The sequence below is a fragment of the Pseudomonas sp. RIT-562 genome (assembly GCF_026241895.1).
GTDB lineage: Bacteria > Pseudomonadota > Gammaproteobacteria > Pseudomonadales > Pseudomonadaceae > Aquipseudomonas > Aquipseudomonas mandelii_F.
The window spans coordinates 1-56427 of sequence record NZ_JAPJIV010000003.1; the positions used below are offsets into that span (position 1 = coordinate 1).

The window sequence follows — 56427 nt, forward strand, 5'->3', positions numbered from 1 at the left end:
GCTTCGATGACCTGAAGCAGCTGACCGTCAAAACTGCGTAACTCGTTGTTTATCAAGGAGTTTTCCGTTTCGACTGCGCCGGAAGTGGGGCGAATTATAGACATCTGAGATCTGCCGTCAAGGGCTGTTTTCACAAATCTGTCATATAAGTCAAAAAAGCCCCGAAAACACAAAGGCCGGCCCAATGGGCCGGCCTTCCTCCCTCCTTACAAGCTAGGGAATGCGAACTGCGACGCCTCATGGCTCGCCCGTTGTGGCCAGCGCTGGGTAATCGCTTTGCGGCGAGTGTAGAAGCGCACGCCATCCGGACCGTAAGCATGCAGGTCGCCGAACAGCGAACGTTTCCAGCCACCAAAGCTGTGATACGCCACAGGTACCGGCAGCGGCACGTTGACGCCAACCATGCCGACTTCGATCTCGTCGCAGAACAACCGCGCCGCTTCACCATCACGGGTGAAGATGCAGGTGCCGTTGCCATACTCGTGATCGTTGATCAGCTGCATCGCTTCTTCCAGGCTGTTGACCCGGACTACGCACAACACCGGCCCGAAGATCTCTTCTTTATAGATGCGCATTTCTGGCGTGACGTGATCGAACAGGCAGCCACCCAGGAAGAAGCCTTCTTCATGACCGGATACGCTCAGGCCACGGCCATCCACCACCAGCTTCGCACCGGCGGCAACGCCGTCATCGACATAACCGCTGACCTTGTCGCGCGCCTGACCGGTGACCAGTGGCCCCATGTCCAGGCCACAGGAAGTGCCCGCGCCAATCTTCAGTGCCTTGATCTGCGGCACCAGCTTGTCCACCAGCGCATCGGCTACCTGGTCGCCCACGCACACGGCCACCGAGATCGCCATGCATCGCTCGCCGCAGGAACCATAGGCCGCGCCCATCAGTGCGCTGACCGCATTGTCCAGGTCGGCATCCGGCATCAGCACCGCATGGTTTTTCGCGCCACCCAGAGCCTGCACGCGCTTGCCGCGCTTGGTGCCTTCGGCATAGATGTACTCGGCAATCGGCGTCGAGCCGACAAAACTCAGGGCCTTGACCTCAGGCGCCTCGATCAGTGCATCGACTGCGGACTTGTCGCCATGCACCACGCTCATTACGCCTTTAGGCAAACCGGCTTCGAGCAACAGCTGCGCGATCAGCAGGGTGGAGCTCGGATCGCGCTCGGACGGCTTGAGGATGAAGCAGTTACCGCAGACGATCGCCAGCGGATACATCCACAGTGGCACCATCGCCGGGAAGTTGAACGGGGTGATGCCCGCTACTACGCCCAGCGGCTGGAAGTCCGACCAGGCATCGATGTTCGGGCCGACGTTACGGCTGTATTCGCCCTTGAGGATTTCCGGAGCGGCACAGGCGAACTCGACGTTCTCGATGCCACGCTTCAGTTCACCTGCTGCGTCTTCGAGGGTCTTGCCGTGTTCTTCGCTGATCAGTTGGGAGATGCGCGCTTCGTTTTGCTCCAGCAGTTGCTTGAAGCGGAACATTACTTGGGCGCGTTTGGCCGGTGGCGTATTGCGCCATGCCGGGAACGCTGCCTTTGCCGCGTCGATTGCCTGTTGAATGGTTTCGCGGCTGGCCAATGGCACCTTGTGGATCGGCTGACCGGTAGACGGATTGAACACGTCAGCAGTGCGACCGTTATCGGTCACCAGCTCACCATTGATCAAATGCGGGATAAGGCTCATTCGGGGGCTCCAGGAAATTTGTTCATGGGCGTCTGCGACCAGGCGCCTATATATAGTGCACGGCTTGTTGACGATGACGACCTCAGGGACGCGATCGCGGGCAAGCCTTGCTCCCACAAAGGGGTGTGTTTTTTAATCAATCTTGTTCAGCACTTCGCCGACCGCATCGAACAGACGATCGAGGTCCTGCGGCTTGCTGTTGAAGGTTGGGCCGAACTGCAGCGTGTCGCCGCCGAAGCGTACATAGAACCCGGCTTTCCACAGCGCCATGCCCGCTTCGAATGGACGCACGATGGCATCGCCATCTCGCGGTGCAATCTGGATCGCACCGGCCAGGCCATAGTTGCGAATGTCGATGATGTTCTTCGAGCCCTTCAGGCCGTGCAGCGCATTTTCGAAATGTGGTGCGACTTCCGCCACGCTCTGCACCAGGTTTTCCTTTTGCAGCAGGTCGAGTGCCGCCAGGCCCGCAGCACAAGCCACCGGGTGCGCGGAATAGGTGTAGCCGTGAGGGAATTCCACCGCGTACTCAGGCGTCGCCTGGTTCATGAAAGTCTGGTAGATCTCGGAGCTGGCAATCACCGCACCCATCGGGATCGCACCGTTGGTGACTTGCTTGGCGATGCACATCAGGTCCGGGGTCACGCCAAAGCTCTCGGCGCCGAACATCGAACCGGTGCGGCCGAAACCAGTGATCACTTCGTCGAACACCAACAGGATGTTGTGCTGATCGCAGATCTCGCGCAGACGTTTGAGGTAACCCTCTGGCGGCACCAGTACGCCAGCCGATCCAGCCATCGGTTCGACGAAAACGGCGGCAATGTTGGAAGCGTCATGCAGCTCGATCAGTTTGAGCAGTTCGTCCGCCAGGGCGATACCACCCTCCTTCGGCATCCCGCGGGAGTAAGCATTGCTGGCCAGCAGCGTATGCGGCAGGTGATCGACGTCCATCATCGCCTGACCGAACATCTTGCGGTTGCCATTCACCCCGCCCAGGCTGGTCCCGGCAATGTTCACCCCGTGGTAACCACGAGCGCGGCCGATCATCTTGGTCTTGGTCGCCTGGCCTTTCAGGCGCCAGTAGGCACGGACCATCTTCACCGCAGTGTCCGCACACTCCGAACCCGAGTCGGTGAAGAACACATGATTCAGATTGCCAGGCGTCAGGTCGGTGATTTTCTCGGCCAGCTGGAACGACAGCGGGTGGCCGTACTGGAAGCCTGGCGAGTAATCGAGGGTGCCCAACTGCTTGGCGACCGCTTCCTGGATTTCCTTGCGAGTGTGCCCGGCACCGCAAGTCCACAGACCCGACAGCGAGTCGTACACCTTGCGGCCCTTGTCGTCGGTCAGCCAGCTGCCTTCGGCGGCAACGATCAGGCGCGGATCGCGCTGGAAGTTGCGGTTGGCGGTGTACGGCATCCAATGCGCATCCAGCTTGAGCTGGCTGGCCAGGGGCGACCGGGCGTTTTCGGGCATGTTCATAGCAAAACCTCGCAGGGCAATCAGCGGCACAGAGATCAAAAGCGTTCTTGCAGCTAAATTGCCACGGAGATAAAGTCGGTGAAATTCAACTTTTCTAATGTTCAGTCAGCCCATCACTAAACTTTGAGTCATTCATCCATGAGCACACGCCGCCCCGATCCACTGGCGCAAGTCAGCGACTTTGATATCCGCTTGCTGCGGATCTTTCGCAGCGTGGTCGAGTGCGGTGGATTCTCCGCTGCCGAGTCGGTGCTGGGCATCGGGCGCTCGGCGATCAGCCAACAGATGAGTGATCTGGAGCAGCGCCTCGGCTTGCGCCTGTGTCAGCGCGGCCGCGCCGGTTTTTCCCTGACCGAGGAAGGTCGCGAGGTATACCAGTCGTCGCTGCAGCTGTTGAGTGCACTGGAAAGTTTCCGCACCGAGGTCAACGGCCTGCACCAGCATCTGCGCGGCGAGTTGACCATCGGCCTGACTGACAATCTGGTCACCCTGCCCCACATGCGCATCACCCATGCCCTGGCTCAATTGAAGGAGCGCGGGCCCGACGTGCAGATCCAGATCCGCATGATCGCCCCCAACGAAGTCGAACAGGGCGTGCTCGACGGCCGCCTGCACGTCGGCGTTGTGCCCCAGGCCAGCGCCTTGTCGGGGCTGGAATACCAGCCGCTCTATGAGGAACGCTCGCTGCTCTATTGTGCCGTCGGCCACCCGCTGTTTTATGTGGACGATAAGCAGCTCGACGACGAGCGCCTCAATAGCCAGGACGCCATCGCCCCGACCTTCCGCCTGCCCGCAGACATCCAGGCGCATTACCAGGCCCTTAATTGCACCGCCAGCGCTTCGGACCGAGAAGGCATGGCGTTCCTGATCCTGACTGGCCGTTACATCGGTTATCTGCCCGACCATTACGCCAGTCTCTGGGTACAACAGGGCCGCCTGCGGGCGCTTAAACCCAAGGCGCGCTTCTACGACCTCAGTCTGGCATCGGTCACGCGCAAGGGCCGTCGCCCCCATTTGGTGCTGGAGAGTTTCCTGGAGAGCCTGGCCGCGACACGGTAAAAAAATCGTAAAACCCCATAATCAAAGGCCTGCAGAGGCCCAACAAAGAAAGAACCTGAGCACTTGGACAGCTTTTTGCAGGGTGACATTACCGTCACCCTGCTCAAGAAGAACTTCGCCCATGCAGCCAGAATCCTCCAACCCCAGCGACCTGATCTACGGCCTCAACGACCGACCGCAACCCCTCGCCGCGATCCTCGCCGCCCTGCAACACGTGCTCGCCAGTTTTGTCGGCATCATTACCCCGCCGCTGGTCATCGGCTCGGCCCTGGGCTTGACCGCCCATTTGCCGTATCTGATCAGCATGGCGTTGATGGTGTCTGGCGTGGGCACCTTCATCCAGGCACGCAGGCCCTTCGGCATTGGCGCCGGGATGATTTGCCTGCAGGGCACCAGCTTTGCCTTTCTGGGCGCGGTGTTGTCGGCCGGATTTCTGGTCAAGCAACGGGGCGGCAGCCCGGAGGACATCCTCGCGATGATATTCGGCGTGTGCTTTTTCGGCGCGCTGGTGCAGATAGTCCTGAGCCGCTTCATTGGCCAGTTGCGCCGGGTAATCACGCCGCTGGTGACCGGCATTGTGATCACGCTGATCGGCATCAGCCTGATCAAGGTTGGCATCACCGACCTCGGCGGCGGGTTCAACTCAGCAGACTTTGGTGCCCCGGGCAATCTGGCCCTGGGGGTATTCGTATTGCTGACGATCATCCTGCTCAACCGTTCGAATACGCCCTGGGTCCGACTGTCGGCGATCATCATTGGCCTGGTACTGGGCAGCGTGGCGGCATGGTTCAGCGGCAAACTGGTGCCGCAACCCCTGCCCGACGTGCCCCTGATCAGCCTGCCCATACCGTTCAAGTTCGGCTTCAGTTTCGACTGGAGCGCCTTCCTGCCTGTCGCGCTGATCTACCTGATCAGCACCATCGAAACCGTCGGTGACCTGACGGCCAACTGCATGCTCGCGCGCCAACCTATCAGCGGCCCCTCCTACATCAGTCGGCTCAAGGGAGGAGTATTGGGTGACGGTATCAGCTGCGTGATCGCCGCCACGTTCAGCGCATTTCCCAACACCACGTTCGCGCAGAACAATGGCGTGATCCAGTTGACCGGCGTCGCCAGCCGCTACGTCGGCCTGTACATCGGCGCCGTGTTGTTTTGCCTCGGTCTGTTTCCATTGATTGGCGCGGTATTGCAGCAAATCCCCAAACCCGTACTCGGTGGCGCAACTCTGGTGATGTTCGGCAGTGTTGCAGCCGCCGGCGTGCGCATCCTCGCCCAGGCGCCGCTGGACCGGCGCAGCATGTTGATCATTGCCACCTCCTTCGGCGTCGGCCTGGGCATTGCCGCACAGCCCAACCTGTTGCATCTGCTGCCGAAATTGGTGCAAAACCTGTTCGACTCGGCCATCACCAGCGGCGGACTGACGGCCATCCTGATGTGCCTGCTGCTGCCGGAAGCAAAAGCCGTCGAGCTGACTGACACTCATCGACCAAAAAGCCAACCGCTCGAGCAGCTGTAACGCTTTTATCGAGACAGGACTTGTCGGATACCCGTGGGTGCGCTATCAACGCTCTGGTTGCGCCCACCTACCTGTTCGGAAGTGCCTATGACCTTTGAAGTCCCAGCTCACGGCGGCAAACCCGCCAGCCGCATTCGTCAGAAGAACGAAGAGACCATCATCAAAGCCGCCGAAGACGAGTTCGCCCGTCACGGGTTCAAAGGCACCAGCATGAACACCATCGCCCTGAATGCCGGTTTGCCCAAGGCCAATCTGCATTACTACTTCACCAACAAACTCGGTTTGTACGTGGCGGTGCTGAGCAACATCATCGAGTTGTGGGACAGCACCTTCAACACGCTGACGGCCGAGGACGATCCCGCTGAAGCGCTGACGCGTTACATCCGCGCCAAGATGGAGTTCTCCCGTCGCCAGCCGCAGGCGTCGCGGATCTTCGCGATGGAAGTGATCAGTGGCGGTGAGTGCCTGACCGAGTATTTCAACCAGGATTATCGCGCCTGGTTCCAGGGACGGGCGGCGGTGTTCCAGGCATGGATCGACGCCGGCAAGATGGACCCGGTCGATCCGGTCAACCTGATCTTCCTGCTGTGGGGCAGCACCCAGCACTACGCTGACTTCGCCACGCAGATCTGCCGCGTGACCGGCCGCAGCAAGTTGACCAAACAGGACATGGAAGACGCCGGCAACAATCTGATCCGCATCATCCTCAAGGGTTGCGGCGTGACGCCTACTATTTAAGACACCCTATTTAAGATAACTATGCCTTATACCCTCAGCGATTTTTGCGAGTACCGCGAAGAAATTCGCAAAAGCCGCTTCATCACCCTGGCCGCCCCCATCGGCAGTCCTGCTGACGCCCAGGCGTTCATCGAACAGCACAGTGACCTGAATGCCACGCACAACTGCTGGGCGTGGAAAATTGGTGATCAATACCGCAGCACCGACGATGGCGAACCCGGCGGCACGGCTGGCCGACCAATCCTGGCGGCGATCGATGCCCAGGATTGCGACCAGGTCGTGGTCCTGGTGATTCGCTGGTACGGCGGCATTCAACTCGGCACCGGCGGCCTCGCCCGGGCTTACGGCGGTGGCGCCAACAAGTGCCTGCAAACGGCGCCGAAAATCGAACTGATCAGTCGGGTGCCGGTGAGTTGTGCATGTGGATTCGCCGAGCTGGCGCTGGTGAAGATTCGGGTGGCGGAATTGGGTGGGGTGGTGGTGCAGGAAACGTTCACGGGGAACGGGGTGGAATTGCAGCTGGCTGTGGGCGAGAGTCAGATTGATACGTTGCAGACGCTGCTGGCGGATTTGAGTCGCGGGCGGATTTTGTTGCAGCGGTAAAGAGCACAGATCAAACGATCGCAGCCTGCGGCAGTTCCTACAGGTGACATGCGCATTCCCGTAGGAGCTGCCGCAGGCTGCGATCTTCGTAGGAGCTGCCGAAGGCTGCGATCTTTTAGGGCATCACCAAATCTTCAGCCAAACCCTAATTGCCCACATCTACTGTGCACCCGCCTGTGGATAACCTGAGCACATACGGCTGTAACCCTTCTGTCATGCGGCTTTGCGAGCTTTGTTCATTTTTCGTCCAAAGTCTCCGACAAAATCTGCAAATTCTCTTAAAAACAAATAGTTAGCTCGGTTTATGTCCTTTAGAAGATAGCAACGCGGTGCTTATGCCCGGTATTCGGGCTTGCGCACAAATACTGTGGAGCAATCTGTGGATAACCCGTTCACTCCTGTCGCGGCCCCATATCCCACATGGGTTGCGCTCGACTGATCGATTTTTAACCAGATGCTTCACGCGCGAAATCGCAGCGTGATCAATCGCTTTGCCCTCAAGTGGTGCCTGGATGGCAGGCGCTGCAGGCCGGTCATTAAACCAAGGGCACTGGTTTAAGGCTGTTTTGACTTTTTCCTGACTCAATGGCCAGGAAATTGCTTTATCCACAGGCATAACTTCAATCGACCGAGCCTGTCATGCCTATCCAAGTGCCGATCCACGATCGAACACCGCGTCTGCAACTGCGCAGAATCACCAAGCGTTATCCCGGTTGCCTGGCCAACGATGCCATCGACTTGACTATCGCACCTGGCGAGATCCACGCGCTGCTGGGTGAAAACGGTGCAGGCAAGAGCACCCTGATGAAGATCATCTACGGCGTCACCCAGGCGGATGCCGGGGAAATGATCTGGCAGGGCCAGCACGTGGACATGCGCAATCCTGGCCAGGCTCGCGACCTGGGAATCGGCATGGTGTTTCAGCACTTCTCGCTGTTCGAAACCCTGAGCGTCGCGCAGAACATTGCCCTGGCGATGGGCGCGGCTGCCGGCACACCAAAACAGCTCGAACCGAAAATTCGCGAGGTGTCACAGCGTTATGGCATGGCCCTGGAGCCGGAGCGCCTGGTTCACAGCCTGTCAATTGGCGAGCGCCAACGGGTGGAGATCATTCGCTGCCTGATGCAGGACATCAAACTGCTGATCCTCGATGAGCCGACTTCGGTGCTCACACCCCAGGAGGCCGACGACCTGTTCGTGACCCTGCGGCGACTGGCTGGCGAAGGTTGCAGCATTCTGTTTATCAGCCACAAGCTCGGCGAGGTTCGCGCGTTGTGCCACAGCGCCACGGTATTGCGCGGCGGTCGAGTCGCCGGGCATTGCGTTCCGGCCGAATGCTCGGACCAGCAACTCGCACGGCTGATGGTGGGGGAAGCAGCAGAGCTGATCACGAACTATCCGAAAGTGACGGGCGCGCAAGTCTTCCTGGAGGTGAGCGGCCTGTCGTGGCGAAATCCGGACCCGTTTGGCTGCTCGCTGCAAGGCGTCGACCTTGCCGTGTGCGGCGGCGAAATCGTCGGGATCGCCGGGGTCGCGGGCAATGGCCAGGATGAATTGCTGGCCTTGCTCAGCGGTGAAGAACGCCTGCCGCACAGCGACCGCAACATCATCCGTTTCAGCGCACAACCGGTTGCCCACCTGCGCCCCGACGCACGGCGCAGACTCGGCTTGGCGTTTGTGCCCGCCGAGCGCCTGGGGCATGGCGCGGTGCCGGACCTGAGCCTGGCCGACAACGCCCTGCTGACCGCCTTCCAACAGGGACTGGTGAGCAAAGGACTGATCCAGCGCGGCAAAGTCGAAGCCTTGGCAGAAGACATCATCCGCCGCTTCGGGGTAAAGACTCCTGACACCCGGACTTCGGCGCGCAGCCTGTCCGGCGGCAATCTGCAAAAATTCATCCTCGGCCGGGAAATCCTCCAGCAGCCCAAGTTGCTGGTGGCCGCACACCCGACCTGGGGCGTCGACGTTGGCGCTGCGGCGGTGATTCATCGAGCCCTGGTGACCTTGCGCGATGCCGGCGCGGCGATCCTGGTGATCTCCGAAGACCTCGACGAACTGTTTCAGATCAGCGACCGCCTTGGCGCACTGTGCGGCGGTCGCCTGTCGCCACTCAGGGCCACTGTCGACACCCGCCTGATCGATGTCGGCGGCTGGATGGCCGGCCAATTCGACGCTTCCAGTTCACCCGCACCGGCGACGGTTTAACGGAGTCTATCCATGCTGCTTTCTCTCGAACCCCGTGGCCGGCAATCGCGCCTGATGTTGTGGTGCTCACCGCTGCTGGCGGCGGTCCTCACTCTGGGCTGCGGCTCGTTATTGTTTATTGCACTGGGGCACGACCCGCTCCTGACGTTGCACACTCTGCTGATCGCACCGGTGAGCGATCTGTACGGAGTCTCTGAACTACTGGTCAAGGCGCTGCCGATCCTGCTCTGCGCCTTGGGCCTGGCAGTGGCGTACCAGGCGCGGATCTGGAATATCGGCGCCGAAGGGCAACTGCTGCTCGGCGCGTTGGCCGGCAGTGCCTTGGCGGTGAATATCATCGGCCTGCAAAGTCGCTGGGCGCTGGCGCTGATTCTGCTCACCGGCACGCTGGCCGGGGCCGCCTGGGCCGGATTGACGGCGTGGCTGCGCACGCGCTTCAACGCCAACGAAATCCTCACCAGCATCATGCTCAATTACATTGCCCTGAACCTGTTGCTGTTCTGCGTACACGGGCCGCTGAAGGATCCCGCCGGTTTCAATTTCCCCGAGTCGGCGATGTTCGGCGATGCCAGCCGCTTGCCGCTGCTGATGGAGGACGGTCGGGTTCACGCCGGTGTGTACTTCGCCCTCCTGGCGTTGGTGGCGGTGTGGGTGTTGCTGCAGAAAAGCTTCATCGGCTTTCAGATCAAGGTCCTCGGGCTGGACTCCCGCGCAGCTGGTTTTGTCGGCTTCCGAGAGAAACGCCTGATCTGGCTGGCACTGTTGATCAGCGGCGGATTGGCCGGGCTGGCCGGTGTATGCGAAGTCACCGGGCCGATCGGCCAACTGGTGCCGCAGGTTTCTCCTGGGTACGGCTATGCGGCGATCACTGTGGCTTTTCTCGGGCGCCTGAATCCCTTGGGCATCTTGTTCGCCAGCTTGTTGATGGCCTTGTTATACATCGGCGGCGAGAGCGCACAAATGAGCATGAATTTGCCGCAGGCGATCACCCAGCTGTTCCAGGGAATGATGCTGTTTTTCCTGCTCGCCAGTGACGTGCTAATTCTCTACCGACCGCGCCTGAACCTGCGCTGGGCCCGTCGCGCCCCCGCCACTGCCGTACACGCTGGAGCCCTGTGATGGACATTGATCTGCTGAGCAATATTTTCTACGCCATGATCCGCTGCGGCACGCCGTTGCTGCTGGTGGCGCTGGGCGAACTGATCTGTGAAAAGAGCGGCGTACTCAACCTGGGCCAGGAAGGAATGATGCTGTTTGGCGCGGTGATCGGCTTTATCGTCGCGCTCAATAGCGGCAACCTGTGGCTCGGTGTGGCGCTGGCGATGCTCGCCGGGATGTTGCTGTCGTCACTGTTCGCGTTGGTCGCGCTAGTTTTCAACGCCAACCAGGTGGCCACCGGGCTGGCGCTGACGATATTCGGCGTGGGCCTGTCGACCTTTGTCGGCGCCGCGTGGGTGGGTAAACCCCTGGCCGGATTTGAGCCGGTGGCGATTCCGTATCTCAGCGAGATTCCACTGATCGGGCGCATGCTGTTCGCCCAGGACCTGCTGGTGTACCTGTCGTTTGCATTGTTCGCCCTGGTGGCGTGGGTGATTGTGAAAACTCGTGTCGGGCTGATCATCCAGGCGGTCGGCGAGAACCCCGACGCCGCCAGCGCCATGGGCTTGCCGGTGCTGGGTGTGCGCACCCTGGCGGTATTGTTCGGCGGGGCGATGGCCGGTCTGGCGGGGGCTTACCTGTCGCTGGCCTACACACCGATGTGGGCCGAAAACATGAGTGCCGGCCGCGGCTGGATTGCCCTGGCCCTGGTGGTATTTGCCAGCTGGCGAGTGTGGCGCCTGTTGCTCGGCGCCTACCTGTTCGGACTCGCCAGCATCCTGCATCTGGTGGCGCAGGGGTTGGGCCTGGCGATTCCGTCGAGCCTCCTGGCGATGCTGCCGTATATCGCGACTATTGTGGTGTTGGTGCTGCTGTCGCGGAATGCGCTGCGCACTCGGTTGTATGCGCCGGTGTCGTTGGGGCAGCCGTGGCAGGCTGGGCGTTAGGGGTGATCAGGCTGGCCTCATCGCGAGCAGGCTCACTCCCACAGGGGAATGCGGTCCAATGTAGGAGTGAGCCTGCTCGCGATGAGGCCCTGACAGGCAACACCTGAGCCACGCCCCATGCCAATTCAAACACCAGAAAAATCACCAGCAGCGAACTCCCCCCATGCATCAAGGCATTCAGCTGCCAGGCCGCAAACAGAAACCGCCCCGCCGCGTCATACCGGCCATAAATCTGCCGCGGATCACGAATCCGCAGCACCGACCACACACACACAATCGACCCCATCAGATTCGCCATCAACATGTGCATCGGCGCGAACTCCGGCAGTTCTCCCGGCAGGTCCAGCGCCTGCATCAGCGCCGACAGCAGTCCATGCAGAGCAGCGAAACTCCAGGGGGTCACGAATGCCGCCATCACGATCAGGTCATACCAGGCGCTGCCGCGCACCAACCGCCGATATTGAGTCGAAGTCCACATGCTCATTGCTCCATAAATTCAGGGAGCAACAAGGCTAAAGCCTGGAGTATGCTCAAGGGTCAAGCCCCTCTCGAGAGCCCAGGATGCGCATCGGTGAACTAGCCCAGGCCAGCTCGGTCAGCCGCGACACGCTGCGGTTTTACGAACAGCGCGGACTCATCGCCGCGCAACGCAGCGCCAATGGTTACCGCGACTACCCGGTGGAGATGGTGCAGCTGGTGCAATACATCAAGACGGCCCAGCGACTGGGCTTTACCCTCGGCGAGATCGGCAACAGCGTCGCCGCCCTGTGGCATTCGCCCAACCCGGACAGCGCCGTCACCCAATTGCTGCAAGACAAGCTCAAACTGATCGAGGCGCGCATGGCCGAGCTCGGCGAGTTGCGCCACGAATTGCAGCAACGACTCGGGCAGCGTTGTCCATTAAATCCGTGATCCTCACTCATCAAGGAAGCCACTCATGTCCAAGGCAAAAACCGCACTCATCATCGGTGCCTCCCGGGGCCTCGGGCTCGGCCTGGTGAAGACGCTGCTGGCCGATGGCTGGCAAGTCATCGCCACCGTGCGCAACCCACAGAATGCCGAAGCCTTGCAGGCCTTGGGCAAGGTGCGCATTGAAAAGCTCGACATGGATGATCAGCAAGCCGTGATCGCCCTGAGCCAAAAGCTCAAGGGCGAATCGTTCGATCTGTTGTTCGTCAACGCCGGGGTCAAGGGCCCGGACGTGCAAACGCCCGGTGGCGCAACGCTGGCGGAAGTCGGCCAGCTGTTCTTCACCAACGCCGTGGCGCCGATCAACCTGGCCCAACGATTTGTCGGGCAGATCCAGGCGGAGTCCGGCGTGCTGGCGTTCATGAGTTCGGTGCTGGGCAGCGTGACCATGCCGGACGCGCCCGAGCTGGCCTTGTACAAAGCAAGTAAAGCCGCGCTCAATTCCATGACCAACAGCTTTGTCTCGCAATTGGGCGAGCAGAAACTCACGGTGTTGTCGCTGCACCCGGGCTGGGTGAAGACTGATATGGGCGGTGAAGGCGCCGACATCGACGTGCAGACCAGTACCCGCGGTTTGGTGGATCAGGTCAATGCGTACGCCGGCAAGGGTGGGCACCATTTCGTCAATTACAAAGGTGAAACCATTCCCTGGTAACACCGGCTCCGTTCATCGTCTGGTCGGGACGAGCTTGCTCGCCAAGCGGTTTTGTTTGAAACTGCGCACCTCGTCCCCGCGGCGACCCTGGATCAGCAGACAGGGTAATCACTGAGCTGGCTAACCTGAACCCACTTTCAGAGGAGCCGGCCAACATGCCTGCGACCCGTACCTGGTTAAAAAATCCCCTCGCCATTTTCACTGCCAATGACCTCGACGCCCGTGGTGGCCTGGTGGTGCAAGACGGCGTGATCGTCGAACTGCTCGCCGCTGGCCAGCAACCCGCCACCCCTTGCGATCAGGTGTTCGATGCCCGCGAACATGTGATCCTCCCTGGGCTGATCAACACCCACCATCACTTCTACCAGACCCTGACCCGCGCCTGGGCGCCGGTGGTCAACCAACCGTTGTTCCCCTGGCTGAAAACCCTGTATCCGGTATGGGCGCGCCTCACCCCGGAAAAACTCGCGCTCGCCACCAAAGTGGCACTCGCCGAGTTACTGCTATCCGGCTGCACCACTGCGGCTGATCACCACTATCTGTTCCCGGAAGGCCTGGAAAACGCGATCGACGTGCAAGTCGAAAGTGTGCGTGAACTGGGCATGCGCGCAATGCTCACCCGCGGTTCCATGAGTCTTGGGGAAAAAGACGGTGGCCTGCCGCCGCAACAGACGGTGCAGCAAGGCGAAGTGATCCTCGACGACAGTCAACGCCTGATCGCGGCTTACCACGAACGGGGTGACGGCGCGCAAATCCAGATCGCCCTGGCGCCCTGCTCGCCGTTTTCGGTGACGCCGGAAATCATGTCCGCCAGCGCCGAACTGGCGAACAAACTCGATGTGCGCCTGCACACCCACCTGGCCGAAACTCTTGATGAAGAAGACTTCTGCCTGCAGCGCTTCGGCCTGCGCACCGTGGACTACCTGGACAGCGTCGGCTGGCTCGGCCCACGCACCTGGCTGGCCCACGGCATTCACTTCAACCCGGATGAAATCACCCGCCTGGGCGCTGCAGGCACCGGGATCTGTCACTGCCCGAGCTCGAACATGCGCCTGGCTTCGGGCATTTGCCCGACCCTGGAACTGACTGCTGCTGGCGCGTTGCTTGGCCTCGGTGTGGACGGTTCGGCCTCCAACGATGCGTCGAACATGATGCTGGAGACCCGTCAGGCCCTTTACATTCAGCGCCTGCGCTACGGCGCCGAGAAAATCACCCCGGAACTGGTACTGGGCTGGGCGACGAAGGGCTCGGCGAGTTTGCTCGGGCGTACCGACATCGGCGAACTGGCGGTAGGCAAGCAGGCCGACCTGGCCCTGTTCAAGCTGGATGAACTGCGCTTCTCCGGCAGTCATGATCCAGTTTCTGCCCTGCTGTTATGCGGTGCAGATCGCGCGGATCGGGTGATGATAGGCGGCAAATGGCGGGTGGTTGATGGCCAGGTGGAAGGGCTGGATCTCAAAGGCTTGATAGCGGATCACAGCCAGGCGGCCCGGCAGTTGATTGCTGGTACCTGACACAACGGCTATCAAAACTGTAGGAGTGAGCCTGCTCGCGATGAGGGAGTGTCAGCCGACATCAGGAGTGTCTGACATATAGCTATCGCGAGCAGGCTCACTCCTACAATGGCTCTTGCATTGGATTACAAGCCCAGCAGCGACAACATGATGAATGTCGCAAACAGCACAAAATGCGTCATCCCTTCGATGGCATTGGTTTCGCCATCGTTGAGGTTGATTGCGCTGACGATCAACGTGAGGAAGATCATCACCGTCTGCACCGGGGTCATTGCCATCTGGAAGGGCTGCCCAGTGTAGAGCGCCATCGCCTCCATCACCGGCACCGTGAGGATCACCGTCGACAACGACGCGCCCATGGCGATGTTGACCACCGACTGCATGCGATTGGCCAGCGCCGCGCGCAGTGCCGTCAGGATCTCCGGCGCTGCGGAAATCGCCGCAACCAGGATCGCCGTGATCACCGGCGGTGCGCCCGTTCCTTCAAGTCCCAGGTCGAGAGTCTTGGACATCACCTCGGCCAGCGCGCCGATCACCACTACCCCGAACACCAACGTGCCGATGGAAACCGCCAGGCTCACCGGCGCCGGTTCTGTTTCCACCGGTTCCTTGCGACGACGTTTTTCCGGATAGCTATAGCTGAAAAAGTAGCTGTGTGGCCCGACCTGCATGCGCAGGAACAATGCATACAGCACCACCATCGCGCCAATCGTAAAGCCCGAATAAATCTTCCAATTGGCCTCGGGAATAAATTCCGGAACCACCATCGACACCCCCATGGCGGTGAGGATCATCACGCTGTAGCTGCGCGCCGAATCGTCGTTGTAGGACTGCTCGCCGTGCTTGATCCCGCCCATTAACGCAGCCAGGCCGAGGATGCCGTTGATGTCGAGCATGACTGCCGAATAAATCGTGTCGCGCACCAGGGTGGGCGACGCTTCGTTGCTCATCATGATCGCCAGGATCACCACTTCCACCAGCACGGCGGCCAGCGTCAGGATCATGGTGCCGTAGGGATCGCCGACTTTCTCCGCGAGCAATTCAGCGTGATGGGCGACTCGCATGGAAGCGATGACGATGAATGCGATCAGCACCAGCCCACCGATCAGCGCCACTGCCTGGCCACTGTTAAGCAGCCAGTGTTCCAGCGGGTAAGCGACAAATGCGGCAATCAGGGCCAGCAGCAGAAACTTTTCTTGCTTAAGGAGTGTGAGCATTGCGGGCCTTTTACCGAGTGAAGCGCAGTTGATGTGATGAGCTACTGACTACGGTGCGGCGCTAACGTTTCGTTACACCTTAGCGCACCAGCGGATGGCGCAGGTTCGGTCACGTGCACCGGGTTGGTCCTGGTGGATCAAAAGATCGCAGCATTCGGCAGCTCCGACAGAACAATGCGGACCGTGCAGGAGCTGCCGCAGGCTGCGATCTTTTGGTTTTGTTGTCCTGTTGGTCAGCAATTTGCATTGCCCCTGCCAACCTCACAACAACATGGAGTTTCAATTCATGCACAATCGTCCGTTGAAGAAACTGCTTTGCGCCGTCGCCGCAGCCATCGGTCTGAGCGCCAGCCTGACCGCCACTGCCGCCGAACCGCTGAAAGTCGGTTTCGTCTACATCGGCCCGATCGGTGATCACGGCTGGACGTATCAGCATGAGCAGGGACGCAAGGCGCTGGCGGAAAAATTCGGCGAGCAGATCACCACCAACTACGTGGAAAACGTCCCCGAAGGCGCCGATGCCGAGCGGGTGATCCGCAACATGGCCAAGGACAAGTACGACCTGATTTTCAGCACGTCCTTCGGCTACATGAACCCGACCCTGAAAGTGGCGAAACAATTTCCCAAAGTGACCTTCGAGCACGCCACCGGCTACAAGCAGGACAAGAACCTCGGCACTTACCTGGCGCGCACTTACGAAGGCCGTTATGTCGGCGGCTTCCTCGCAGCCAAGATGACCAAGAGCAAAAAAATCGGCTACGTCGCCTCCTTCCCGATCCCGGAAGTGATCCGCGACATCAACGCGATCCAGTTGGCACTGAACAAGTACAACCCCGGAACCGAGATCAAGGTGGTGTGGGTCAATTCCTGGTTCGATCCAGGCAAGGAAGCGGACGCCGCCAACGCGCTGATCGATCAGGGCGTGGACGTGGTATTCCAGCACACCGACAGCCCGGCGCCGATCCAGGCTGCCGAACGGCGCGGCGTGTATGCCGTCGGCTACGCTTCGGACATGGCGCATTTCGGCCCGAAAGCGGTACTGACCTCCATCGTCAACGACTGGGCCCCGCACTACATCCAGGCGACGCAAAGCGTGCTGGATAAAACCTGGAAGTCGCAGGATTACTGGGGCGGTCTGAAGGAAGGCACGGTTGAACTGCCGATCAGCGACTTGGTGCCAGCGCCGGTAAAAGCCCAGGCCGAGCAGATCATTGCCGACATCAAGAGCGGCGCGTTCCATCCGTTTACCGGACCGATCAAGGATCAGGCCGGCGCCGAGAAAATCCCGGCGGGCGTGACGGCGACTAACGCTGAACTGGCTTCGATGAATTATTACGTGGAAGGCATGAAGGCTGACATACCGAAGTAAGTTCGCTTTGGTTGAAACACCGTCCTACCTGCTCGCGATGGCGGTGTGTCAGTAACATCGATTTCGGATATGCCGCCGCCATCGCGGGTAAGCCTTGTTCCCACAGGCCGACAGTCAATCTCCGGTCTTTTGCGAATCTGCTGCATTTTCAGGACAATCCATGAACAGCCTTCCCATCATCGACATCGCCCCGCTCTACAGCGACGACCAGAACGCCTGGCCGGCCGTGGCCAGGCAAATTGACTGCGCCTGCCGCGAATGGGGCTTTTTTTATATCAAGGGGCACCCGATCAGTGCGGCGCGCATCGAAGCAGTGCTCGATCAGGCCAGGCATTTCTTCGCCCTGCCCAGTGCCGAAAAACTGCAGATCGACATCACCCAGACCCGCCACCATCGTGGTTACGGTGCCATCGCCACTGAACAACTCGACCCGTCGAAACCCAGCGACCTGAAAGAAACCTTCGACATGGGCCTGCACCTGCCCGCCGAACATCCCGAAGTGCTGGCAGAAAAACCGTTGCGCGGCCCCAACCGCCATCCGTCGATCCCCGGCTGGGAAAGCCTGATGGAGCAGCATTACCTCGATATGCAGGCGCTTGCCCAAACCCTGCTGCGGGCCATGACCCTGGCCCTGAACATCGAGCCCGACTTCTTTGACCTGCGCTTCAACCAGCCCGTCAGCGTCTTGCGGATGATCCATTACCCACCCCGCCACACCGCCAGCTCTGAAGAACAGCAAGGCGCCGGCGCGCATACCGATTATGGCTGTATCACCTTGCTCTACCAGGATGCCGCCGGCGGCCTGCAGGTGCGCAACGTCAACGGTGAGTGGATCGACGCTCCGCCGATCGAAGGTACCTTCGTCGTCAATCTCGGGGACATGATGGCGCGCTGGAGCAACGACCGGTACCTGTCGACACCCCACCGGGTCATCAGCCCGTTGGGCGTGGACCGCTACTCGATGCCATTCTTCGCCGAACCGCATCCCGACACCCTGATTGAGTGCTTGCCCGGATGCCAGGACGCGCAACATCCGGCCAAGTACCCGGCAACCACCTGTGCAGATTTCCTGCTCTCGCGATTTGCCGATACCTATGCCTATCGACGCGCACCCCAGGCCGTGTCATGAACCACCTGGTCAGGTTTTACCAATAGTGGCGGCGAGCATCTGTAGAATGCTCGCCATCTGCACCTGATGAGAAACGAATATGTACGACTGGCTGAACGCCCTGCCCAAGGCAGAACTGCACCTGCACCTCGAGGGTTCGCTGGAGCCCGAGCTGCTGTTTGCCCTGGCAGAACGCAACAAGATCGCCCTGCCGTGGAGCGATGTGGAAACCCTGCGCAAGGCCTACGCCTTCAACAACCTGCAAGAGTTTCTCGACCTGTACTACCAGGGTGCCGACGTGTTGCGCACCTCCCAGGATTTCTACGACCTGACCTGGGCGTACCTGCTGCGTTGCAAAGCGCAAAACGTGATTCATACCGAACCGTTCTTCGACCCGCAAACCCACACCGATCGTGGCGTACCCTTCGAAGTGGTGCTCAATGGCATCGCCGCAGCCCTGAAAGATGGCGAGCAGCAGCTGGGTATCACCAGCGGATTGATTCTGAGTTTCCTGCGCCACCTGAGCGAAGACCAAGCGCAGAAAACCCTGGACCAGGCCCTGCCGTTTCGCGACGCGTTTGTCGCTGTAGGCCTGGACAGCTCCGAGATGGGTCACCCGCCGAGCAAGTTCCAGCGAGTGTTCGATCGGGCTCGTCACGAGGGTTTCCTGACCGTAGCCCACGCGGGTGAAGAAGGTCCGCCGGAGTACATCTGGGAAGCCATTGACCTGCTGAAAATCCAGCGTATCGACCATGGCGTGCGCGCCATCGAAGACGAGCGCCTGATGCAGCGGATCATTGACGAGCAGATCCCGCTGACCGTCTGCCCGTTGTCCAACACCAAGCTCTGCGTGTTCGATCACATGTCCCAGCACAACATTCTCGACATGCTGGAGCGCGGGGTGAAGGTCACGGTGAACTCCGATGACCCGGCGTATTTCGGCGGGTATGTGACGGAGAACTTCCATGCCTTGCATACCCATTTGGGCATGACCCAGGATCAGGCCAATCGCCTGGCACAGAACAGCCTGGATGCGCGGCTGGTCAAGCCGTAAAGAACCCGCACCGCCATCGCGGGCAAGCCTTGCTCCCACAGAAGTTCATACCTGTGAGAACACGGTTTGCCCCTGCAATGACCTCAAACAACAAGCCTTGCCCTGCCCGTTGTGAGATCAAGCCTTGACCTGCCCCTGTGAGATCAAGTTTTGCTCTGGACCTGTGGGAGCAAGGCTTGCCCGCGATGAACGATAACGCAAATCTAGATAGCCAATTCCAGCTCAACCTCCCTGGCGAATTCGTTGATCTGCCTCTGCCCCGCCACCGTCACCTGCAAGGCCGGAGAGTCGTTGGGCAGGCGCAGCCAGCCTGATTGCATGAACAACTGCAGCAAGGCCGCACCCAGCGGCCCACCGAGGTGCGGACGCCTCTCGCTCCAGTCGGGGCAGGCGCAGGCGACTTGGCCGTTGCGATGGGCCAGCGCCTGGATGAACACTCCTCGTGCCGCCAACTGCATGGAGCCTTTATGGGTGACGGACACCCGCTGCTCACACTGCTCGATCCATCCAGCATCCACCAGGCGCTGGAACAGGTCGGCCGCCAAAGCACCCCCAAGATGCTCATCGCACAAGCGTGCACGCAACAACGGCGAAGGCGCGGGCTGGGGTCTGATCACAGGTGTCGGACGTTTGAAGATATCCGGAATTTTACCGGGAGTACTCGCCAGTGTGGCACTGGCCAGCGCCTGGACCGCTGCACCGACTTCAGGGGCGGCAAGGCGGAAAAAGCGCTTGCGACCACGATTTTCCACTTTCAGCAGACCTCCCGCAGATAAGCGTCCAAGGTGAGCATTGGCTGAAGAAGCCGACAACCCGGCCAGCAATGCCAGGTCTTCGGCCTGGCGTGCCGCGCCATCCATCAAGGCCCACATCATTGCGCTGCGCTTGGGGTCGGCCAGCAAGGTGGCAATCTGGCTGATGCAAGGTGCGTGTTCCATGTATTCACTCCCTGTTGAATCGTTTTGTCGACTGCTCACCGATATCTTGATCGGCAATGTTGCCCCAGCCAAGACGCTGTAACTGCCCTGTAACGCACGCATGCCTGCATCACGTAACGCAACGGTTTGCTCAACCGTCGCTAGTGTGGAATTGAGCAAAAAGTCAAACGCTGCACACTCCTGACGGCCCTCAGTATAAGCCTGTCGAGTGCCGTCCCCGCCCCTGCAGGAAAGCCTCGAAGGTGATAGTTCCTGAAGGAAATTTCTCTAATTTCGAGCGATTAATGCCCTGCTCCTGATAATCCGGGAAATTGCCTGCTCAATTGCGCGCATCGGCTGGCGAGCATTTCTCGCAAAAGGTTCACAGGCTTACTCAATTGTGCGCGATGAGCGCACAACAGATTCAGAGAAGCGCGCTCGCAGGTCAGTTCTGGCATTAGGATCTTCAACCGTCCAGCCAGGACATCTGCTGCAACATCCAGCCAGGATTTATAGGCGATGCCCGCCCCCGACAGCGCCCACAGGCGCACCACGTCGGCATCGTCGCTGAAGCGGTCACCGCTGACAGTCAGGCCGACCTCGCGCTTGCCGTCATGGAAACTCCAGTGGTCGTGGACGCGACTGCCGAGCATGTACAACAGGCAATTATGCTGGGCCAGTTGCTCGAGTTGGCGCGGCTCGCCATGCCTGGCCAGGTAACTCGGCGCCGCGCACAACACGCGACGGTTGTGCGCGGCGATGGGCAACGCAATCAGGCTTGAGTCCTCCGGCTCACCGTAGCGCAAGGCGATATCCACCGGCTGGCGGAACAGATCGGCAATACGGTCCCCCAACAGCAGGCGCACTGTGAGTTTGGGGTGCTCGCGTTGAAAATCGTCCAGCCAGGGCAACAGCACATTTCGGCCGAAGTCCGATGGCGCCGACAGCTGCAACACTCCGCTGACCTGATCCTGCCCGCTGGCCAGCAGGCGGCGACCTTCATCAATATTGCTCAACGCCGCGCGGGCGTATTCGAGAAAACCTTCGCCCTCGGCAGTCAGGCGCAAGCTGCGGGTGGAGCGGGCGAGCAGCCGGGCGCCGAGCTGCCGTTCGATTCGCTTCAACGCCGCGCTGGCCACTGCGGCTGACATGTCCATGCCCCGGGCGGCCGCTGACAGGCTCCCCAGGTCGGCGGCCCGAACGAATAATTGCAGGTCATCAAAACGGAGCATTCGCAGCCTATTATCAAAAAAATATTGAAAGAGACTGCTCTTTTAGCGGGTTTTATCTTCGGTAGAAATAGCCAATCATCTCCTCCATCAAATCCCAATGTTGGAGTGCTCCATGAAAGCCATTGCCTACTACGCTTCCCTGCCGATCAGCGACGCCAATTCCCTGCAAGACATCGAGCTGGCAGAACCGGTTGCCGGTCCCCGAGACCTGTTGGTCGAAGTCAAGGCGATCTCGGTCAACCCGGTGGACACCAAGGTCCGACAGAACGTCCAGCCGCAAGACGGCGAGGCCAAAGTGCTGGGTTGGGATGTCGCCGGAGTGGTCAAGGCAGTCGGCAGTGAAGTGACGTTGTTCAAGACCGGTGACAAGGTGTTCTACGCCGGCTCCATTGCCCGCGCAGGCGGCAACAGCGAATTGCACGTAGTGGACGAGCGCATCGTCGGCCATATGCCGAAAACGCTCAGCTTTGCCGAAGCCGCCGCCCTGCCATTGACCGCCATCACCGCCTGGGAGTTGCTGTTCGAGCGCCTGCAGGTACGCGAAGGCCAATCTGCGGACGGACAGAGCCTGCTGATCGTGGGTGCGGCCGGGGGAGTCGGATCGATCCTTACCCAACTCGCCAGCCAGCTGACCGGGCTCCAGGTGATCGGCACCGCCTCCCGCCCGCAAACCCAAGCCTGGGTGCGTGAGCTGGGTGCAGACCTGGTGATCGACCACAGCCAACCACTCAGCGAGGAACTCAAGCGCGCCGGTGTGGAGCAGGTGACCCACGTTGCCAGCCTGACCCAGACCGACCAGCATCTCGACCAACTGGTAGAGGCCCTGGCGCCGCAAGGCAAACTGGCGCTGATTGATGATCCGAAGTCGCTGGACATCACCAAGCTCAAACGCAAGAGCCTGTCGCTGCACTGGGAGTTCATGTACACCCGCTCGCTGTTCGAAACCGCCGACATGATCGAACAACACAAACTGCTCAACCGCGTGGCCCAGCTGATCGATGCCGGGACGCTGAAAACCACGGTTGGCGAGCACTTCGGCAGCATCAACGCGGCGAACCTGCGACGCGCCCATGAGTTGCTCGAGAGCGGCAAAGCGAAAGGCAAAATTGTCCTGGAAGGCTTCTAGAGGGCGCCGCGACGGTGTGGTCCGGACATGGGCGACACCGTCAGTCCGAGAGTTGACCGTTGTCACAATTACGACCTTGATCGGGTCTACAATCGAGGGCTCTGCAAGGCAAATCTTTTACTTATAGGAGGTCAGTAATGAAGATCCTGATAAAAGAAGTGGCCCGATCCCAGTGGCAGGTCCGTCTGGACCAACATGCCGTGACATTCCGCAGTGAGGCCGAAGCGCGCGCCTTTACCAGAACGCTGGAAGCGCGGCTGCACGCTCTCCATCAATTTCCCGACCAACAGCAGCGTGCTGCTGGCTGAGTCCGACCTCAAACCTGGGCTTGTACCAGCGCCCGGGCATTTTGCAATCGACGGGTGAGCATTGCGACGCTCACCACCAGTGCCCCGCACAGGCTGATGACCAAGGCCATCGGCATGGCCGTGCCGTCGTACAAAATACCGACCAGGGAAGCCGCGCCGGCGGCGACGCTGAATTGCAGGCAGCCGAGCAGTGCCGACGCGCTGCCGGCGCGGGCGCCCTGCCCGTTCATGGCACAGGCCGAGGCATTGGGCAGGATGCAGCCCAGGCTGGCGATGCAGATGAACAAGGGAATCAGCAGCGGCCACAGTTTTTCCGTGTGCAGTGCACTGACCGCCAGCAGCGCCACGCCTGCCGCGAGGTATACCCATACCGCGCGAGCCAGCAGGAATGCCGGTCCACGCTTGGCCAGGAGCCGGGCGTTGACCTGCGCGACCAGGATGAACCCCGCCGCATTGGTGCCAAACAGCCAGCCAAAATGCTCGGCCGGCACTCCGTAGAGCTTGATGAAGACGAAAGGTGAGCCGGCGATGTAAGCGAACATCCCGGCGATGGCGATACCGCCGGTCAGGGCGTGGCCGAGGAATACCCGGTCCGCAAGCAGCCGGCCGTACTGGCGCAACGAGCCCGAGAGCGGTTGACGCGGCATATTGGCCGGCATGCTTTCCGGCAACCCCAATGCCACGGCGACTGCCGCCAGCGCACTGAAACCGGTCAGCACCAGAAAGATCGACTGCCAGCCAGTGGTATTGACCAGCAGTCCGCCCAGCATCGGTGCCAGAATCGGCGCCAGACCCATCACCAGCATCAGCTGGGAAAACACCTTGGCCGAGCCCACCGCATCGCACTTGTCGCTGACGATTGCCCGGGAGATCACCATGCCTGCGCAACCGCCGAGCGCCTGAATGAAGCGCGCGCCGATCAGCCACTCGAGGTTAGGCGCAAAAGCGCAGGCCAATGAAGCAGCGGTGAATAACACCACGCCAGTGAGCAATGGCACCCGCCGGCCAAAACGGTCGGCAATCGGGCCGTAGACCAGTTGACCGATCGACAGCCCCAAAAAGTAGGCAGCCAGTGTCACTTGAACGTGTTGTTCATCGGTGCCGAAAGCCAGCGCCATCGCTGGGAAAGCAGGCAGGTAAAAATCGATCGCCAGCGGCGCAAACGCGCTAAGGGCGCCGAGAATCAAAATGGTACGGAAGTTCATCAGGCATCCAGTTGGACAGAGGTCAGCAGTCCCACAGTCTAGCCGCGCATGGACGCCTTGAACATTCCGATAGGTCGCTAACTAATAAAAACCTCAGGCGACCTTCGCTGCATAACCTTCCTCGATGATGATGGCGAGCACTTCTTCAGTCGACAGTTTGCTCTCGACTCCAACTTCTTTGGCGCCCAGATCGACCCGTACACTGGCCGCCGGATCCTTGGCCTGCAATGCCTGGGTAATGGCCTTGACGCAATGACCGCAGGACATGCCTTGAACGTTGAACACTTGCATGGGATGACTCCTGTTGATGAGATTGCGACCAGTCTTGAGCTTGCCACCATGGCAAGGTCAAGTTCTGAAGTGAACGGCCGGGCTGGCAATCGCCGCCGCGCTCGGCCAAGCTGCGAGTATCAATGACTTGGACATCAGGAGATTCAGCCATGCGCTGGTCAGCTCTCAGCCTGTTTGGCTTCCTTGGCCTCTTCGCGGCCCTGCCTTCGGCCAATGCTGCCGGGGAGGACTACGGGGTGCTGATTATTTCCCGCGAGCGCCTGGAAGTGTCGACCAACTGCGAAATTGGTGTGTACCTGCAAGACCAGCTGTCTGCGCGGCTGTTCCAGGAGCAGAGCACTTCATTCAATTTGCCGCCGGGTAATGTTTCCCTGCGCCTGAAGCTGCTGCCGGGCCAGGCCCCGGGCTGCAATCCGGGCATGCTTGCACCGGGCTCGCAAACCATCACGCTCAAGGCCGGGGATGTGTTGAAGTTCCGCATTGCGATGACGCAGGAAGGGATGTATCTCAAGCCTGCTGCGTTGGATTATTAAATCGCAGGAGCCCGGCTTGCGGGCGATGGCGGCCATGAAATCGCCATCGCTGGCAAGTCGGGCTCCTACGGGTTCCAGATGATATTGGCGCTTGACCTTGCCAGCATGGCAAGGTTGATCCTGTAGGCATCCACTACAGGGAGCGTGAACATGAGCGAGACCACTACGTTCGACCTGCCGATTGCCGGCATGACCTGCGCCAGCTGCGCCGGGAGGGTCGAGCGCGCCTTGAGCAAAGTGCGGGGCGCCAGCGCTGTCAGCGTGAACCTGGCCACCGAACAGGCTCGGGTGCAGGCGCCCGGAGACAGCCTGTCGGCGTTGATGGACGCCGTGCACCAGGCCGGGTACAGCGTGCCCCAGCAAAACCTGGAGCTGAGTATCGAAGGCATGACCTGCGCCTCCTGCGTCGGTCGCGTCGAACGAGCGCTGGCCAAGGTGCAGGGAGTGAAGAGCGTCAGTGTCAACCTGGCCAACGAACGTGCGCACCTGGAACTACTGGGCCAGGTCGACCCGCAAATCCTCATCGAGGCCGTCAGCAAGGCCGGTTACTCGGCCAGCGTCTGGGAGGTCGAACACTCCACCACCGATAATCAACAGCAGCGCCTGCACCGCGAACGCTGGATCGTGATCCTGGCCATGGCACTCGCCCTGCCGCTGGTCTTGCCGATGCTGCTGCAGCCGTTCGGCGTGCACTGGATGCTCCCGGCCTGGGCGCAATTCGCCCTGGCCACTCCCGTGCAGTTCATCCTCGGCGCACGCTTCTACGTGGCGGCCTGGAAGGCGGTGCGCGCAGGTGCGGGCAACATGGATCTGCTGGTCGCCCTGGGCACCAGCGCCGGGTACGGTCTGAGTATCTACGAATGGGCCACCGCTGCCGGGCGCATGCCGCACCTGTACTTCGAGGCTTCGGCGGTGGTGATCGCCCTGGTGCTGCTGGGCAAATACCTCGAAAGCCGCGCCAAGCGCCAGACCGCCAGCGCCATCCGCGCCCTCGAAGCCCTGCGCCCCGAGCGGGCGATCCAGGTGATCGATGGTCGTGAGCAGGACGTCGCCATCAGTGCCCTACGCCTGGATGACCTGGTGCTGGTCAAGCCCGGCGAACGTTTTCCGGTTGATGGCGAAGTCATTGAAGGCCAGAGCCACGCGGACGAAGCGCTGATCAGCGGCGAAAGCCTGCCGGTGCGAAAGCAGCCGGGCGACAAGGTCACCGGTGGCGCGATCAACGGCGAGGGTCGGCTGTTGGTGCGCACCCAGGCATTGGGCGCGGAAACCGTGCTGGCGCGCATCATCCGCCTGGTGGAAGACGCCCAGGCGGCGAAGGCGCCGATCCAGAAACTGGTGGATAAGGTCAGCCAGGTCTTCGTCCCGACCGTTCTGCTGATTGCACTGGCAACGCTGGTGGGCTGGTGGCTTTACGGGGCGCCCATCGAAACGGCGCTGATCAACGCGGTCGCCGTGCTGGTGATCGCCTGCCCTTGCGCCCTCGGCCTGGCCACTCCCACGGCAATCATGGCCGGTACCGGTGTCGCGGCGCGTTACGGAATCCTGATCAAGGATGCCGAGGCGCTGGAACGCGCCCATGAAGTCAGCGCCGTGGTGTTCGACAAAACCGGCACGTTGACGTCGGGCGCTCCGCGAATTGCGCACTTGAGCGCCATCGATGACGATGAAAATGCGCTGCTGCAAAAGGCCGGCGCCTTGCAGCGAGGCAGCGAGCACCCCTTGGCCAAAGCGGTGCTGGATGCGTGCGCCGAGCGCGGGCTGAGTGTCGCCGATGTCACCGACAGCCAGTCCCTGACCGGGCGCGGCATTGCCGGCTCGCTGGAAGGGCGACGCCTGGCCCTGGGTAATCGACGCCTGCTGGAGGAGACCGGCCTGCAGGCGGGCTCCCTGGCTGACTCGGCAAGCGCCTGGGAAACCGAGGGCCGGACGCTGTCCTGGTTGATCGAGCAAAGCCCCGAACCGCAAGTGTTGGGCCTGTTTGCCTTTGGTGACACCCTCAAGCCGGGTGCCCTGCAGGCGGTGCAACAACTCGGCGCGCGCAATATCAGCAGCCACCTGCTGACCGGGGATAATCGCGGCAGCGCCAAAGTGGTCGCCGACGCACTGGGCATCCAGGATGTCCACGCCGAAGTGCTGCCAGCCGACAAGGCCGCCACCGTCGCCGAGCTGAAGAAAACCGCAGTCGTGGCCATGGTCGGCGACGGCATCAATGATGCACCGGCCCTGGCCGCTGCGGACATCGGCATTGCCATGGGCGGGGGCACCGACGTGGCGATGCACGCCGCCGGTATCACCCTGATGCGCGGCGATCCGCGACTGGTGCCGGCAGCGCTGGAAATCAGCCGCAAGACTTACGCGAAGATCCGGCAGAACCTGTTCTGGGCCTTCGTCTACAACCTGATCGGCATTCCCCTGGCCGCCTTCGGCTTCCTCAATCCGGTGCTGGCGGGTGCTGCGATGGCGTTGTCGAGCGTCAGCGTGGTCAGCAATGCGCTACTGTTGAAAACCTGGAAGCCCAAGGACCTGGAGGACAACCGATGAACATCGGCCAAGCAGCCCGCCAAAGTGGCCTGAGCGCCAAGATGATCCGTTACTACGAATCCATCGGCCTGCTCAAAGCTGCGCATCGCACTGACAGCGGGTACCGCGTGTATGGCGACGACGACCTGCACACCCTGGCATTCATCAAGCGTTCCCGGGACCTGGGGTTCTCCCTGGAAGAGGTCGGCAAGCTGCTGACCCTCTGGCAGGATCGCCAACGGGCCAGCGCCGATGTTAAGGCCTTGGCCCGCCAGCATATCGATGAGCTGAACCAGAAAATCCGCGAGCTCGGCCAGTTGCGCGACACCCTGCAGGATCTGGTGGAACACTGCCAGGGCGACCAGCGCCCCGACTGCCCGATCCTCAAGAACCTGGCGTCGGGCTGCTGCGGCGAACCTGCCCATCCCACAACGGGACCGCGCGCTCCCCTGTAGGAGCGAGCCTGCTCGCGAAAAACCAGAGGGCGCAGCGGGGCATCAGGTAACCCGCGTCATCGTTAACGACCATCGCGGGCAAGCCTTACTCCCACAAGATAGGGTGGATACAAAAAACCCGGCCGAAGCCGGGTTTTTCATCAACCGATTACTGCATCCAGGGTGGAGGCGGCTCTTCGGCCTTGTTCGGTGGCGCGTCATCTGCCGCGCGCACCGCTTGCTTGCGCTCTTCATCCAGGCGTGCGGCCTCGATCTCGCGCATGATGCCGCCAACGTCAGCCAACTCTTCCGGCTCGTCGAACTCGCCCGTCAGGATGCTGGCCGGGTGCAAGGTGCCGGCTTCGTACAAGGCCCACATCTCCTTGGCGTACTTGGTCTTCTTCAACTCCGGGGCAAACCGCCCGAAATAAGAGGCCATGTTGCCGACATCCCGCTCCAGCATGTTGAACGCGTGGTTGTTCCCCGCCGCGTCCACTGCCTGTGGCAAGTCGATGATCACGGGGCCGGTCGGGGTCAACAGTACGTTGAACTCGGACAGGTCACCGTGCACCAGGCCGGTACACAACATCAGCACGATCTGCGAGATCAGGAACGCGTGATATTCGCGCGCCTGGTCCGGCTCCAGCACCACGTCGTTAAGACGCGGCGCGGCATCGCCGTACTCGTCGGCCACCAGTTCCATCAGCAACACGCCTTCGAGGAAGTCGTACGGCTTGGGAACCCGCACGCCAGCACCGGCCAGACGAAACAGAGCCGCCACTTCAGCGTTCTGCCAGGCGTCCTCGGTTTCTTTCTTGCCGAACTTCGAGCCCTTGGCCATGGCCCTGGCTTGACGGCTGTTGCGTACCTTGCGGCCTTCCTGGTATTCGGCCGCCTGACGAAAACTACGTTTATTCGCCTCCTTGTAGACCTTCGCGCAACGTAACTCGTTGCCGCAGCGCACCACATAAACAGCTGCTTCTTTACCACTCATGAGTGGGCGCAGCACCTCGTCGACCAGACCGTCCTCGATCAGGGGTTCAATGCGTTTTGGAGTCTTCATCAGCTTTTATTGTGGGTCCTTTATTACCAAACACGCGAAAGTCATTCGTTATACGGCAATCCACTCGCCGGTGGGAGGGGTTGCCGACCTATGAACGCTGCTATCTGCCTAAAGATGCACACAATGTGCCGATTCTGCGCCGTCAATTTGGCCGTATTTGGCGGTTTTTTCAACGGCGCGCGGGCTTATCAACGCTCGATAATCGCCGTTACACCTTGCCCACCCGCTGCGCAGATCGAGATCAGGCCACGGCCCTTGCCCGCCGCATCCAGCAGCTTCGCGAGGTTGGCGACGATGCGCCCGCCAGTCGCGGCGAATGGATGTCCGGCCGCCAGGGAACTGCCTTTGACATTGAGCCGGCTGCGGTCGATAGCGCCCAATGGGGCGTCGAGGCCCAGGCGAGTCTTGCAGTACTCCGGGTCTTCCCAGGCCTTCAAGGTGCACAACACTTGGGCGGCGAACGCTTCGTGGATCTCGTAGTAATCGAAATCCTGCAGCGTCAGGCCGTTGCGCGCGAGCAGGCGTGGCACGGCATACACCGGAGCCATCAGCAGGCCTTCGGCGCCGTTGACGAAATCCACCGCAGCGGTTTCGCCGTCGCGCCAGTAGGCCAGGATCGGCAAGCCGCGCTCCTTGGCCCACTCCTCACTGCCTAGCAGCACCAGGGAAGCGCCATCGGTCAGCGGCGTGGAATTGCCTGCGGTCAGGGTGCCCTTGGCGCTTTTTTCAAAGGCCGGTTTCAGCGCCGCCAGTTTTTCCAGGGTCAGCTCGGGGCGCAGATTGTTATCGCGGGTAAGCCCGAGGAACGGTGTCATCAGGTCGTTGTGCCAGCCTTCGCTGTACGAAGCGGCAAGGTTGCGATGACTCTCCAAGGCCAGTTGATCCTGGGCTTCGCGAGGAATGTTCCAGGTCTGCGCCATCAATTCGCAGTGTTGCCCCATGGACAAGCCGGTGCGCGGCTCGCCATTGCGCGGAAACTCGGGAATCAGGTGCTGCGGGCGCAACTGCAGGAAGGTTTTCAGTTTGTCGGCAGTGGTCTTGCCGCGATTGGCTTGCAGCAGGATTCGGCGCAGGCCTTCACTGACGCTGATCGGCGCATCTGAAGTGGTGTCGACGCCCCCGGCAATCGCGCAATCGATCTGACCGAGAGCAATCTTGTTGGCCACCAGCAATGCCGCTTCCAGCCCGGTGCCGCAAGCCTGCTGGATGTCGTAGGCCGGGGTCAGGGGAGACAGGCGCGAGCCGAGCACACATTCACGAGTCAGGTTCATGTCCCGCGACAGCTTGAGTACCGCCCCTGCAACCACCTCACCGATCCGCTGGCCGTGCAGGTTGTAGCGCTCGATCAGCCCTTCGAGGGCAGCGGTGAGCATCGCCTGGTTGCTGGCTGTGGCGTAGGGCCCATTGGAGCGAGCGAAGGGAATTCGGTTACCGCCGATGATCGCGACACGACGCAGTTGAGTCATGAAAAGCTCCTGATGAAATATTCCAATTCAAACGGCAAGCGTAGGCCTTATCTCGTGGATCGAACGACTGATCGCCATTCATGGTCCACACTTTGAACCCCAGCTACCGGAGTGCGTTCCATGTCAGACCGCTATATCGACTTCGCCAATTCATCCATCGGCCACCGCCTGGTCGGTGCCATGGGCCTGCCGTCGCCGGTGCGCCTGGAGCGCTGGCAAGCTGGCAGGCTGCGTCCGGTCGAAGGGGCACTGCTGATTGGCGGCGGCCCGCTGGCGGAGAAAGTCAGTGCTTTCGCTAACCGCCTGACCGATGCGATCTACGGTTACGGCACCGAGCCGTCAATGGCCACCCCGTGGATCCCCGGGCATGGTTCCAAGCTCAAGGCCGTGGTGTTCGATGCCAGCGACCTGGTGCACACCGACCAGCTCAAGCAATTGCGTGAGTTTTTCCAGCCACTGATGAAAAACCTCGATCACAGCGCGCATCTGGTGATTCTCGGCCGCTCGCCACAAGGCTTGAGCGACCCGTTTGCCGCCAGCGCCCAGCGCGCACTCGAGGGCTTCAGCCGGTCGCTGGCCAAGGAACTGCGCAGCGGCGGCACCCTGCAACTGATCTACGTCGGCGAAGGAGCCGAGGACCAGCTGGAAGGTCCGCTGCGGTTCTTCCTGTCGCCCAAAAGCGCGTTCATCTCCGGCCAGGTCATCCGCCTGGCCGCGTGCGACACCCCGGTGACCGACTGGACTCGCCCCCTGGCCGGGCGCAAGGCGCTGGTCACTGGCGCGGCACGGGGCATCGGTGCCTCCATTGCCGAAACCCTGGCCCGTGATGGCGCCGAAGTGCTGCTGCTGGATGTGCCACAAGCCAAATCCGATCTTGAAGCCCTCGCCGCGCGCCTCGGCGGGCGCAGCATTACCCTGGACATCTGTGCCGAGGACGCTGCTGCGCAACTGATTGAGCAACTGCCCGATGGCATCGACATCGTGGTGCACAACGCCGGCATCACCCGGGATAAAACCCTGGCCAACATGACGCCGGAATTCTGGGATGCAGTGCTGGCGGTCAACCTCAATGCCCCGCAAGTGCTGACCAAGGCACTGCTCGACCACGGCACATTGCGCGACAATGCCCGGGTGATTCTGCTGGCGTCCATCAGCGGCATCGCCGGCAACCGCGGGCAAACCAATTACGCCGCGAGCAAGGCCGGGCTGATCGGTCTCGCAGAAGCCTGGGCGCCGTTGCTGCAGGAACGCGGCATCAGCATCAATGCCGTGGCACCCGGCTTCATTGAAACCCAGATGACCGCGCACATCCCCTTCGCCCTGCGCGAAGCCGGGCGCCGCATGAGTTCGCTGGGCCAGGGTGGTTTGCCGCAAGACGTTGCCGAAGCTGTCGCCTGGCTTGCCCAGCCTGGCACCGGGGCATTCACCGGGCAGGCGCTGCGAGTCTGCGGGCAAAGCGTTCTGGGAGCCTAGACATGACGACCGACTGGCACACACTCGAGCGCGACCCGAGCCTGACGGACCTCTACATCCGGGCCGCCACTCGACGCAAAATCACCGGCACCACCCTGCCTGACTGCGGATTGCGCAGCTGGGTCGATGTTGACGCCGGGCGCCTGGCGGCCTATCGCAAAGTCTGCGGTTTCGCCGACAACGCCCTGCTGCCGCCCACCTATCCGCACGTCCTCGCGTTCGCGTTGCAGATGCAACTGCTGACAGCCAAGGAGTTTCCTTTCCCGTTGCTCGGGCTGATCCACTTGAGCAATCGCATCCGCGTCCTGCGCCCGATGGGCGGCGTCGGCCGGGTGCGGGTCAGCGTGCAAGTGCAGAACCTGCAGCCCCACGCCAAGGGTGCCACGTTCGATCTGGTGACCACCCTGGATGATCAAATCGGACCGTTATGGGAAGCCGAAAGCCGGATGCTCTGTCGCGGCGTCAAACTCGAAGGCGAACCGGTGGATGAAGTGCTGGCGTCCACGTTGCCGCTGACTCAAGTAGCGCAATGGCAAGCACCTGCGGACATTGGCCGGCAGTACGCCAAGGTCTCCGGCGACTACAACCCGATCCACCTGAGCGCGGCCAGCGCCAAACTGTTCGGCTTTCCCACCGCGATTGCCCATGGCTTGTGGAACAAGGCCAGGACCCTGGCGGCGCTTGCCGATCATTTGCCGGCTGCGAATGTAGAGATTGCCGTGCAATTCATGAAACCGGTGCGCCTGCCCAGCGAGGTGACGTTGCTGGCGAGTGCAGCGGGATCGAGCGGGGATTTTCAGCTGCTGGGCTCTGGGGAGCTGGAGCATATGATGGGGCGTTGGTCACCGATTGCTTGAGGACGAAGCGCCTCCAATTGTATATATCACTAAGGTTTATGAACCCTGCAAATCTGAGCAAAGCCTTTGATTTAAAACACATTAAATCAATCAATCATTCCCCCTACACAAGGCGTTAATACCAACTGGAGAATGGTATTGGCGCCCCCTTGCGACTGTCATGTCTACAACGGACGAAGGCATTGCCGGCAACAGAAACCGGCGAGCCATCGAAGACAACGATCGTTGTAACAGGTGCAAGGAATACCTCTCATGAAAACCCAAGTTTGGTGCAAATCAGCAATCGCCATGGCGCTCGCCCTGTCCCTCGGCCTGACCGGCTGCAGCAGCGGCGGCGGCGGTCATCACAGCAGCTCCGACAGCTCATCCCCCGACAGCACCGCAGGCGCCGGAACCGGCGGCGCGGGTGACTCTGGTGGAACCGGCGGCGCCGGTGATGGCACCGCAGGCACTGGCGGGACCGGTGGTACTGGCGACGGCACCGCAGGTACTGGTGGAACGGGTGGCACCGGTGGCGATAACACTGCAGGCACCGGCGGCACGGGGGGAACCGGAGGCACAGGCGGTACCGGTGGCGGCACTACTGACCCGACCAACCCGACCAACCCTACAGACCCGACCGATCCAACCAATCCGACCAACCCCGGCGTCACTCCGCTGGTGACCACCACCCTGGTCCAGGACGTCGGCAAAACCGTCAGCGGCGTAGGCGATGGAGTTGGCCAGGTCGGCGACAGCCTGGGCAGCGTGCCCGTGGTCGGCGGCGTGGTGCAGAGCGCAGTCAACACCACCGGCAATGTCGTCAGCACCTTGGGTGACGGCGTCGCCAATGGCATCGGCAAACTCGATACCGACCCCAATGGGCTGGGCGTCACGGCGGCATCGGTAGGCGGCGTGGTGCAGGATGTCGGCAATGGCGTCTCCGACGTCAGCGGCAAGCTCGCCACCGCCACCAGCAGCATCCCGGTGGTGGGCGGCGTGGTCACCAAAGTCGCTCCCGTGCTGGACGGCGTCGGTGAAAAAGTCACCATGCTCGGGGATACCCTGAGCACTGCCACCACCACTGGCCCGCTAGGAACGGTAACCAAGGAAGTCGGGAGCAAGCTCGTCCCCGTGATCGCCATGGTCGAGACCACCACCAACAAGATCGGCGATGCCACCGGGCTCGGTGATCCGCTAAAAGGCATCGTGCACAAAGTCGGCGACACCGTGAATGGTTTGGGCGACAAAGTCACTCTGGCCGGTAACGGCAATGCCCTGACCAACACTGTCGGCGGCGCCTTGAGCAACACCGGCACAGCGGTCGGCAAAGTCGGCGGGCTGGTTTCCAACGGCACCGATTCAGGCGCCGGCGGTGGCCTGGGTGGCGCCTTGGGCGGCACTGGTTTGCTGCAGACCGTCGGCGGCGCGGTGGTCAATGTCGGCAGTGGGCTTAACGCCGGCAGCACCAGTGGCGTGGTCAGTGCGGGGGGTGTGACAGCCGTGGCGGCAGGCAATCTGGTGGCGTCGGTCAACACTGTATTGGGCGGCTCCGGTGCCCCCAACACGGCAGCCACCGCGCCTCTGGCGAGCCTCGGCACTGCGGTGGGCACCGGCCTGAATCCGGTCACCACCGCCGTCACCGGCCTGACCCAGAACGTCGGCGCAGCGACCGGTCTCGGCGCACCGGTCAGCGGGCTGACCAACCAGGTAGGCGGCGCGGTCAGCAACCTTGGCACGGCGATCGCTACCAGCACGCCTAACCCGGTCGTGGCAGCAGTCGGCAACACGGTCACCACGGTGGGCGCCACCGTTGGCGCAGTTGGCGGCCTGGTCAATGGCGCGCCAGCCGAGGGCGGCGCCACCGGTGGTCTCGGTGGTTTGCTGGGCGGCCTCACCGGCAAATTGAGCGGCAAGAACCGTTAGATTTTGCACCCGGCCGATTCGACGGCCTTATCTACAGCGCCTACGCTTGGTTGAAGGCGGAAGATTCGAAAGAGTCTTCCGCTTTTTCTTTGGAACATGATGATCCAGGCGAAGTAGTAATTTGAACATGGAGTGTCCTATGCGCCTCTTGGCATCCTTGCTTGCTCTGACCGTCAGTACCGCCGCCCTCGCCGACACCCTCCCCAGCTTTCTCAACAGCAACGAAACCACCCGCAACCTGCCTGCGCCGAATTTGCCCGCCGACGCCTACCGCCCCAGCACTGCGCCACTCTCGGTGCCGGAACCCGGCGCCACCCAGGCGCAGCCCTTGATGATGAACACCCGCATCAAGTTGCGAACCGTGCAGATCGAAGGCGGAACCGTCTACCCGCTGAGCGAACTGGCCACGCTGTACCAACCCCTGATCGGCCACGAAACCAGCCTGGCCGATCTGATCGAGGCAACCCGCAGCATCACCCGACGCTACCAGCAGGATGGCTACCTGCTGTCCTATGCCTTCCTGCCGCAACAGCGGTTCGACGATGGAGTGGCGCGGGTCGTGCTGGTCGAAGGCTATATCAAGGATTACCAGCTGCAGGGCGACATCGGACGAGTCCAGGGCCTGCCCGACAAACTGGTGGCCAAGCTGCAGGCCGAACGCCCGCTGACACGCAAGACCTTCGAGCGCTACACCACGCTGATGAGCCGAATCCCCGGCGTCACCTTGCAGGCACAGGTGCCGCCACCGGGCACCACCGACGGCGCCGCCTATCTGGTCGCCCAGGCCAGCCGAAAACCTTTTACCAGCACCCTGAGCGCCACGGAAAACAGTCGCAACGGCACCCAGGCCTTGCTCGGTCTGAGCAGCAATTCCCAGACGTCCATGGGCGAGCAACTGAGCCTCAGCGGGCTGTTTCCGCCGGGCGAAGATCACGAGCATTACTACCGTCTGGACTACAACCAGTTTGTCGATGCGGAGGGCACGCAGCTGGCCCTTTCCGCCTCACGCTATCGCGCCGATCCGGGCACCAACGTGCTGACCGACAATGGTCTGGAGCTCAAGCCGCACCGTGAAAATGACCGTTACTCGATCGGCCTTAGTCATCCGCTCATTGCCTCTCCTAACGAACAGCTCAGCGTCAGCTCACGGCTGTACGCGGTCAATGACAAGACCCGCTACAAGGTTGTCGGCTTTCCGGTGAGCGTCGACATCAACAGCGACGTGCGTGCCCTCGCGTTCGAAGGCGACTGGCGCAAAGCCGATGCCAAACAGTTGCGCATCCTTAGCGGCGGGGTCTATCAAGGAATTGACGGCATGGGGGCCGACACCAATAACAGCGATCTCGACCTCGACTTCTTTCGCCTGCGTTTGTCCGGAGTGCAGAGCGACCGGTTCTTCGACAACTGGCAGGGAGTCCTTTCGGCGGCGTTGTACTGGAGCGACGACACCCTGCCCGACAGCGAGCGAGCGGTATTCGGCGGGCAGAATTTCGGCCGCGGCTACCCCGACGATCAAGCCTCCGGCGACAAGGGCTGGGGCGTGGCGTACGAGGTCAACTACAGCTTCAATCGCGACTGGAGCTGGGTAAAAATCCTCCAGCCTTATGTGGTGTTCGATCGCTCGAAGACCTGGTTCAACCAGCTGCCGGTGCAGGGCAACAACCTGTCTTCGGGCGCGATCGGGTTAAGGTTTGGCGATGCCAAGTACTACAACATTGCCCTGGAGGCCGCCAAGCCGATGTCGGAGCAAGCGCTGGACACCTTCAACCGCAAGCCGCGGTACAGCATCAGCTTCAGTTACCAGCTGTGAGCCATTGTCGGGGTTCACGCCGGATGGCGGAGCTACGCAAATCCGTAGGAGCCCGGCTTGCCGGCGATGGCGATCTTGCGGACGCCATCGCTGGCAAGCCAGGCTCCTACGGGGATTGGGGTGTACGTGGACTGAATCCGGGGTCAGCGGGAGGTCACGTGGGGCAGGGGCTGCGGGAACAGGTTGTTCAGTGTTTCCAGCAGTCGTACGTGGTAGATGGGCTTGCGAAACAGGTCGAGCACCTGCAGGCGCAGCATGTCGCTGACGTCCTCCATGTCTGCGTGCCCGGACGTGACGATCACCGGTAGATGCTGACGCGAGGTGTGTTCGCGCAATCGCTTGATCAGCGACATGCCGCTTTCCTCCGGCATGCGCAGATCGGTGATCACCAGGGCGATGTCGGGATGGCGCGTGAGATGGTGCAGGGCGAGTTTGACCGAAGTTGCCGTGAAGCAACTAAAGCCCTCGCCCTCCAGCAGTTCGGCAAGTTCCAGCAGCGCGTCTTCTTCGTCGTCGACCAAGAGCAACTGCTGGCGTGGGAGTGAAGGTACTGTCATGTGGCGTTCCGCTACCGAAAACCCAGGTTTAACCACATTAGTCGACGATTAAAAATACGCCCGATTAATCTTATGTTGTACCCGGTTTTTTAACGGTCACGCCGCCAATCTCTTTGTTGAGATTGGTAAATATGTCAAAGACTCGATCTCCGATAGGTGTCATGAACCCAACAATCATCACCGCCACCATCGCCGCGACAATCGCGTACTCGATACCCGAAGCCCCTTCAGTACTTTCAAAAAACACGCGAACTTTCACATACAGTTTAAGAAACATCTGACAACTCCTTGGGCCCCTGGGCACCGGTATCACGGACCGAGACATAGTTGCTCCGTGCCATCAGAGCATTGTCAACAAACCCACCCCCAGCAAGTGTAAAAACGGATTAATCACAAAGTATTAATCCTTTGTAAATCACCGAAATTAAACCCCGGCTTTTCGGCCACTTTTCAAACTTCTGACAGATATTTTCATTCTGGTTAATGGCATTTCGCTTTACCTGCGCTACCGTCAAATAGCGAAATCGTTGAATGTTCATAGCTGCCTAAGCACGAATTTACCCCGTCTGGATATGGGCCAAGTCTTGCAGCAGGAAAGGGAGAGCCGTCATGAACAGTCGCGTCACCATGGGCCTTGCAGGGTTGTTGTTAGTCGCAGCGGTCGCCGCCGGCTACTGGGGATTGATGCTCAGCCGTGCACCCGCCGCCGAACCTGTCGAGGCACCTGTCGCGGTTGCCGCCATTGAAAAAACCGTCGCCACCGCCGAAGACCAGACCCGCCAATCGGTGGTCGTGGTGGTGCACGATGTGGCGCCATTCACGCCATTGACCGCCGCCGACCTCGCCGTGGAAAAGCTGCGCAGCGCGCCAGCCGGCAGTCTGGGCAGCATCGACCAGGCGGTCGGCCGCACGCCGTGGCGCACACTCACTGCCGGCACCTGGTTGAGTGAAGACAGCTTCGAAACCGGTGGCGCCCTGGCGCGCATGATTCGCAGTGACGAGCGTGCACTTGCGGTTGCAGTCGATGAAGTGATCGGCGCCGCAGGGCAGCTGGCGCCGGGCGACTATGTCGATGTGCTGCTGTACCTGCGCCAGGACGAGAGCAACCCGCAACAGTCGGCACAGATCGTCATCCCGGCCATGCGCGTGCTGGGAGTCGGCGACCAGCTCGGCCTGACCAACGACGGCAAGCCTGCCACTGCGCCCCTCAACGCCGAAGAAAAGCTCAAGCAGGACCAGCGCCGCATCGCTGCCCGCACCGTGCTGCTGGCCGTGCCGGAACCGTTGCTCAGCCGCCTGATGCTGGCGACCCAGGTGGGCACTTTGCGCCTGGCGGTGCGCAGCGCCGAAGAGCAGCGCCTGGCCCGTTACTGGGCTGGGGAAAGCGACACCCCTGGGAATCTCGATGCGGCCAACAGCGGCCTGTTCCAGTTCACGCAGCTGGCCCTCGGCGGCGCGCCGAAAATACCCGTCAGCAGCCCTGCGCGCACCGCCGTCGCACGGCCTGCCGTGGAAGTCATTCGTGGTAACCAGGTTACTCAACAAACTCCCTGATCGAGCAAGGATGCAGTTCTATGCCCAGTCGTTCCATGCCGATACTTTGTCCGCTGTTCGCTTGCCTGATGTTGGCGACGGCTGACTCCAGCCTTGCCGCCTCCAGCAATTGCACGGCTCTGAGTCCGTTGCCCAGCGTGCTGGAGGTGGGCGAAGGATTGCAGCAGGAGCTGCAATCACCGGTTGCGATCACCCGCCTGGCCGTTGGTGACCCAAAGATTGCCGACGTGCGCACCACTGGCGCCAGCGGTTTCCTGCTCACGGGCGTCGCACCCGGTGCGACCAGCCTGATGGTCTGGACCGCCTGCTCGACCACGCCGCGCCAGACCATGGTGTTCGTCCAGGGCAAGGCGACGGCCGCGCTGACCGCCGTCGCGCTGCCTTCCGAAGAAGCGTTGCTGCCATCCCAGGTGCAGACCGACATCCGGTTCGTTGAAGTCAGCCGAACCAAACTCAAGGAGGCCTCGACCTCGATTTTCGGTACCCGCGGCAACTTCCTGTTTGGTGCGCCGCGCACCTTGCCGACCATCGATGGCGTGGTTCAGCCGCGGCTGCCAGTGAATAACGATCAGTTCAATTTTTCCTGGATCGGCGGCAAGACCATGGTGATGATCAATGCCCTGGAAGGCAGCGGGTTCGCCTACACCCTGGCACGTCCCAGCCTGGTGGCGCTGAGCGGGCAGAGTGCGAGTTTCCTGGCCGGTGGCGAAATCCCCATCCCGGTGCCCAGCTCCGGCAGTGACAACGTGTCGATCGAGTACAAGGAGTTTGGCATCCGCCTGACGCTGACCCCGACCATCGTCGGCAGCAACCGCATTGCCCTGAAAGTCGCGCCGGAAGTCAGCGAGCTGGACTACAGCAACGGCGTCAACATCGCCGGCACCGTCGTCCCGGCACTGACGGTACGCCGCACCGACACCAGCATCTCCCTGGCCGATGGCGAAAGTTTTGTCATCAGCGGCCTGATCAGTACCCGCAACAGCTCTCAGGTGAACAAGTTTCCGGGGCTGGGTGACATCCCGATCCTCGGGGCGTTTTTCCGCGACCAGAACATCAATCGCGAAGAACGTGAACTGTTGATGATCGTCACGCCGCACCTGGTCCAGCCACTGGCGGCGAATGCGCAATTGCCATCACTGCCAGGGGAAAAGTTGCGCAACTACGATCCGAATTTCTACCGCATGTACTTCCTCGAAAACGGCAACTTCGATAAACGCAGCGGGTTATCGCAATGAGCCAGAGCCTGAGTCAGACCTTCCTCGCCATCACGCGCAACAACACCGACCTGGAGTGGCTGCAGGGCGCGCTCGCGCCCTTGGGCCAGGTGGTCAGCGCCGGTGGCGGCAGCCTCGACGAACTGCTGGCGCTGGTGGACGTGACGTTCGCCAGCCTGGTGTTCATCGGCCTCGATCGAGACCACGTGGTGGCCCAGAGCGCGCTGATCGAAGGCGCCCTGGAAGCCAAGCCAATGCTCGCGATCGTCGCGCTGGGCGACGGCATGGACAATCAACTGGTGCTCAACGCGATGCGCGCCGGTGCCCGGGATTTCGTCGCGTATGGCTCGCGTTCCAGTGAAGTCGCAGGCCTGGTCCGGCGCTTGAGCAAGCGCCTGCCACCGGTGACCCCCAGCACTCATCTGGGTGGCCTGACTGTGCTGTATAGCGTGCAGGGCAACGCCGATGGCGCGTTGCTGTCGACCCACCTGGCGCAAGTGGTGCAAAAGAGCGGGCAACAAACCCTGTTGCTGGACCTCGGCTTGCCCCGCGGTGACAGCCTGGCGTTGCTCGGTTTGGAGAGTTCGTTTCACTTCGGCGATGCCCTGCGCCACTTGCGTCGCCTGGACTCGACGTTGATCGACAGCGCCTTCAGCCGCTGCGAAGCCGGCTTGCGCATCCTCGCCTATGCCAGTACCGATGAACCCCTGGAACACACCAGTGCGGCGGAGCTGTACATGTTGCTCAGCGCACTGCGTCATCATTTCCAGCACATCGTAGTGAACCTGACGGGGCAGCAGGATAGCGAGGCGCTGCGGACGTTCGTCAGCCACTGTGACAAGTTGCTGTGGTACACCGATCAGAACGTGCTGGACTGCCGGCGCAACCTCGCGATCCTGAATTTCTGGCGCGAAAAAGGCATGAAGCTCGAGCATTCCCGGCTGTTGGTCGACCGCTACCTGCGCGACGTCGCACCCGACGCCGATACCTTGGGCAAGAGCTTCGGCATGGAGGTCATCGCCACCCTCGCCAACAGCCCGCAGGTACGTCTCAACGCCAAGAACCAGGGCGTCTCGCTGTTCGAACTGGCCCCGCGGGAAACCTTGACCCAAGGCTTGCGCACGCTTGGCGAGCGCCTGGCCAAACGGTCCGAAGGTATCGTCAAACCCAAGGCCGGATGGTTCGAGCGATTGCGGGGTACGCAATGAACAGTGAAAAACTTTTCGGCGCGCCGACTCGCAGCACGGTCGGCAATACCGACCATGAAGGCCTGAAACTGGTGCTGCACCGCTACATCATCGACGCCATCGAAGAGTCCGGAAAAAACCTGCTGGAGGGTACCCGGCAGGTGCTGTCGCAGTTCGTCATCGACAAAATCGCCGAGTACATTGCCCGCCTCCATTTGGCGATCTCGCGTTATGAAATGGAGCGCCTGGCCGAAGAAATAGTCGATGAGCTGACAGGCTTCGGTCCCCTCGAAGTGCTGCTGCGCGACCCGGCGGTGACCGAAATTCTGGTCAACGGCCCACACCGGGTATTTATCGAACGCGACGGCGTGCTGCATCAGAGCGACTTGCGCTTCATTGATGCACACCATGTCGAACGGGTGATGCAACGCATTCTTGCGCCACTCGGGCGACGGCTCGACGAGTCCTCGCCGATGGTCGATGCGCGCCTGCCCGATGGCAGCCGGGTCAATGCCATCATCCCGCCAATTGCCCTCGACGGCCCGTGCCTGTCGATCCGTAAATTTCGCAAGGACATGCTCAAGAGCTCGGACCTGATGGCGATGCAAACCATCGACCAGGCGATCTTCGATTTCATCCAGGAGGCTGTCGGCAAGCGCTGCAACATCCTGATCAGCGGCGGCACCGGCACCGGCAAGACCACCCTGCTGAATATCCTCAGCCAGCTGATCAATCCTCACGAGCGCCTGGTGACCATCGAAGACGTTGCCGAACTGCAACTCGGCCATCCGCACGTGGTGCGCCTGGAAACCCGCCCGCCAAATGCCGAGGGCCACGGCGAGGTGAAGGCCAGCGACTTGATCCGCAACGCCCTGCGGATGCGCCCCGACCGGATCATCCTCGGCGAAATTCGCGGAGTCGAAGTGGTCGACGTGCTCACCGCGATGAACACCGGTCACGATGGCTCGATGAGCACCGTGCACGCCAACAATGCGCAGGATGCGTTGCTGCGCCTGGAGACCCTGGTGGGCTTGACCGGCCGCAGCATAGCCGAGCGCACCCTGCGGCAGATGATCTGCGCGGCGCTGGACGTGGTGATCCAGTTGACGCGCATGCCCGACGGCCGCCGCTGCGTCAGCGAAGTGGTGGAAGTCGTTGGTATCCGCGAAGACGTGTACGTCACCAACACCTTGTTCCGGCTTGATCGACGTAGCGGTTTCGGCTTTCTGCGCGAGGCGGTCAACCCCGCCGGCGACAAGCTGCGCCGCGACTCGCTCAGCGCCCAACATTGACCGCGAGGCACACATGATCGGCCCCCTTTTGCTGTGCCTGATTTGTCTGTTGCTACTGGGCTTTTCCGTGCGCCTGTTCTACCAGGGCGTACGCAAATCCGGCAGCGAACGGGTACTGCAACGCTTGGCCCAGGGGCAACCGGAACTGGTGCCGGAAAAAACTCAGTGGTCCGCCCTGGAGCGGGCATTTCTGCGTGCGGGCCTGGGACGCCCCACTGACCGCCTGGGAATCTGGCTGGCGCTGTGGGCGGTGGCGATGCTGCTGGGTTTGGCGCTCGCGAACTGGGTTGGCTTGGTGTTGATGCTGGTGGTGCCGCCGCTGGCGCTGCGGGTGTATGTGTCCTGGCGCTACCACCGCCAGGTCCGCCGGATCGTCGAGCAGTTGCCGCAGCTGCTGGACCACACGGTACGCAGTCTGAAATCTGGGCGCACCTTGGCAGATGCAGTGATGGGCGCCATCGATGTCAGCGAAGATCCATTAAAAACTGCCATGGGCCGGGTTCAGCGCAATGTGCAATTGGGTGTGAACCTTCCAGACGCGGTGAATGACTTTGCCGAACTGTACGAGCAGGACGAGCTGCGCATGTTCGCCCTGGGCCTGAAGGTCAATCACCGTTATGGCGGCAACGCCAGCGAGCTGCTGGAGAACCTGATCAAACTGATTCGCGAACGCGAGCAAGGTAGCCGCCAGCTGCGCGCACTCACTGGCGAAACCCGCATGACGGCCTGGGTCCTGGGCTCTTTGCCGCTGATCCTGGTGGGCTATTTCATGCTGAGCAATCCCGGCTACATGCTGGGGATGTGGAATGACGACGGTGGGCGGCAGATGCTGATCATCGCTGTGTGCCTGCAGGTCACCGGTTGCCTGGCGCTGTGGCGCATGTTGCGGAGCGTATGAGATGGCCGTCGCGATGATCGTAAGTTCGCTGTTGCTGCTTGGGGCCGTGTTGTTGATGCTCGCCAGCCTGCTGGAGCGGCACCGCCGCGAACGCCAGGTCAGCCAGCGCCTGCAGGGCCAGATGGTGCGGGACAATCGCCTGGGCACCTTGCTGCGCGCCGTTGGCGACAGCAAGGTCGGGCAACGCAGCGTCAGCCTCGACACCGAAACCCAGCTGCTGCTCAACCGCGTGGGCTGGCGCCGCGCCCGCCAGCGCTCGATGTTTGCCGCGCTGCAAATCGGCACTCCACTGGTGATGCTGGGCCTGGTTATCGCGCTGCAACCGCTGCTTTATCCGCAGGCGAGCAACCACTGGATCGCGCCATTTTTTGCCGTGGCCGTCGGTTACCTGCTGCCCAAGCGCCTGCTGGCATATGCGGCCAAGAGGCGGCAAAAACAAATCGCCGTGGAAATCTCCACGCTGATTCCCTTGCTGCGCATCCTGTTCGAATCGGGGATGGCCGTTGAGCAGTCCTTGCGCGTGTTGAGCGTCGAGGCCCAGCGGCTGTTGCCACAGACCACCCGCGAGCTGAGCCTGATTCTGGCCCGGGTCGACTCCGGCCTGGAGCTGGGGCAGGAATTGAACAAGGCCGCCAACATGCTGGCGATCGACGAATTCACCGACACCTGCGTGATCCTGCAGCAACTGATCCAGCAAGGCGGCGGTGCGATGAAGTCGCTGTTGGCGCTCAAGCAGCTGCTCGACGATCGTCGCCTGACCAACCTGCAGGAATACATCTCGAAAATGTCGGCGAAGATGTCGGTGGTGATGATGGTGTTTCTGTTTCCAGCGCTGTTGATCGTCCTGGCTGGCCCGGGTTTTACCGCGATTGCCCGGGCATTCTCGTCCTGATTCCGGGCTCTTCAAGAGGTCATTTATGAAAGCACTGATTGCCGCTATGAGCCTGCTGATGCTGAGCGGATGCGCCACCACTGGCCAGGCCCCCTGGTCCGCACTGACTTCCTCCGCCAGTTGCGCCAAACCCAGTGCCGATCAGGAGCTGGCGCTGAACCTGGCGGATGACATGGCCAAGGACGGCAAGCTGCACGCCAGCCTCGCCAACCTGCAGAGCCTGCCGGACAATCTGGCGGACGTGCGCCTGCGCAAGGCCCGGGTCTATCGCTTGCTCGGACGCAGCGATGCCGACCCCTTGTACCGCAGCCTGCTGGGCAGTTGCCGCGCCGCCGAAGCCGAACACGGCCTTGGTCAACTCGCGGCTGGCCGGGGCGACAACGGCCAGGCCCAGGCACACCTGCAACGAGCCGCACGGCTCGCGCCGACTGACGAAAAAATCCGCAATGACCTGGGCGTGGTCTACATGAATCAGCTGCGCCTGGACGACGCACGCTTCGAGTTCCTGACGGCGATCGAGCTCAAGCAGAGCGATCAACTGGCAGCAGTGAATTTGGTGGCGTTGCTGATCTATCAGGACAACTGGCAACAGGCCGGCGAACTCGTCAGCCGCGCGGGCTTGAGCCCGGAACAATTCGGCGACGCCAAGGCTCGCGCCGAATCACTCAAGGCCCCTGCCACACGGCCGTCCACCAGCGGCCAGGTGGCGCTCGTCACTGACTCGATGAAGTAGAGGAGAACACCATGAAACTGATCATCCTGTGCTGCCTCCCCCTGCTGAGCCTCCCAGCCCTGGCCCTCGACGCCGGCCCCTCTTCACCGCAGCAGCAGGAAACCGAAGGATGGCTGGTGTTGCAGAGCCGCAATCAGGCGGCTTCCAACATCCCTCAAACAGCCACGGCCGCCGAACGGGAAAGAGCCATGGCGCGGTTCCTGAAAAGCTTCGAGTATCCGATTCCGGAGTTTTATGAGCAGGATACTGGGGGGACTTTGGAGGGGAATTGATGGCGATTCTTGTACCTGTCGGAGCAAGGCTCGCCCGCGATTGAGATCTGCAGTCGACACATTTGCCGCAGACACACCGCCATCGCCGGCAAGCCGGCTCCTACAAGGGCTCGTGTAGACAAAACAAGCGCAGCGCGCCGGCTTGATGCCTTGGTCGGCCCGAAGGCCGCCACGGCGAGGCTGTTGATCGCGGACGCCCATTAACCACGCTGGCCGAACGCAGGCATTGCGCAGCGGGGAAACCGGCAAGGATGCCGGTTTAGCCGCGCTGGGGCAGGGACGCCCCATCGCGGCGACCCGCGGAGCAATGCCTGCGTTCGGGCACACCGAGCCTAGGCGAGGTGCCGAGTGGTGGGGCAAAAGCGCTTTGGTTACTTTCGCGCTTTTCGAAAGTGACACGCCGTAAGGGCGGAACCAATAGAAGCCATTACCGCAGAAATGGATATGTACCCAAGACCAGATCAAAAGATCGCAGCCTCGTTTCACTCGGCAGCTCCTACAGTTTGAACAAGCTCAACCGTTGGAACTGCGGCGGGGCAAGCCTTGCTCCCACAAGAGCAACGGCAGCCCCAACTCCCAGTGCGTCCTGAGCCTCTGCCGTAGAGTGATCAGTGCGCCGTGACTCTCTGCCGCAAACCCGAGTTATTAGGCTACAACGCCAGCGCCAACTGCGTGCGATTGTGCATGTGGGTCAAGCGCAAAACCTGCGACACATACAGCTTCACCGTGTTTTCGGTAATCCCCAACTCGCAGGCGATCTGGTAATTGGTTTGCCCCTTGCCCACCAACCGCGCCACATCCAGTTGCCGAGGCGAGAGTTGATTGAAGACCGGTGGAATTTCCAGCCGCTCAGTACCGCCGAACGGATCTTCTCCAGACTCGGACGCACCGCGCCGCGATGGGCTGCGCCGCACCTTGTCCAGGTCCTGATACAGATCATCGATGGACTCGGAAAGAGACTGCAGCTTCTGATTCAAGTGCCCCAGCTGCAGACTCTTTTGCCGCTCGTGCAACACCGCTTCCTGGCGGCGCAAACCGTCCAGCAATTCATCCAGGTCGATAGGTTTCTGATAGTAGTCGGCAAAGCCCGCGCGGAGCGCCTTGATCACATCCTGCTTGTCCGCGCGGCCAGTCAGCATGATCGCTTCGAACACCCGGTGATTGCCGCACAGGCGCTGCAACTCCTGAACCAGCTCAATGCCATCCATGCCGGGCATGTGCAGGTCACAGAGCACCAGCCCGACATCGGCGTCATCGGTAAATCGATCGATCGCTTCCTGACTGGACTCACAGGGAACGCACTGATAACCACTGCTCCCGAGAAACTCGCTAAGTTCTTCGACGATCAACGGCTGATCATCGACTACAAGGACTTTTACCGCCGAGGTGAGCTTGTTCACGTGCTACTCCATGCCGAAGCCAAACACTGGCTATTCCTGTACCGACAGCCACAGGCTGTACAACTACGACTGACTTGAAAGTAGACGCACTTCTCGACTCTGTACATATGACAAGCGATTAGCGGAGACAGGCCATGGTCAATGCAGCCCCTGCCAACACAAAGGGCGCAAATGGCTGTTTTTTTGACATTTGTGGGCTCATGTAGCGCAATCGTTCTCTAAGTGATTGACGCATATACAGCCAGAGTTTTGGCGAAATCAGTAACCACAAAATACTCGCGATTCCCGCGCCGATGATCGTCCCAAGAACGTGCATACCGTCCGTCGCAAGGCCCAAAGCTGTCACTAATTTCACATCACCGGCGCCCATTCGACCCATCCAGTACCCCGGGAGCGTGAAAGCCAGCGCCAGCAAAAAGGCCTGCCCGCCCTGAACGGCCTCGGCACCCAACCAGGTGTTGCCGGTCCACAGCAACCAGGCCAGCGCCAACACGCCAACGCCCAGGGTCAGGACGTTGGCAATGTGTCGTTCTCGAGCGTCCTGGGCGGCGCACACCATCAACCAGATGATCAGGAAAAAACTCTGCATGAGGTAAAAGCCGTCCGTTTTGGCTGAATGATTCTATGCTCAGATTACGTTGTGATTGTCAGGGTAGACGCACACATGAAAACCGCCCTCCCCCGTAAACAAAAAGGCGCCGCGGCGATTGAATTTGCCTTGGTGTTCGTGATCTTTTTCGCAGTGCTGTACGGCCTGCTCAGTTACACCTTGCCATTGTTGCTGATGCAGTCGTTTAACGAGTCGACCGCTGAAGCGGTACGCCGCAGCGTGGCCGTGGACCCGACCACCGCCAACTACAAGCAGACCGTCGAGACGCTGGCCACCAGCGTCCTGACGCAACGCCTTTCGTGGATTCCACCGGCCTTGAAATTCAGTGTCGCCAGCGATGCGAAAGCAGTCTATGCCGCCGGCGTTCTGACGGTAAGCATCGACTATCCCACCAGCAAATTGAACAGTGTGCTGCCGTCCCTGGTACTGCCTGGGATCGGTCCGATACCCAATCTGCCGACCACACTCAGTGCACAATCGAGCCTGCAATTTTGAGTGCCGGCGATACGTTGCTCGCGCGCCTGCTGCAGCGCCAACCGGCAAAAACCCTTATCACTGCGCAGGCCATGAGCGCGCCGGGAGTCGGTTTGCACATCCAGCTGGATGCGGCGGGTCGGGTGATTCAGCTGGCGGGACCGCTCAGACATGCACTCGCCCGTGCGGCCCCGCACGCCCAGCCGCTACCGCTGCGCGACTACCTGATGCCCCACAGCTGCCTGTCCGTCGAAGGTACGCCTGGGGATTGGCTCGGACACAGCCTGGACCTGGATTTCCAGGGCCTGGGTGACCGGCCACTGCACCTGCGCGGCTGGGTGCAGCCCCAGGCCGAAGGTTGGTTATTGCAGTTGCTGGACATCGGCGATCTATTGCTTGAGCGCCGTCAGGCGCGCAGCCGCGAGCAGTGTCAGCGGCTGGCAGCCCAGATCAGCGAGCCACTGCGTCTGTGCAGCTTGCCGCGCCTGCCGCAGGTACTGGCCGAACAACTGCGAATCCTCGCCCAACACTTGCACATCCCCTGCATTGCCGTGGCGCTGCTCGATGAGCTGGAGCAAGGCTGGCAGGTGCATGAGCAATCCAGCACCTCAGGCGCGCCGCAGTTATGGCACAACGGTCAGCGCCTGGGCACCGGCCTCGACACCTTGAGCGGCTGTGCTCCACAGCATTTGATCAGCGCCGAGCATCCACGCCTGCACGATATTTTCGGCAATGCCGAGGGCTTCGCCGTGCCCTATAACGATGCCCAAGGCGTGGCGGCCTGGTTGTTGTGTGGTTTTTATCCGGTGCAACAGCGTGCACCGGACTTGAACCCACGCGACTGGATGCAGCTGATGGCCGCGCTGGCCGCGCCCCTGCTGGAGCGTTTGCGCGAGCAACGCCACCATCTGCACCTGGAGCGCCTGGAAGCCCTGCAAACCCTGCTCGGCACTGGCTGGTGGGAGTTTTTCAGTGATCGCCAGGAGCTGCAGTTGGCCCCCTCGCTGGCCAGCGACCTGGGCCTGGATCAAGCGCTTTTATCAATGCACGATTGGCTCGCACAGGTGCATCCCGCCGATCGCGAAGAGCTCGACGCACGCCTGCGCGACCTGCAGAACAACAGTGCGCCCCTACTGCTGTGCATACGGGTGCTGCGTACGGATGCCGCGCAACCGGCCACCTGGTATCGCCTGCAAGGCCAGGCCGTCGGTGCGGGAATACATCGCCGAATTATTGGTTTCATGCTCGACATCAGTGACATCAAGAACCAGCAGCAGAACGCGGCGACGGCGCATGCCCGGCTCGACAACCTGATCGCCAGCTCACCGGCGGTGATCTATGTGCAGCGCTACGTCGAGGGTGCGCTGCTACCGACGTTTTTCAGTGAAAGCCTGTTGCCGTTACTGGGCTTTTCCCTGGCCGACTGCAGTCCCGCAATGCTGGTGGAGCGGGTGCACCCGGATGACCGCGACCAGTACTTCGAACGCACCCGGCAGTTGCTACGCCAAGGCTCGGTGCAGGCGCGTTACCGGATGCGCGACAGTCGCGGCGATTACCACTGGCTGCTCGATGAAGCCCGCCTGCTGCGTGACGATCTCGGGTTGCCGGTGGAGGCGGTAGGTCTGTGGCTGGATGTCACCGAGGCCACCCAGGCTGCCGAGCAGGTCCGGCAAAGCGAGGAACGCTATCGCATCCTCGTGGAAGATTCCCCGGCGATGATCTGCCGTTACCTGCCCGACCTGACGCTGACTTTCGGCAACCGCCCGCTGGCGGCCTATCTGGAATGCTCGCCGCAAGCGTTACCCGGAGTGAATCTTGGCAGCTGGATGTCATCGGAACAGCGTGAGGCGTTCGTCTCGCGCCTGGAGCAACTGAGCCCTGAGAGTCCAGTGAGCACTGCGCAAATCAGTCTGCAACTGCCAGGACGTGAACATGCCTGGTGGATCTGGTCCGATCGTGGGGTGTTCGATGATCAGGGGCGGCTGCTGGAAGTTCAGGCCGTGGGCCGCGACAACACCGAACTGCGGCGCTCCCAGCAACAACTCACCCAGAGCGCAAAAATGGCCACCCTGGGCGAAATGGCCACGGGCCTGGCCCATGAAATCAATCAGCCGCTGAACGTGATGCGCATGGCCATCGTCAATGTGCTCAAGCGCCTGGGCAACGGCGATGTCCAGCTCGATTACCTGACCGAGAAGCTCAAGCGCATCGACACCCAGGTCCAGCGCGCAGCGCGGGTGGTGGACCACATGCGCGTGTTCGGTCGCCGTTCCGAGATCGAGCAGCAGCCATTCAATCCATTGCACGCCATCGAGGGTTCGCTGGCGCTGCTGGCCGAAGGTCTGCGCGGCAAGGGAGTGGAACTGCGAGTGGGCGAGGCCGGTTTCGAAGTACAGGTGCGCGGTCATGTCGATCAGCTGGAACAGGTGCTGATCAATCTGCTGGTCAATGCCCGGGATGCCCTGCTGGCCAGGCGCGAGGCTGATCGCGAGTTCCAGCCGTGGATCGCCCTGGAGGCCGAACGGGATGCGCAACACGTGCGCCTGTGGGTCGAGGACAATGGTGGCGGCATCGATCCGCGACTGCTGGAGCGGATCTTCGAACCCTTCTTTACCACCAAGCCGGTCGGTGTCGGCACCGGGCTGGGGTTATCCGTGAGTTACGGCATTGTCGAAAACATGGGCGGGCGGCTGAGTGTGAGCAATTCGGCAAACGGGGCGCGGTTTTGTATTGAGTTGCCGATAATGCCCCAGGGGCCGCTTCGCGACCCAACGCAGGCTGCTCCATGAAGCGTGTTTGCGGGCAGTTTAAATTACCAGCCCGGCGCGTCCCGGTGGCTTGCAACTGAGGTTGGCGCCGACTTCGACTTTATTCAGAGAGATGCCGAGGGCGGACAGCAGGTTGTCGAGGATGGGGTCGAGGACTTTGCTTAGCAGCCCATCAATGACCACGCCCAGCGTGTTGTTGACCGCATCCAGTGCCCCCGCCGCTGTCGCCAGCACATCACCCAGTACGTTTGGAGCGACAGGCTTGTAGGCCTGCACTTGAACACCGGCGAGCGAGGCTTTCAAACTGTTGACGATGCCCTGCGTATCCATGTCGTAAAACAGTGGTGGTTGTTTTATCTCCGGAGGCTGGTTGTAAACGTGCGTACTCGTCGCGCCGAGCAGCGGCGAATCGACCTTGACCCCAAGCCCGCCGCCGTAAAACGGCTTGCGTGTCGACAGATCGCAGGTTTCCGGCCCTAATCCCAGAAGAGGAACCTTGCAGGTGACAGCGCCCACGTCGATTAAAGGCAAAGGCTGCACCGTTACGTCTGCCGAAGAGGAGAATGCGTTAGTCGTGTCTATCTTGCCAACCTTCAGTTTCACCAGTGCCGAATTGGTCTGGGTGGTCAGGGTTTTGGTGGCATCACTGACGCAAGTGTAGCCAGTGACGAAGCTGTTGGCGCTCCCGACTTCCAGGGCTATATCTATTCTGGATGTCGGCAATATCTGCAAATTAGTCCGCTGGCAGGTGCCACCCAAGGCACAGAATACAGACTGAAGGGCACCCGCAATATTGAGGTGCAATACATTGTTCAAGGCATCAGCCACGCCGGACAGTAACGACGTATTCAAGATGGCAGCGGGCAGCCCGGCCACTCCCGTCAACAGCGGCGGTAGGTTGAGGGACAATACGGTCCGCACCTGCGCCGTGCGCACGAATATGCGATTAGGTCCCTCCCCCGGTTTTACCTTGTCCACCAGCGCCGGATTCCCCACCGCCGACAACTGCGGCGGCTCGATCACCTTGACCTGCACCGAGCCGTTGACCAACGCCGGAATATTCAGCGGGAGATCGACCACTATCCCGTTCTGGCTGTTGGCCAATTGCACAAAGGCTTCCACCAGCTGAAACACCTGCAGGTTGGTATTCAGCGCCGACGAGGGCGTGCCGGTCTGCAACTGCAGCAGTTGGCCTAACGTAAGTTCGGTGCTGCCGGCGATAACCTTGAGGTCAGTCAGGCCGCTAACGGCCACGTTCGCGGTGGTCCCGCCGGCCTGGAGCACGGTAATGGCGGTATCCAGCAAGCGGGTCAGGGTAATTTTCTTGTTGAGCAGCTCGGTGTAGTTGCCGGCACTGACGTTGACGTCCAGGGCCAGTTGATTCAGATAACTGAGCAGATTGATGTTGGTATCGACCAGGCCTTGCCAGCCCGCCACACTCAGGTCCAGCTTGCCCCCGAGCATTTTCCCCAGCAGCAGGTTCAAGGCTGCGGATTTGCTGGAGTCGACCACCAGGGCGGTGCTGCCAATGGTCAACATGGCCAGGGGCGGCAGCACTGCCGGAGCACCGACCGCAGTCGCCGTGAGCTGGGTGTTGAGGCTGACCGGGCCGGGACTGAACAGCGCACCGACACCGGCGGCGATGCTGGTCGGGACCACACGAGTGGCAATCACTCGAATGGCTTCTTTTTTAGTGGCGTCCGGGCTGAAGCTGCGCAGTTTGTCGGCGCCGGTCTGCAAGACTCCGCAGGTGGTGGTCAGGGTGACGCCGTTGGCCACGGTCAGGCCGTTGCGGCTGGCACTTTCAGTGGAGTATCTGGCGGCGGTGAGATTGGCCAGGCAATCGCCGTCGCGCGTCACGGCCTCAAGAGCCGCCACATCGGCGACTCGCTGCAGCTTGCGCTGCTCCAGATAAAGCCTGCCACTATCGAGCACCAGCAACATGAACAGCATTGCCAGGCCAAGGGTCAGCGCTGCCATCAAACCGATCGCGCCACGTTGTCGGGTCGGGCTGTGAAACTGCATGCGGGGAGACATCACGCACTCCTTTGCCGGCGTACTGCCGAGGGGTTACCTCCATGGGTATGAGGGAGTGTAGACAAGGGTTGGCGTGACTGCCGGACTGTGGGAGCGGGCTTGCTCGCGAAGGCGGTGTGTCTGCCTCATCATGGTTGATTGACACAATGCCTTCGCGAGCAAGCCCGCTCCCACAGGGGGTTGTATGTGGGCTATCTAGGTGGGTAGTTGGCCAGGATTCGCGCCACGGTCTCGCGGATCGCGTTGCTGCGATCAGCCGGGTTTGGCGAGCGGGCGAGCATTTGTTCGTCGCTGCCGCGCCACACCAGCTTGCCGTCCTTGCCATCGAGCAGGTCGACCTGGATCGTGGCGACCTTGTAGGTGATGTTGCGCGTTTCGTTGTACATCGGCCCGCCCCAATAACCATTCCACGGATTACCCCAGGCACCGCCGTAGTTGGTGGTGACCTGCTGCTGGCGCTGCTCGACAATCAGGTAGGTCTGCACGCTCAGGTCGCCCTTGGTGCCGGCGGCGGCCGGGCGCAGGCCGCGCTGGTCGAGCTGCTCGGTGACCGATTGGCGAATGCGCTGCTCGGTCAGGTCGCTCTTGATCCGCGGATCATCGGGCCGATATTGCAGGGCCGGTTCTTTCCAGTTCCAGCTGCGATACGCAGCAAAATCGCGACTGGCGTCAAAGTCATGGTTGACCTGGTCCGAGGCACAAGCGCCCAACAGCGCGACCACGACCAGTAAAGCGAGACGGCGGAACATGATGATTCTCCGGATATCGGCATGAGCCTGCGGAACGCGTCTTATCTACTGAAGCTAACTGGGAGGATACGCCGACATGGCCTTTTCCACAGCCTCCCTGATCGCATCGGCCCTGGCGCTCTGCTTGCCCTGGTTACTGGTTTCGGCACTGGCACTCCACACCGGCTGGCCACTCTGCGCATCGAACATGTCGACCCGTACTACCACGACCTGCTCCTGGTAAGTGCGCACGATCGGCACGGTGTTGTACATGCCATAACCGCTGCCGCAGCAGTGGTTGTAACCGCCACCGCCGTAATAACCGACGCCGCCGTAGTAGTCATCCCGGACCTGACGCAAGCGGGTTTCCAGGTGCAGGTCGGCGCTAACGAACAGGTCGGCCGGGCGATTGTCGTGCAACGGCCGCAAGCCGCGCTGATCCAGCGCGTTGCTGACGGCTTCGGCGACTTGCGCCGAATCCGCCCAGGCGGTCCCCGGCGGCAATTGCCCGTTCAACCAGGCCCAGCTGCGGTACCGTCCATAGTCGCGCGGCGGTGCCGGATAGGCGCTGCGGTCGAAGGTGGTCGCGGCTTGCGGCGGTGCGGGGGGCAATGGCCGGGAGGTCGCGACATAGGGGTTGCTGCCCTGACAGGCCGCCAGCCCCAGGCAGACCATCAGTAAACCCGAATGACTTTTCATCTTGTGCTCCGATCAGATCGGCCGACAGATCCAGTGCAAATAGCGCCCAAGCCCGGCAAAGCTTGGGTGACGGCGGTGTGCGAGTTCCATTTCAAGCAAGTCCACCAGTTCCGCGCGGGCCTGGAATTCCACCGGCATGTAGTCGTGGAAAACCCGCACCCCGCTCTGTGTTTCGACCCGCCACAAGCCTTCAAGTTGCGCCGCAAGTTCTCGCGGGTCCAGAGGCTGTTGTGGCGTCAGGCTCTGTTTTTCGCCCGCCATGTCGTTCTTGCGCATCTTGCGAAAGTGGCCCTTGAGCAGGTTGCGATAGATCAGCGCATCGCGGTTGTAAAAGGCCAGGGACAACCACCCATCTTGCCGGGTCAATTGATGCAGCACCGGCAATATCGCGTGGGGCTCGGCCAACCATTCCAGCACGGCATGACACAGCACCAGGTCGTAGGGCTCGGTGAGCTGGCCGAGCAGATCCTGCCACGGCGCCTGGATGAAAGTCGCCTGTTGCCCGGCCTCGGCGAAGCGCTGGCGAGCACCTTCAAGCATCGGTTCGGCAGGTTCGGCGAGCGTGACATCGTGACCTCGCTGGGCCAGCCATAACGACATGTGGCCCAGGCCGGCACCGATGTCCAGGACGCGTAACGGCCGGTCCGGCAGGGTTTCGGCCAGGTCAGCCTGGAGCACGGCCAGGCGGATGGCGCCTTTGGCCCCACCGTAGATTTTTTCGGCAAAGCGTGTCGCCAACTGATCGAAATGACGGTCACTCATCAGCTGAACCGCCGTTCGCTATCTGCCAATTTGCTGCGTACCACTTCATTCATGTCCAACCCCAACTCGCTGCACAACAACAGAAGATAAAGCACGATGTCACCCACTTCCTGGCCGGCATGTGCGAGTTTGTCGGCGGGTAACTGGCGCGACTGGTCTTCGCTCAGCCACTGGAAGATCTCCACCAGCTCGGACATTTCCACGCTCGCAGCCATGGCCAGGTTTTTCGGGCTGTGAAATTGTCGCCAGTCATTGCGGTCGCGGATGGCGTGCAGGCGTTCGGTCAGTTCAACAAGGTTCATCGGGCTCTCCTGAAGACGTATAGCTTCACGGGGTTGGCCCAGGACTGCAAGCGTATCGATGGAGTGTCGAACTTTGCCCCATAATCCACAGTCGATGCCCTGTACAGGAGCTGCCGCAGGCTGCGATCTTTTGGCATAGTCATGAGCGCCAAAGACCAAGATCAAAAAATCGCAGCCTGCGGCAGCTCCTACGGGGCCCATCATTCTCTCAGGACGAACTTCACATGCAGGTAGAAAGCTTTTTCGAATGGCTCGGCCAGGCACTCGGTTCGGTTATCCGTTTTATCGTCGACGGCCTCAGCGGCCTGTTTAATCTGTTGAGCCATGCCGGGGCCAATTTCGTTGAAGGGCTGTCGCGGGCGCTGGGGATGGATACTTCGATCATCAGCATCATCGCGCTGATCCTGGGCCTGATGCTGCTGTGGTCGGCCATCCGGGCATTCATGAATGCGTCGATCATCATGGGCATCATCTGGCTGCTACTGGGCTTATGGTTATTGAGCTGGATAATCCACTGACACACAATGGCTCCCCCAAGGAGCCTGCATGTCCAATCTGAGCAACGACTGGCGCGATCGCCCGACCCACCGCAGGGTCTGGGCGCTTGCCGCGCCCATGATTCTTTCCAACATTTCCGTGCCGCTGGTGGCGCTGGTCGACAGCACCGTCATCGGCCACCTGCCCCATGCCCATCAACTGGGCGCCGTCGCCGTCGGGGCCAGCCTGTATACCTTCCTGGCCTGGGGCATGGGCTTCCTGCGCATGGGCACCACCGGGTTCGCCGCGCAGGCGGCCGGACGTGGCGATGGCGCGGCGTTGCGGCAGATCCTGTTGCAAGGCCTGTTACTGGCCATGGGCCTGGCGATTATCCTGGGCGCAGCAGGTGTGCCTTTGAGCGGGGTGGCGCTGCACTTCATGCAGCCTTCGGCGGAGCTGGACCAGCTCACCCGCGAATTTTTCCACACCCGCTTGTTCGGCCTGCCGGCTGCGCTGGCCAGTTATGCACTGGTCGGCTGGTTCCTCGGCACGCAGAACGCCAGGGCGCCGCTGGCGATACTGCTGAGCACCAACCTGGTCAACATTGCCCTGAACCTGTGGTTCGTTCTGGGCCTGGAGTGGGGGGTGGTCGGCGCCGCCCGGGCTTCGGTAATTGCTGAATGGACCGGTGCGATCATCGGCCTGCTGATGACCCGCAAGGCGCTGCGCGCCTACCCCGGACACATCGCCTGGGCCGCACTCGCGGTTTGGCAGAGCTGGCGAGCATTGCTGGCGGTCAATCGCGACATCTTCATTCGCAGCCTGGCGCTGCAGTCGATTTTTTTCCTGATCACCGTGCAAGGTGCGCGGCTGGGCGACGCCACCGTGGCCGCCAATGCGCTGCTGCTCAACGGCCTGCTGCTGACCGCTCACGCCCTGGATGGCCTGGCCCACGCCGTGGAAGCTTTGTGTGGGCATGCCATTGGCGCCCGCGACCGGTCGGCGCTGCGCCGTTCACTGGTGGTGGCCTGCGGCTGGTCGCTGCTGGCCAGCCTGGGTTTTGCCGTGCTGTTTCTGTTTGCCGGGCATCTGTTCATCGAGATGCAGACCGACATCCAAAGTGTGCGCGACACTGCGTTCATCTACCTGCCCTACCTCGCAGCGCTGCCCTTGATCGCCGTCTGGAGTTACCTG

The 56427-nt window shown here is 61.3% G+C and carries 52 protein-coding genes and 1 pseudogene (1 of these 53 only partly in view); 34 read left to right on the forward strand and 19 right to left on the reverse strand.

What is annotated here, in order from left to right; genetic code table 11:
- Positions 1 to 206: 206 nt before the first annotated feature.
- Both ORL50_RS04920 and aptA read right to left on the reverse strand, forming a co-directional pair.
- Complete coding sequence (locus ORL50_RS04920; RefSeq protein ID WP_122841669.1) at positions 207 to 1700, reverse strand: CoA-acylating methylmalonate-semialdehyde dehydrogenase; 1494 nt, start codon at positions 1698 to 1700, stop codon at positions 207 to 209.
- 132 nt (positions 1701 to 1832) lie between these two features.
- Entirely contained in the window at positions 1833 to 3182 is a 1350-nt protein-coding gene (gene aptA / locus ORL50_RS04925; RefSeq protein ID WP_266010627.1) for an omega-aminotransferase AptA, read from the reverse strand.
- Positions 3183 to 3320: 138 nt separating this feature from the next.
- Here aptA and ORL50_RS04930 point away from each other — a divergent pair, with 138 nt between their 5' ends.
- From ORL50_RS04930 to ORL50_RS04960, 7 genes are all read left to right on the forward strand, one after another.
- Complete coding sequence (locus ORL50_RS04930; protein WP_266010629.1) at positions 3321 to 4241, forward strand: LysR family transcriptional regulator; 921 nt, start codon at positions 3321 to 3323, stop codon at positions 4239 to 4241.
- Between the two features lie 121 nt (positions 4242 to 4362).
- On the forward strand, positions 4363 to 5757 hold the full coding sequence (locus ORL50_RS04935) for a uracil-xanthine permease family protein (protein ID WP_266010631.1): 1395 nt from the start codon (positions 4363 to 4365) through the stop codon (positions 5755 to 5757).
- Between the two features lie 87 nt (positions 5758 to 5844).
- Entirely contained in the window at positions 5845 to 6495 is a 651-nt protein-coding gene (locus tag ORL50_RS04940; protein ID WP_266010634.1) for a TetR/AcrR family transcriptional regulator, read from the forward strand.
- Between the two features lie 21 nt (positions 6496 to 6516).
- A complete protein-coding gene (locus ORL50_RS04945) occupies positions 6517 to 7098 on the forward strand; it encodes an IMPACT family protein (protein ID WP_266010636.1) in 582 nt (193 codons plus the stop codon).
- A 639-nt stretch (positions 7099 to 7737) separates the two neighbouring features.
- Positions 7738 to 9303 (forward strand): ABC transporter ATP-binding protein, encoded by a 1566-nt coding sequence (locus ORL50_RS04950; RefSeq protein ID WP_266010638.1) that lies wholly within the window; start codon positions 7738 to 7740, stop codon positions 9301 to 9303.
- A 12-nt stretch (positions 9304 to 9315) separates the two neighbouring features.
- The gene (locus ORL50_RS04955; RefSeq protein WP_266010640.1) at positions 9316 to 10422 is read left to right on the forward strand and encodes an ABC transporter permease; all 1107 of its coding nucleotides are present in this window, start codon (positions 9316 to 9318) and stop codon (positions 10420 to 10422) included.
- Positions 10422 to 11348 carry an ABC transporter permease gene (locus tag ORL50_RS04960; protein ID WP_266010644.1) on the forward strand — a complete coding sequence of 309 codons (927 nt, stop codon included), beginning with the start codon at positions 10422 to 10424 and terminating at the stop codon, positions 11346 to 11348. Before ORL50_RS04955 ends, ORL50_RS04960 begins: the two co-directional genes overlap by 1 nt.
- Positions 11349 to 11412: 64 nt before the next feature.
- On the opposite strand, the pseudogene ORL50_RS04965 reads toward ORL50_RS04960, so the two are convergent.
- Positions 11413 to 11826, reverse strand: a pseudogene (locus ORL50_RS04965) (hypothetical protein); the annotation flags it as partial.
- Between the two features lie 83 nt (positions 11827 to 11909).
- On the opposite strand from ORL50_RS04965, the gene ORL50_RS04970 reads away from it, so the two are divergent.
- The 3 genes from ORL50_RS04970 (at position 11910) to ORL50_RS04980 (ending at position 14486) form a co-directional block, all read left to right on the forward strand.
- A complete protein-coding gene (locus ORL50_RS04970) occupies positions 11910 to 12260 on the forward strand; it encodes a MerR family transcriptional regulator (RefSeq protein ID WP_266010646.1) in 351 nt (116 codons plus the stop codon).
- 25 nt (positions 12261 to 12285) lie between these two features.
- A complete protein-coding gene (locus tag ORL50_RS04975) occupies positions 12286 to 12972 on the forward strand; it encodes an SDR family oxidoreductase (RefSeq protein WP_266010648.1) in 687 nt (228 codons plus the stop codon).
- Positions 12973 to 13127: 155 nt separating this feature from the next.
- Positions 13128 to 14486, forward strand: a complete 1359-nt coding sequence (locus ORL50_RS04980; RefSeq protein WP_266010650.1) for an 8-oxoguanine deaminase — start codon at positions 13128 to 13130, stop codon at positions 14484 to 14486.
- 125 nt (positions 14487 to 14611) lie between these two features.
- Here ORL50_RS04980 and ORL50_RS04985 read toward each other — a convergent pair whose 3' ends face one another.
- Positions 14612 to 15703 (reverse strand): calcium:cation antiporter, encoded by a 1092-nt coding sequence (locus tag ORL50_RS04985; RefSeq protein ID WP_266010652.1) that lies wholly within the window; start codon positions 15701 to 15703, stop codon positions 14612 to 14614.
- A gap of 286 nt (positions 15704 to 15989) precedes the next feature.
- Between ORL50_RS04985 and ORL50_RS04990 the strand changes: the two genes are divergently transcribed.
- From ORL50_RS04990 to ORL50_RS05000, 3 genes are all read left to right on the forward strand, one after another.
- On the forward strand, positions 15990 to 17072 hold the full coding sequence (locus ORL50_RS04990; protein WP_266010654.1) for a BMP family ABC transporter substrate-binding protein: 1083 nt from the start codon (positions 15990 to 15992) through the stop codon (positions 17070 to 17072).
- A gap of 160 nt (positions 17073 to 17232) precedes the next feature.
- Complete coding sequence (locus ORL50_RS04995; RefSeq protein WP_266010656.1) at positions 17233 to 18201, forward strand: 2-oxoglutarate and iron-dependent oxygenase domain-containing protein; 969 nt, start codon at positions 17233 to 17235, stop codon at positions 18199 to 18201.
- A 79-nt stretch (positions 18202 to 18280) separates the two neighbouring features.
- Complete coding sequence (locus ORL50_RS05000; RefSeq protein WP_266010658.1) at positions 18281 to 19234, forward strand: adenosine deaminase; 954 nt, start codon at positions 18281 to 18283, stop codon at positions 19232 to 19234.
- 203 nt (positions 19235 to 19437) lie between these two features.
- On the opposite strand, the gene ORL50_RS05005 is transcribed toward ORL50_RS05000, so the two are convergent.
- Together ORL50_RS05005 and vimR are read right to left on the reverse strand one after the other, a co-directional pair.
- Positions 19438 to 20172, reverse strand: coding sequence for an ArsR/SmtB family transcription factor (locus tag ORL50_RS05005; protein ID WP_266010660.1), 735 nt, complete (start codon positions 20170 to 20172; stop codon positions 19438 to 19440).
- A 281-nt stretch (positions 20173 to 20453) separates the two neighbouring features.
- Positions 20454 to 21383, reverse strand: coding sequence for a transcription regulator VimR (vimR, locus tag ORL50_RS05010; protein WP_266010662.1), 930 nt, complete (start codon positions 21381 to 21383; stop codon positions 20454 to 20456).
- Positions 21384 to 21495: 112 nt separating this feature from the next.
- Here vimR and ORL50_RS05015 point away from each other — a divergent pair, with 112 nt between their 5' ends.
- The gene (locus tag ORL50_RS05015; RefSeq protein ID WP_266010664.1) at positions 21496 to 22509 is read left to right on the forward strand and encodes a zinc-binding alcohol dehydrogenase family protein; all 1014 of its coding nucleotides are present in this window, start codon (positions 21496 to 21498) and stop codon (positions 22507 to 22509) included.
- 137 nt (positions 22510 to 22646) lie between these two features.
- Complete coding sequence (locus tag ORL50_RS05020; protein WP_266010666.1) at positions 22647 to 22817, forward strand: hypothetical protein; 171 nt, start codon at positions 22647 to 22649, stop codon at positions 22815 to 22817.
- An 8-nt stretch (positions 22818 to 22825) separates the two neighbouring features.
- On the opposite strand, the gene ORL50_RS05025 is transcribed toward ORL50_RS05020, so the two are convergent.
- Positions 22826 to 24022, reverse strand: coding sequence for a multidrug effflux MFS transporter (locus ORL50_RS05025; RefSeq protein WP_266010668.1), 1197 nt, complete (start codon positions 24020 to 24022; stop codon positions 22826 to 22828).
- A 93-nt stretch (positions 24023 to 24115) separates the two neighbouring features.
- On the reverse strand, positions 24116 to 24313 hold the full coding sequence (locus tag ORL50_RS05030; RefSeq protein WP_266010670.1) for a heavy-metal-associated domain-containing protein: 198 nt from the start codon (positions 24311 to 24313) through the stop codon (positions 24116 to 24118).
- 149 nt (positions 24314 to 24462) lie between these two features.
- On the opposite strand from ORL50_RS05030, the gene ORL50_RS05035 reads away from it, so the two are divergent.
- The 3 genes from ORL50_RS05035 (at position 24463) to cueR (ending at position 27824) form a co-directional block, all read left to right on the forward strand.
- The gene (locus tag ORL50_RS05035) at positions 24463 to 24846 is read left to right on the forward strand and encodes a hypothetical protein (RefSeq protein ID WP_266010672.1); all 384 of its coding nucleotides are present in this window, start codon (positions 24463 to 24465) and stop codon (positions 24844 to 24846) included.
- 150 nt (positions 24847 to 24996) lie between these two features.
- Positions 24997 to 27390, forward strand: a complete 2394-nt coding sequence (locus tag ORL50_RS05040) for a heavy metal translocating P-type ATPase (protein ID WP_266010674.1) — start codon at positions 24997 to 24999, stop codon at positions 27388 to 27390.
- Complete coding sequence (gene cueR / locus ORL50_RS05045; protein WP_266010676.1) at positions 27387 to 27824, forward strand: Cu(I)-responsive transcriptional regulator; 438 nt, start codon at positions 27387 to 27389, stop codon at positions 27822 to 27824. Before ORL50_RS05040 ends, cueR begins: the two co-directional genes overlap by 4 nt.
- Before the next feature lie 148 nt (positions 27825 to 27972).
- On the opposite strand, the gene ORL50_RS05050 is transcribed toward cueR, so the two are convergent.
- Together ORL50_RS05050 and ORL50_RS05055 are read right to left on the reverse strand one after the other, a co-directional pair.
- Complete coding sequence (locus ORL50_RS05050; RefSeq protein ID WP_266010678.1) at positions 27973 to 28866, reverse strand: PA4780 family RIO1-like protein kinase; 894 nt, start codon at positions 28864 to 28866, stop codon at positions 27973 to 27975.
- Positions 28867 to 29054: 188 nt separating this feature from the next.
- On the reverse strand, positions 29055 to 30332 hold the full coding sequence (locus ORL50_RS05055) for an acetyl-CoA C-acetyltransferase (RefSeq protein ID WP_266010680.1): 1278 nt from the start codon (positions 30330 to 30332) through the stop codon (positions 29055 to 29057).
- 120 nt (positions 30333 to 30452) lie between these two features.
- Between ORL50_RS05055 and ORL50_RS05060 the strand changes: the two genes are divergently transcribed.
- The 4 genes from ORL50_RS05060 to ORL50_RS05075 all read left to right on the forward strand — a co-directional run bounded on the left by ORL50_RS05060 (position 30453) and on the right by ORL50_RS05075 (position 36377).
- Entirely contained in the window at positions 30453 to 31805 is a 1353-nt protein-coding gene (locus ORL50_RS05060; protein WP_266010682.1) for a 3-oxoacyl-ACP reductase, read from the forward strand.
- A 2-nt stretch (positions 31806 to 31807) separates the two neighbouring features.
- Positions 31808 to 32662 (forward strand): MaoC family dehydratase, encoded by an 855-nt coding sequence (locus tag ORL50_RS05065; RefSeq protein ID WP_266010684.1) that lies wholly within the window; start codon positions 31808 to 31810, stop codon positions 32660 to 32662.
- A 252-nt stretch (positions 32663 to 32914) separates the two neighbouring features.
- The gene (locus ORL50_RS05070) at positions 32915 to 34567 is read left to right on the forward strand and encodes a collagen-like triple helix repeat-containing protein (RefSeq protein ID WP_266010686.1); all 1653 of its coding nucleotides are present in this window, start codon (positions 32915 to 32917) and stop codon (positions 34565 to 34567) included.
- A gap of 139 nt (positions 34568 to 34706) precedes the next feature.
- Entirely contained in the window at positions 34707 to 36377 is a 1671-nt protein-coding gene (locus ORL50_RS05075) for a ShlB/FhaC/HecB family hemolysin secretion/activation protein (RefSeq protein ID WP_266010688.1), read from the forward strand.
- A 143-nt stretch (positions 36378 to 36520) separates the two neighbouring features.
- On the opposite strand, the gene ORL50_RS05080 is transcribed toward ORL50_RS05075, so the two are convergent.
- Both ORL50_RS05080 and ORL50_RS05085 read right to left on the reverse strand, forming a co-directional pair.
- Positions 36521 to 36934, reverse strand: a complete 414-nt coding sequence (locus ORL50_RS05080; RefSeq protein ID WP_266010689.1) for a response regulator — start codon at positions 36932 to 36934, stop codon at positions 36521 to 36523.
- A 70-nt stretch (positions 36935 to 37004) separates the two neighbouring features.
- Complete coding sequence (locus tag ORL50_RS05085; RefSeq protein WP_266010691.1) at positions 37005 to 37211, reverse strand: Flp family type IVb pilin; 207 nt, start codon at positions 37209 to 37211, stop codon at positions 37005 to 37007.
- 332 nt (positions 37212 to 37543) lie between these two features.
- Here ORL50_RS05085 and cpaB point away from each other — a divergent pair, with 332 nt between their 5' ends.
- Genes cpaB through ORL50_RS05125 form a run of 8 tightly spaced genes read left to right on the forward strand, consistent with a single transcriptional unit; the run spans position 37544 to position 44976 of the window.
- On the forward strand, positions 37544 to 38488 hold the full coding sequence (cpaB, locus tag ORL50_RS05090; protein ID WP_266010693.1) for a Flp pilus assembly protein CpaB: 945 nt from the start codon (positions 37544 to 37546) through the stop codon (positions 38486 to 38488).
- 35 nt (positions 38489 to 38523) lie between these two features.
- The gene (locus ORL50_RS05095; RefSeq protein ID WP_416236007.1) at positions 38524 to 39723 is read left to right on the forward strand and encodes a type II and III secretion system protein family protein; all 1200 of its coding nucleotides are present in this window, start codon (positions 38524 to 38526) and stop codon (positions 39721 to 39723) included.
- Positions 39720 to 40910: a CpaE/TadZ family protein gene (locus ORL50_RS05100; RefSeq protein ID WP_266010697.1), complete on the forward strand. Its 1191-nt coding sequence runs from the start codon at positions 39720 to 39722 to the stop codon at positions 40908 to 40910. Before ORL50_RS05095 ends, ORL50_RS05100 begins: the two co-directional genes overlap by 4 nt.
- Positions 40907 to 42181 (forward strand): TadA family conjugal transfer-associated ATPase, encoded by a 1275-nt coding sequence (locus ORL50_RS05105; RefSeq protein WP_266010699.1) that lies wholly within the window; start codon positions 40907 to 40909, stop codon positions 42179 to 42181. Before ORL50_RS05100 ends, ORL50_RS05105 begins: the two co-directional genes overlap by 4 nt.
- 13 nt (positions 42182 to 42194) lie before the next feature.
- A complete protein-coding gene (locus ORL50_RS05110) occupies positions 42195 to 43079 on the forward strand; it encodes a type II secretion system F family protein (RefSeq protein WP_266010700.1) in 885 nt (294 codons plus the stop codon).
- Position 43080: 1 nt separating this feature from the next.
- Positions 43081 to 43971: a type II secretion system F family protein gene (locus ORL50_RS05115; RefSeq protein ID WP_266010702.1), complete on the forward strand. Its 891-nt coding sequence runs from the start codon at positions 43081 to 43083 to the stop codon at positions 43969 to 43971.
- Between the two features lie 25 nt (positions 43972 to 43996).
- The gene (locus ORL50_RS05120) at positions 43997 to 44704 is read left to right on the forward strand and encodes a tetratricopeptide repeat protein (RefSeq protein WP_266010704.1); all 708 of its coding nucleotides are present in this window, start codon (positions 43997 to 43999) and stop codon (positions 44702 to 44704) included.
- An 11-nt stretch (positions 44705 to 44715) separates the two neighbouring features.
- Positions 44716 to 44976 carry a DUF3613 domain-containing protein gene (locus tag ORL50_RS05125; protein ID WP_266010706.1) on the forward strand — a complete coding sequence of 87 codons (261 nt, stop codon included), beginning with the start codon at positions 44716 to 44718 and terminating at the stop codon, positions 44974 to 44976.
- A 650-nt stretch (positions 44977 to 45626) separates the two neighbouring features.
- Here the strand turns inward: ORL50_RS05125 and ORL50_RS05130 are convergent.
- Positions 45627 to 46376, reverse strand: a complete 750-nt coding sequence (locus ORL50_RS05130) for a response regulator transcription factor (RefSeq protein WP_266010708.1) — start codon at positions 46374 to 46376, stop codon at positions 45627 to 45629.
- A gap of 118 nt (positions 46377 to 46494) precedes the next feature.
- Positions 46495 to 46965 (reverse strand): A24 family peptidase, encoded by a 471-nt coding sequence (locus ORL50_RS05135; protein ID WP_266010710.1) that lies wholly within the window; start codon positions 46963 to 46965, stop codon positions 46495 to 46497.
- Positions 46966 to 47040: 75 nt separating this feature from the next.
- Here ORL50_RS05135 and ORL50_RS05140 point away from each other — a divergent pair, with 75 nt between their 5' ends.
- Both ORL50_RS05140 and ORL50_RS05145 read left to right on the forward strand, forming a co-directional pair.
- A complete protein-coding gene (locus tag ORL50_RS05140) occupies positions 47041 to 47481 on the forward strand; it encodes a TadE/TadG family type IV pilus assembly protein (RefSeq protein ID WP_266010712.1) in 441 nt (146 codons plus the stop codon).
- Positions 47478 to 50249: a PAS domain-containing sensor histidine kinase gene (locus tag ORL50_RS05145; RefSeq protein ID WP_266010714.1), complete on the forward strand. Its 2772-nt coding sequence runs from the start codon at positions 47478 to 47480 to the stop codon at positions 50247 to 50249. The genes ORL50_RS05140 and ORL50_RS05145 overlap by 4 nt, the downstream gene beginning before the upstream one ends.
- A gap of 18 nt (positions 50250 to 50267) precedes the next feature.
- On the opposite strand, the gene ORL50_RS05150 is transcribed toward ORL50_RS05145, so the two are convergent.
- The 5 genes from ORL50_RS05150 to ORL50_RS05170 form a co-directional block, all read right to left on the reverse strand.
- Entirely contained in the window at positions 50268 to 52265 is a 1998-nt protein-coding gene (locus tag ORL50_RS05150) for a pilus assembly protein TadG-related protein (protein ID WP_266010716.1), read from the reverse strand.
- Between the two features lie 191 nt (positions 52266 to 52456).
- Entirely contained in the window at positions 52457 to 53014 is a 558-nt protein-coding gene (locus tag ORL50_RS05155) for a DUF4136 domain-containing protein (RefSeq protein ID WP_266010718.1), read from the reverse strand.
- A 54-nt stretch (positions 53015 to 53068) separates the two neighbouring features.
- Entirely contained in the window at positions 53069 to 53692 is a 624-nt protein-coding gene (locus ORL50_RS05160; RefSeq protein WP_266010720.1) for a DUF4136 domain-containing protein, read from the reverse strand.
- A gap of 12 nt (positions 53693 to 53704) precedes the next feature.
- Positions 53705 to 54454 carry a methyltransferase domain-containing protein gene (locus ORL50_RS05165; protein ID WP_266010721.1) on the reverse strand — a complete coding sequence of 250 codons (750 nt, stop codon included), beginning with the start codon at positions 54452 to 54454 and terminating at the stop codon, positions 53705 to 53707.
- The gene (locus ORL50_RS05170; protein ID WP_017336358.1) at positions 54454 to 54756 is read right to left on the reverse strand and encodes a MazG-like family protein; all 303 of its coding nucleotides are present in this window, start codon (positions 54754 to 54756) and stop codon (positions 54454 to 54456) included. Before ORL50_RS05170 ends, ORL50_RS05165 begins: the two co-directional genes overlap by 1 nt.
- A 224-nt stretch (positions 54757 to 54980) precedes the next feature.
- Between ORL50_RS05170 and ORL50_RS05175 the strand changes: the two genes are divergently transcribed.
- Positions 54981 to 55274 (forward strand): hypothetical protein, encoded by a 294-nt coding sequence (locus ORL50_RS05175; RefSeq protein ID WP_162439119.1) that lies wholly within the window; start codon positions 54981 to 54983, stop codon positions 55272 to 55274.
- 28 nt (positions 55275 to 55302) lie between these two features.
- Positions 55303 to 56427, forward strand: partial view of an MATE family efflux transporter gene (locus ORL50_RS05180; protein WP_266010729.1) — the 5' portion only. Its footprint extends 225 nt past the window's final position; 1125 of the gene's 1350 nt are visible here — the first part of the coding sequence; its start codon is at positions 55303 to 55305; its stop codon lies off the right edge, out of view.

Excerpts from the sequence above, each read along its gene's own strand:
- ORL50_RS04920 (WP_122841669.1), bottom strand. The coding sequence starts at position 1,700 with ATGAGCCTTATCCCGCATTTGATCAATGGTGAGCTGGTGACCGATAAC.
- aptA (WP_266010627.1), bottom strand. The coding sequence starts at position 3,182 with ATGAACATGCCCGAAAACGCCCGGTCGCCCCTGGCCAGCCAGCTCAAG.
- cpaB (WP_266010693.1), top strand. The coding sequence starts at position 37,544 with ATGAACAGTCGCGTCACCATGGGCCTTGCAGGGTTGTTGTTAGTCGCA.
- ORL50_RS05040 (WP_266010674.1), top strand. The coding sequence starts at position 24,997 with ATGAGCGAGACCACTACGTTCGACCTGCCGATTGCCGGCATGACCTGC.
- ORL50_RS05035 (WP_266010672.1), top strand. The coding sequence starts at position 24,463 with ATGCGCTGGTCAGCTCTCAGCCTGTTTGGCTTCCTTGGCCTCTTCGCG.
- ORL50_RS05105 (WP_266010699.1), top strand. The coding sequence starts at position 40,907 with ATGAACAGTGAAAAACTTTTCGGCGCGCCGACTCGCAGCACGGTCGGC.
- ORL50_RS05015 (WP_266010664.1), top strand. The coding sequence starts at position 21,496 with ATGAAAGCCATTGCCTACTACGCTTCCCTGCCGATCAGCGACGCCAAT.
- ORL50_RS04985 (WP_266010652.1), bottom strand. The coding sequence starts at position 15,703 with ATGCTCACACTCCTTAAGCAAGAAAAGTTTCTGCTGCTGGCCCTGATT.
- ORL50_RS04945 (WP_266010636.1), top strand. The coding sequence starts at position 6,517 with ATGCCTTATACCCTCAGCGATTTTTGCGAGTACCGCGAAGAAATTCGC.
- ORL50_RS05075 (WP_266010688.1), top strand. The coding sequence starts at position 34,707 with ATGCGCCTCTTGGCATCCTTGCTTGCTCTGACCGTCAGTACCGCCGCC.
- ORL50_RS05055 (WP_266010680.1), bottom strand. The coding sequence starts at position 30,332 with ATGACTCAACTGCGTCGTGTCGCGATCATCGGCGGTAACCGAATTCCC.
- ORL50_RS05060 (WP_266010682.1), top strand. The coding sequence starts at position 30,453 with ATGTCAGACCGCTATATCGACTTCGCCAATTCATCCATCGGCCACCGC.
- ORL50_RS05025 (WP_266010668.1), bottom strand. The coding sequence starts at position 24,022 with ATGAACTTCCGTACCATTTTGATTCTCGGCGCCCTTAGCGCGTTTGCG.
- ORL50_RS04930 (WP_266010629.1), top strand. The coding sequence starts at position 3,321 with ATGAGCACACGCCGCCCCGATCCACTGGCGCAAGTCAGCGACTTTGAT.
- ORL50_RS05095 (WP_416236007.1), top strand. The coding sequence starts at position 38,524 with ATGCCGATACTTTGTCCGCTGTTCGCTTGCCTGATGTTGGCGACGGCT.
- ORL50_RS05110 (WP_266010700.1), top strand. The coding sequence starts at position 42,195 with ATGATCGGCCCCCTTTTGCTGTGCCTGATTTGTCTGTTGCTACTGGGC.
- ORL50_RS05085 (WP_266010691.1), bottom strand. The coding sequence starts at position 37,211 with ATGTTTCTTAAACTGTATGTGAAAGTTCGCGTGTTTTTTGAAAGTACT.
- ORL50_RS05000 (WP_266010658.1), top strand. The coding sequence starts at position 18,281 with ATGTACGACTGGCTGAACGCCCTGCCCAAGGCAGAACTGCACCTGCAC.
- ORL50_RS05005 (WP_266010660.1), bottom strand. The coding sequence starts at position 20,172 with ATGGAACACGCACCTTGCATCAGCCAGATTGCCACCTTGCTGGCCGAC.
- ORL50_RS05070 (WP_266010686.1), top strand. The coding sequence starts at position 32,915 with ATGAAAACCCAAGTTTGGTGCAAATCAGCAATCGCCATGGCGCTCGCC.
- ORL50_RS05160 (WP_266010720.1), bottom strand. The coding sequence starts at position 53,692 with ATGAAAAGTCATTCGGGTTTACTGATGGTCTGCCTGGGGCTGGCGGCC.
- ORL50_RS04990 (WP_266010654.1), top strand. The coding sequence starts at position 15,990 with ATGCACAATCGTCCGTTGAAGAAACTGCTTTGCGCCGTCGCCGCAGCC.
- ORL50_RS05125 (WP_266010706.1), top strand. The coding sequence starts at position 44,716 with ATGAAACTGATCATCCTGTGCTGCCTCCCCCTGCTGAGCCTCCCAGCC.
- ORL50_RS04940 (WP_266010634.1), top strand. The coding sequence starts at position 5,845 with ATGACCTTTGAAGTCCCAGCTCACGGCGGCAAACCCGCCAGCCGCATT.
- ORL50_RS05165 (WP_266010721.1), bottom strand. The coding sequence starts at position 54,454 with ATGAGTGACCGTCATTTCGATCAGTTGGCGACACGCTTTGCCGAAAAA.
- ORL50_RS05020 (WP_266010666.1), top strand. The coding sequence starts at position 22,647 with ATGAAGATCCTGATAAAAGAAGTGGCCCGATCCCAGTGGCAGGTCCGT.
- ORL50_RS04980 (WP_266010650.1), top strand. The coding sequence starts at position 13,128 with ATGCCTGCGACCCGTACCTGGTTAAAAAATCCCCTCGCCATTTTCACT.
- vimR (WP_266010662.1), bottom strand. The coding sequence starts at position 21,383 with ATGCTCCGTTTTGATGACCTGCAATTATTCGTTCGGGCCGCCGACCTG.
- ORL50_RS05135 (WP_266010710.1), bottom strand. The coding sequence starts at position 46,965 with ATGCAGAGTTTTTTCCTGATCATCTGGTTGATGGTGTGCGCCGCCCAG.
- ORL50_RS05080 (WP_266010689.1), bottom strand. The coding sequence starts at position 36,934 with ATGACAGTACCTTCACTCCCACGCCAGCAGTTGCTCTTGGTCGACGAC.
- ORL50_RS04975 (WP_266010648.1), top strand. The coding sequence starts at position 12,286 with ATGTCCAAGGCAAAAACCGCACTCATCATCGGTGCCTCCCGGGGCCTC.
- ORL50_RS04960 (WP_266010644.1), top strand. The coding sequence starts at position 10,422 with ATGGACATTGATCTGCTGAGCAATATTTTCTACGCCATGATCCGCTGC.
- ORL50_RS04970 (WP_266010646.1), top strand. The coding sequence starts at position 11,910 with ATGCGCATCGGTGAACTAGCCCAGGCCAGCTCGGTCAGCCGCGACACG.
- ORL50_RS04955 (WP_266010640.1), top strand. The coding sequence starts at position 9,316 with ATGCTGCTTTCTCTCGAACCCCGTGGCCGGCAATCGCGCCTGATGTTG.
- ORL50_RS04995 (WP_266010656.1), top strand. The coding sequence starts at position 17,233 with ATGAACAGCCTTCCCATCATCGACATCGCCCCGCTCTACAGCGACGAC.
- ORL50_RS05140 (WP_266010712.1), top strand. The coding sequence starts at position 47,041 with ATGAAAACCGCCCTCCCCCGTAAACAAAAAGGCGCCGCGGCGATTGAA.
- ORL50_RS05120 (WP_266010704.1), top strand. The coding sequence starts at position 43,997 with ATGAAAGCACTGATTGCCGCTATGAGCCTGCTGATGCTGAGCGGATGC.
- ORL50_RS05030 (WP_266010670.1), bottom strand. The coding sequence starts at position 24,313 with ATGCAAGTGTTCAACGTTCAAGGCATGTCCTGCGGTCATTGCGTCAAG.
- ORL50_RS05100 (WP_266010697.1), top strand. The coding sequence starts at position 39,720 with ATGAGCCAGAGCCTGAGTCAGACCTTCCTCGCCATCACGCGCAACAAC.
- ORL50_RS04935 (WP_266010631.1), top strand. The coding sequence starts at position 4,363 with ATGCAGCCAGAATCCTCCAACCCCAGCGACCTGATCTACGGCCTCAAC.
- ORL50_RS05170 (WP_017336358.1), bottom strand. The coding sequence starts at position 54,756 with ATGAACCTTGTTGAACTGACCGAACGCCTGCACGCCATCCGCGACCGC.
- ORL50_RS05065 (WP_266010684.1), top strand. The coding sequence starts at position 31,808 with ATGACGACCGACTGGCACACACTCGAGCGCGACCCGAGCCTGACGGAC.
- ORL50_RS05175 (WP_162439119.1), top strand. The coding sequence starts at position 54,981 with ATGCAGGTAGAAAGCTTTTTCGAATGGCTCGGCCAGGCACTCGGTTCG.
- ORL50_RS05050 (WP_266010678.1), bottom strand. The coding sequence starts at position 28,866 with ATGAAGACTCCAAAACGCATTGAACCCCTGATCGAGGACGGTCTGGTC.
- ORL50_RS05150 (WP_266010716.1), bottom strand. The coding sequence starts at position 52,265 with ATGTCTCCCCGCATGCAGTTTCACAGCCCGACCCGACAACGTGGCGCG.
- cueR (WP_266010676.1), top strand. The coding sequence starts at position 27,387 with ATGAACATCGGCCAAGCAGCCCGCCAAAGTGGCCTGAGCGCCAAGATG.
- ORL50_RS05115 (WP_266010702.1), top strand. The coding sequence starts at position 43,081 with ATGGCCGTCGCGATGATCGTAAGTTCGCTGTTGCTGCTTGGGGCCGTG.
- ORL50_RS04950 (WP_266010638.1), top strand. The coding sequence starts at position 7,738 with ATGCCTATCCAAGTGCCGATCCACGATCGAACACCGCGTCTGCAACTG.
- ORL50_RS05155 (WP_266010718.1), bottom strand. The coding sequence starts at position 53,014 with ATGTTCCGCCGTCTCGCTTTACTGGTCGTGGTCGCGCTGTTGGGCGCT.